This window comes from Acidovorax sp. LjRoot118, assembly GCF_964253575.1.
GTDB lineage: Bacteria > Pseudomonadota > Gammaproteobacteria > Burkholderiales > Burkholderiaceae_C > Acidovorax.
The window spans coordinates 5,494,482-5,548,744 of record NZ_CAXURB020000001.1 but is presented as its reverse complement, the minus strand read 5'-3'; the positions used below and the strand labels follow the sequence as shown (position 1 = coordinate 5,548,744).

At 67.9% G+C, this 54,263-nt stretch carries 54 protein-coding genes and 2 tRNA genes (2 of these 56 cut by a window edge); 20 read left to right on the top strand and 36 right to left on the bottom strand.

Features of this window, described 5'->3' with window-relative positions; all coding sequences use genetic code 11:
- A protein-coding gene (locus tag ACSQ9E_RS26000; protein WP_436219563.1) for a hypothetical protein crosses the window boundary here: on the top strand, positions 1-737 show its 3' portion. 172 nt of this gene lie to the left of the window's left edge; 737 of the gene's 909 nt are visible here — the last part of the coding sequence; its start codon lies off the left edge, out of view; it ends in the stop codon at positions 735-737.
- Here the strand turns inward: ACSQ9E_RS26000 and ACSQ9E_RS25995 are convergent.
- The 6 genes from ACSQ9E_RS25995 to ACSQ9E_RS25970 form a co-directional block, all read right to left on the bottom strand.
- Positions 670-2,484, bottom strand: a complete 1,815-nt coding sequence (locus ACSQ9E_RS25995; protein ID WP_436219562.1) for a lysoplasmalogenase family protein — start codon at positions 2,482-2,484, stop codon at positions 670-672. The two genes, ACSQ9E_RS26000 and ACSQ9E_RS25995, sit on opposite strands and share 68 nt — an antisense overlap.
- Before the next feature lie 37 nt (positions 2,485-2,521).
- On the bottom strand, positions 2,522-3,694 hold the full coding sequence (locus tag ACSQ9E_RS25990; RefSeq protein ID WP_436219561.1) for a DSD1 family PLP-dependent enzyme: 1,173 nt from the start codon (positions 3,692-3,694) through the stop codon (positions 2,522-2,524).
- Positions 3,678-4,316, bottom strand: a complete 639-nt coding sequence (locus ACSQ9E_RS25985) for a histidine phosphatase family protein (protein WP_179682246.1) — start codon at positions 4,314-4,316, stop codon at positions 3,678-3,680. Before ACSQ9E_RS25985 ends, ACSQ9E_RS25990 begins: the two co-directional genes overlap by 17 nt.
- Before the next feature lie 10 nt (positions 4,317-4,326).
- Complete coding sequence (locus tag ACSQ9E_RS25980) at positions 4,327-4,950, bottom strand: DUF4136 domain-containing protein (RefSeq protein ID WP_436219560.1); 624 nt, start codon at positions 4,948-4,950, stop codon at positions 4,327-4,329.
- A 56-nt stretch (positions 4,951-5,006) separates the two neighbouring features.
- Entirely contained in the window at positions 5,007-5,993 is a 987-nt protein-coding gene (gene ttcA, locus ACSQ9E_RS25975) for a tRNA 2-thiocytidine(32) synthetase TtcA (RefSeq protein WP_235514230.1), read from the bottom strand.
- Positions 5,994-6,157: 164 nt separating this feature from the next.
- Positions 6,158-6,580, bottom strand: a complete 423-nt coding sequence (locus ACSQ9E_RS25970) for a hypothetical protein (protein ID WP_057199961.1) — start codon at positions 6,578-6,580, stop codon at positions 6,158-6,160.
- Between the two features lie 828 nt (positions 6,581-7,408).
- Between ACSQ9E_RS25970 and ACSQ9E_RS25965 the strand changes: the two genes are divergently transcribed.
- The 4 genes from ACSQ9E_RS25965 to ACSQ9E_RS25950 all read left to right on the top strand — a co-directional run bounded on the left by ACSQ9E_RS25965 (position 7,409) and on the right by ACSQ9E_RS25950 (position 8,713).
- Positions 7,409-7,484: transfer RNA gene (locus ACSQ9E_RS25965), tRNA-Trp, on the top strand.
- 132 nt (positions 7,485-7,616) lie between these two features.
- A tRNA-Gln gene (locus ACSQ9E_RS25960) sits at positions 7,617-7,687 on the top strand.
- Positions 7,688-7,746: 59 nt separating this feature from the next.
- Positions 7,747-7,932: a hypothetical protein gene (locus tag ACSQ9E_RS25955; RefSeq protein WP_057199962.1), complete on the top strand. Its 186-nt coding sequence runs from the start codon at positions 7,747-7,749 to the stop codon at positions 7,930-7,932.
- A gap of 166 nt (positions 7,933-8,098) precedes the next feature.
- Positions 8,099-8,713: an HNH endonuclease gene (locus ACSQ9E_RS25950; protein ID WP_057199963.1), complete on the top strand. Its 615-nt coding sequence runs from the start codon at positions 8,099-8,101 to the stop codon at positions 8,711-8,713.
- A 92-nt stretch (positions 8,714-8,805) separates the two neighbouring features.
- Here ACSQ9E_RS25950 and ACSQ9E_RS25945 read toward each other — a convergent pair whose 3' ends face one another.
- Both ACSQ9E_RS25945 and ACSQ9E_RS25940 read right to left on the bottom strand, forming a co-directional pair.
- Positions 8,806-9,183: a dihydroneopterin aldolase gene (locus tag ACSQ9E_RS25945; protein ID WP_057266428.1), complete on the bottom strand. Its 378-nt coding sequence runs from the start codon at positions 9,181-9,183 to the stop codon at positions 8,806-8,808.
- 28 nt (positions 9,184-9,211) lie between these two features.
- The gene (locus tag ACSQ9E_RS25940) at positions 9,212-10,000 is read right to left on the bottom strand and encodes an SDR family oxidoreductase (protein ID WP_436219559.1); all 789 of its coding nucleotides are present in this window, start codon (positions 9,998-10,000) and stop codon (positions 9,212-9,214) included.
- Between the two features lie 8 nt (positions 10,001-10,008).
- Between ACSQ9E_RS25940 and ACSQ9E_RS25935 the strand changes: the two genes are divergently transcribed.
- Positions 10,009-11,124 (top strand): class I SAM-dependent methyltransferase, encoded by a 1,116-nt coding sequence (locus tag ACSQ9E_RS25935; RefSeq protein ID WP_436219558.1) that lies wholly within the window; start codon positions 10,009-10,011, stop codon positions 11,122-11,124.
- Positions 11,125-11,128: 4 nt separating this feature from the next.
- On the opposite strand, the gene eutC is transcribed toward ACSQ9E_RS25935, so the two are convergent.
- From eutC to ACSQ9E_RS25905, 6 genes are read right to left on the bottom strand one after another with little or no spacing between them, the layout of a single operon-like run.
- A complete protein-coding gene (gene eutC, locus ACSQ9E_RS25930; RefSeq protein WP_436219557.1) occupies positions 11,129-11,941 on the bottom strand; it encodes an ethanolamine ammonia-lyase subunit EutC in 813 nt (270 codons plus the stop codon).
- Entirely contained in the window at positions 11,938-13,338 is a 1,401-nt protein-coding gene (locus ACSQ9E_RS25925; RefSeq protein WP_436219556.1) for an ethanolamine ammonia-lyase subunit EutB, read from the bottom strand. Before ACSQ9E_RS25925 ends, eutC begins: the two co-directional genes overlap by 4 nt.
- 23 nt (positions 13,339-13,361) lie before the next feature.
- The gene (locus ACSQ9E_RS25920; RefSeq protein WP_436219555.1) at positions 13,362-14,138 is read right to left on the bottom strand and encodes a DeoR/GlpR family DNA-binding transcription regulator; all 777 of its coding nucleotides are present in this window, start codon (positions 14,136-14,138) and stop codon (positions 13,362-13,364) included.
- 28 nt (positions 14,139-14,166) lie between these two features.
- On the bottom strand, positions 14,167-15,816 hold the full coding sequence (locus ACSQ9E_RS25915) for an ABC transporter permease subunit (RefSeq protein ID WP_436219554.1): 1,650 nt from the start codon (positions 15,814-15,816) through the stop codon (positions 14,167-14,169).
- Positions 15,813-16,811 carry an ABC transporter ATP-binding protein gene (locus ACSQ9E_RS25910; RefSeq protein ID WP_436219553.1) on the bottom strand — a complete coding sequence of 333 codons (999 nt, stop codon included), beginning with the start codon at positions 16,809-16,811 and terminating at the stop codon, positions 15,813-15,815. Before ACSQ9E_RS25910 ends, ACSQ9E_RS25915 begins: the two co-directional genes overlap by 4 nt.
- 54 nt (positions 16,812-16,865) lie before the next feature.
- The gene (locus tag ACSQ9E_RS25905; protein WP_436219552.1) at positions 16,866-17,891 is read right to left on the bottom strand and encodes an ABC transporter substrate-binding protein; all 1,026 of its coding nucleotides are present in this window, start codon (positions 17,889-17,891) and stop codon (positions 16,866-16,868) included.
- A gap of 215 nt (positions 17,892-18,106) precedes the next feature.
- Here ACSQ9E_RS25905 and hisN point away from each other — a divergent pair, with 215 nt between their 5' ends.
- From hisN to ACSQ9E_RS25875, 6 genes are all read left to right on the top strand, one after another.
- The gene (gene hisN / locus ACSQ9E_RS25900; RefSeq protein WP_057199971.1) at positions 18,107-18,910 is read left to right on the top strand and encodes a histidinol-phosphatase; all 804 of its coding nucleotides are present in this window, start codon (positions 18,107-18,109) and stop codon (positions 18,908-18,910) included.
- A gap of 135 nt (positions 18,911-19,045) precedes the next feature.
- On the top strand, positions 19,046-19,972 hold the full coding sequence (locus ACSQ9E_RS25895) for a TauD/TfdA dioxygenase family protein (RefSeq protein ID WP_057199972.1): 927 nt from the start codon (positions 19,046-19,048) through the stop codon (positions 19,970-19,972).
- Positions 19,973-20,029: 57 nt separating this feature from the next.
- Positions 20,030-21,070 carry an ABC transporter substrate-binding protein gene (locus ACSQ9E_RS25890; RefSeq protein ID WP_057200235.1) on the top strand — a complete coding sequence of 347 codons (1,041 nt, stop codon included), beginning with the start codon at positions 20,030-20,032 and terminating at the stop codon, positions 21,068-21,070.
- 9 nt (positions 21,071-21,079) lie between these two features.
- Complete coding sequence (locus ACSQ9E_RS25885; protein ID WP_057199973.1) at positions 21,080-22,093, top strand: ABC transporter ATP-binding protein; 1,014 nt, start codon at positions 21,080-21,082, stop codon at positions 22,091-22,093.
- Entirely contained in the window at positions 22,090-22,965 is an 876-nt protein-coding gene (locus ACSQ9E_RS25880; RefSeq protein WP_057199974.1) for an ABC transporter permease, read from the top strand. The genes ACSQ9E_RS25885 and ACSQ9E_RS25880 overlap by 4 nt, the downstream gene beginning before the upstream one ends.
- Before the next feature lie 30 nt (positions 22,966-22,995).
- Entirely contained in the window at positions 22,996-23,190 is a 195-nt protein-coding gene (locus tag ACSQ9E_RS25875; protein ID WP_057199975.1) for a DUF2905 domain-containing protein, read from the top strand.
- Positions 23,191-23,196: 6 nt separating this feature from the next.
- On the opposite strand, the gene otsA is transcribed toward ACSQ9E_RS25875, so the two are convergent.
- From otsA to otsB, 3 genes are all read right to left on the bottom strand, one after another.
- Positions 23,197-24,576 (bottom strand): alpha,alpha-trehalose-phosphate synthase (UDP-forming), encoded by a 1,380-nt coding sequence (otsA, locus tag ACSQ9E_RS25870; protein WP_057199976.1) that lies wholly within the window; start codon positions 24,574-24,576, stop codon positions 23,197-23,199.
- 61 nt (positions 24,577-24,637) lie between these two features.
- Positions 24,638-26,458 (bottom strand): glycoside hydrolase family 15 protein, encoded by a 1,821-nt coding sequence (locus tag ACSQ9E_RS25865; RefSeq protein WP_057199977.1) that lies wholly within the window; start codon positions 26,456-26,458, stop codon positions 24,638-24,640.
- On the bottom strand, positions 26,455-27,192 hold the full coding sequence (otsB, locus tag ACSQ9E_RS25860; RefSeq protein WP_436219551.1) for a trehalose-phosphatase: 738 nt from the start codon (positions 27,190-27,192) through the stop codon (positions 26,455-26,457). The genes ACSQ9E_RS25865 and otsB overlap by 4 nt, the downstream gene beginning before the upstream one ends.
- Before the next feature lie 236 nt (positions 27,193-27,428).
- Between otsB and trxC the strand changes: the two genes are divergently transcribed.
- The gene (gene trxC, locus ACSQ9E_RS25855; protein WP_057199979.1) at positions 27,429-27,866 is read left to right on the top strand and encodes a thioredoxin TrxC; all 438 of its coding nucleotides are present in this window, start codon (positions 27,429-27,431) and stop codon (positions 27,864-27,866) included.
- A gap of 24 nt (positions 27,867-27,890) precedes the next feature.
- Here the strand turns inward: trxC and ACSQ9E_RS25850 are convergent, their stop codons facing one another.
- From ACSQ9E_RS25850 to ACSQ9E_RS25835, 4 genes are read right to left on the bottom strand one after another with little or no spacing between them, the layout of a single operon-like run.
- The gene (locus ACSQ9E_RS25850; protein ID WP_057199980.1) at positions 27,891-28,373 is read right to left on the bottom strand and encodes a DoxX family protein; all 483 of its coding nucleotides are present in this window, start codon (positions 28,371-28,373) and stop codon (positions 27,891-27,893) included.
- Entirely contained in the window at positions 28,370-29,152 is a 783-nt protein-coding gene (locus ACSQ9E_RS25845; protein WP_057199981.1) for an HvfC/BufC N-terminal domain-containing protein, read from the bottom strand. The genes ACSQ9E_RS25850 and ACSQ9E_RS25845 overlap by 4 nt, the downstream gene beginning before the upstream one ends.
- Complete coding sequence (bufB, locus tag ACSQ9E_RS25840) at positions 29,143-29,982, bottom strand: MNIO family bufferin maturase (RefSeq protein ID WP_057266411.1); 840 nt, start codon at positions 29,980-29,982, stop codon at positions 29,143-29,145. Before bufB ends, ACSQ9E_RS25845 begins: the two co-directional genes overlap by 10 nt.
- A gap of 27 nt (positions 29,983-30,009) precedes the next feature.
- Complete coding sequence (locus ACSQ9E_RS25835) at positions 30,010-30,297, bottom strand: BufA1 family periplasmic bufferin-type metallophore (protein WP_057199983.1); 288 nt, start codon at positions 30,295-30,297, stop codon at positions 30,010-30,012.
- A gap of 205 nt (positions 30,298-30,502) precedes the next feature.
- Between ACSQ9E_RS25835 and ACSQ9E_RS25830 the strand changes: the two genes are divergently transcribed.
- Entirely contained in the window at positions 30,503-31,048 is a 546-nt protein-coding gene (locus tag ACSQ9E_RS25830; RefSeq protein ID WP_428002615.1) for a sigma-70 family RNA polymerase sigma factor, read from the top strand.
- On the top strand, positions 31,045-31,686 hold the full coding sequence (locus ACSQ9E_RS25825; RefSeq protein ID WP_057199985.1) for a DUF1109 domain-containing protein: 642 nt from the start codon (positions 31,045-31,047) through the stop codon (positions 31,684-31,686). The genes ACSQ9E_RS25830 and ACSQ9E_RS25825 overlap by 4 nt, the downstream gene beginning before the upstream one ends.
- Before the next feature lie 9 nt (positions 31,687-31,695).
- On the opposite strand, the gene ACSQ9E_RS25820 is transcribed toward ACSQ9E_RS25825, so the two are convergent.
- Positions 31,696-32,937: a multifunctional CCA addition/repair protein gene (locus tag ACSQ9E_RS25820; protein ID WP_436219550.1), complete on the bottom strand. Its 1,242-nt coding sequence runs from the start codon at positions 32,935-32,937 to the stop codon at positions 31,696-31,698.
- An 84-nt stretch (positions 32,938-33,021) separates the two neighbouring features.
- On the opposite strand from ACSQ9E_RS25820, the gene ACSQ9E_RS25815 reads away from it, so the two are divergent.
- Entirely contained in the window at positions 33,022-33,477 is a 456-nt protein-coding gene (locus tag ACSQ9E_RS25815) for a hypothetical protein (RefSeq protein ID WP_436219549.1), read from the top strand.
- On the opposite strand, the gene ACSQ9E_RS25810 is transcribed toward ACSQ9E_RS25815, so the two are convergent.
- Positions 33,474-33,782 carry an NIPSNAP family protein gene (locus tag ACSQ9E_RS25810; protein WP_436219548.1) on the bottom strand — a complete coding sequence of 103 codons (309 nt, stop codon included), beginning with the start codon at positions 33,780-33,782 and terminating at the stop codon, positions 33,474-33,476. The genes ACSQ9E_RS25815 and ACSQ9E_RS25810 overlap by 4 nt on opposite strands.
- Before the next feature lie 10 nt (positions 33,783-33,792).
- Complete coding sequence (locus ACSQ9E_RS25805) at positions 33,793-34,479, bottom strand: glutathione S-transferase family protein (protein ID WP_057266407.1); 687 nt, start codon at positions 34,477-34,479, stop codon at positions 33,793-33,795.
- Between the two features lie 270 nt (positions 34,480-34,749).
- Here ACSQ9E_RS25805 and ACSQ9E_RS25800 point away from each other — a divergent pair, with 270 nt between their 5' ends.
- Both ACSQ9E_RS25800 and ACSQ9E_RS25795 read left to right on the top strand, forming a co-directional pair.
- Positions 34,750-36,474 (top strand): diguanylate cyclase, encoded by a 1,725-nt coding sequence (locus tag ACSQ9E_RS25800; RefSeq protein WP_235514235.1) that lies wholly within the window; start codon positions 34,750-34,752, stop codon positions 36,472-36,474.
- Positions 36,475-36,587: 113 nt separating this feature from the next.
- Positions 36,588-37,772 (top strand): hypothetical protein, encoded by a 1,185-nt coding sequence (locus ACSQ9E_RS25795; RefSeq protein ID WP_057266405.1) that lies wholly within the window; start codon positions 36,588-36,590, stop codon positions 37,770-37,772.
- A gap of 34 nt (positions 37,773-37,806) precedes the next feature.
- On the opposite strand, the gene ACSQ9E_RS25790 is transcribed toward ACSQ9E_RS25795, so the two are convergent.
- The gene (locus ACSQ9E_RS25790) at positions 37,807-38,379 is read right to left on the bottom strand and encodes a 5-formyltetrahydrofolate cyclo-ligase (RefSeq protein ID WP_057266404.1); all 573 of its coding nucleotides are present in this window, start codon (positions 38,377-38,379) and stop codon (positions 37,807-37,809) included.
- 14 nt (positions 38,380-38,393) lie between these two features.
- On the opposite strand from ACSQ9E_RS25790, the gene ACSQ9E_RS25785 reads away from it, so the two are divergent.
- Positions 38,394-40,376 carry a lytic transglycosylase domain-containing protein gene (locus ACSQ9E_RS25785; protein ID WP_057199993.1) on the top strand — a complete coding sequence of 661 codons (1,983 nt, stop codon included), beginning with the start codon at positions 38,394-38,396 and terminating at the stop codon, positions 40,374-40,376.
- A gap of 30 nt (positions 40,377-40,406) precedes the next feature.
- Here the strand turns inward: ACSQ9E_RS25785 and ACSQ9E_RS25780 are convergent, their stop codons facing one another.
- The 11 genes from ACSQ9E_RS25780 to ACSQ9E_RS25730 form a co-directional block, all read right to left on the bottom strand.
- Positions 40,407-41,084 (bottom strand): Fe2+-dependent dioxygenase, encoded by a 678-nt coding sequence (locus ACSQ9E_RS25780; RefSeq protein ID WP_436219547.1) that lies wholly within the window; start codon positions 41,082-41,084, stop codon positions 40,407-40,409.
- A gap of 86 nt (positions 41,085-41,170) precedes the next feature.
- Positions 41,171-43,510 carry a catecholate siderophore receptor Fiu gene (locus ACSQ9E_RS25775; RefSeq protein ID WP_057199995.1) on the bottom strand — a complete coding sequence of 780 codons (2,340 nt, stop codon included), beginning with the start codon at positions 43,508-43,510 and terminating at the stop codon, positions 41,171-41,173.
- Between the two features lie 318 nt (positions 43,511-43,828).
- Complete coding sequence (locus tag ACSQ9E_RS25770; protein WP_436219546.1) at positions 43,829-44,764, bottom strand: MBL fold metallo-hydrolase; 936 nt, start codon at positions 44,762-44,764, stop codon at positions 43,829-43,831.
- A 121-nt stretch (positions 44,765-44,885) separates the two neighbouring features.
- Entirely contained in the window at positions 44,886-45,275 is a 390-nt protein-coding gene (rbsD, locus tag ACSQ9E_RS25765) for a D-ribose pyranase (RefSeq protein ID WP_057266399.1), read from the bottom strand.
- Positions 45,272-46,225, bottom strand: coding sequence for a ribokinase (gene rbsK, locus ACSQ9E_RS25760; protein WP_436219545.1), 954 nt, complete (start codon positions 46,223-46,225; stop codon positions 45,272-45,274). Before rbsK ends, rbsD begins: the two co-directional genes overlap by 4 nt.
- Positions 46,222-47,235 carry a LacI family DNA-binding transcriptional regulator gene (locus tag ACSQ9E_RS25755; RefSeq protein ID WP_057199999.1) on the bottom strand — a complete coding sequence of 338 codons (1,014 nt, stop codon included), beginning with the start codon at positions 47,233-47,235 and terminating at the stop codon, positions 46,222-46,224. Before ACSQ9E_RS25755 ends, rbsK begins: the two co-directional genes overlap by 4 nt.
- A gap of 43 nt (positions 47,236-47,278) precedes the next feature.
- Entirely contained in the window at positions 47,279-48,274 is a 996-nt protein-coding gene (locus tag ACSQ9E_RS25750; RefSeq protein WP_057200000.1) for an ABC transporter permease, read from the bottom strand.
- On the bottom strand, positions 48,271-49,869 hold the full coding sequence (locus ACSQ9E_RS25745; RefSeq protein ID WP_428002605.1) for a sugar ABC transporter ATP-binding protein: 1,599 nt from the start codon (positions 49,867-49,869) through the stop codon (positions 48,271-48,273). Before ACSQ9E_RS25745 ends, ACSQ9E_RS25750 begins: the two co-directional genes overlap by 4 nt.
- A 39-nt stretch (positions 49,870-49,908) precedes the next feature.
- A complete protein-coding gene (locus ACSQ9E_RS25740; protein WP_436219544.1) occupies positions 49,909-50,862 on the bottom strand; it encodes a sugar ABC transporter substrate-binding protein in 954 nt (317 codons plus the stop codon).
- A 283-nt stretch (positions 50,863-51,145) separates the two neighbouring features.
- Positions 51,146-52,834 (bottom strand): AMP-binding protein, encoded by a 1,689-nt coding sequence (locus ACSQ9E_RS25735; RefSeq protein ID WP_436219543.1) that lies wholly within the window; start codon positions 52,832-52,834, stop codon positions 51,146-51,148.
- Positions 52,835-52,898: 64 nt separating this feature from the next.
- A complete protein-coding gene (locus ACSQ9E_RS25730) occupies positions 52,899-53,639 on the bottom strand; it encodes an FFLEELY motif protein (protein WP_057200004.1) in 741 nt (246 codons plus the stop codon).
- A gap of 100 nt (positions 53,640-53,739) precedes the next feature.
- Between ACSQ9E_RS25730 and ACSQ9E_RS25725 the strand changes: the two genes are divergently transcribed.
- Positions 53,740-54,263 carry the 5' portion of an esterase/lipase family protein gene (locus ACSQ9E_RS25725; protein ID WP_436219542.1) on the top strand. It continues 373 nt past the right edge of the window, so 524 of the gene's 897 nt are visible here — the first part of the coding sequence; the start codon lies at positions 53,740-53,742; its stop codon lies off the right edge, out of view.

Below are 54,263 nucleotides of genomic sequence, written 5' to 3'. Positions count from 1 at the left end.
CCCTGCTACTCTACGGATTGGGCGGGGTGGTCTATGGCCAGCTCACCGTGTTCATGTTCGAGGGCTTCGAGGATCTGCCCGGCGGGGTGGCCGTGTGTGGCGCGGCCAGCGTGTGGTGCCTGGCCGCGGCGTGGGCCACCTGCCTGGCGGGGCGCCACTGGCCCGCCATGGCGTCCGAGCGTTGCCAACGCTGGCGGTTGCGGGCCTACGCGGCTACGGCCGTGTTGGCGGGTATCACCTTGCTGCTGTGGCTGTTGAGCGCGCCGGGCATGTGGGGCGCCCTGGGGGCCTGGCCCGGGCTGGCGCCGCAATCAGAGTGGCTGCTGGCCCCGCTGCCCTGGGCATGGGAATGGGTGCTGCCCCTGGCGCGCGATGACCTGCAGCTGTGGTGGCTGTGCGGGGCGGCGGTGGTGGGCGGCCTGTCGGCATGGTGCCTCTGCGTGGGTCGGCGGCCGCGCGCAGGGCTGGCCTGCATGGCCCTGGCGCTGATTTTCATCGGCCTGTGGGCGCTGGGCGGCGCGGCCTACCACTATGTGGCGGGCAGGGGGTTTGCCGGGGTGGTCGAGGAGGTGGCGGCGCTGAACCTGCAGTCCCATCCGGGCCAGCGCAATGCCGATACCTTCCTGTGGTTGCTGAGCGCCTGGTTCCCGCTGGCCCTGGGCGCCGTGCTCATGGCCGGGGCGTTGTATATCCCGTCGGCGGCAGCGCAGCGCTCGCCGCAGGCCCCTCCTCAGTGACGGGAGCCCGGCGCTGGCTGCGGGCACCGTCCAGCATGCCCGCCACGATCAGCACCTGCGCGATGTAATAGGTGGCCAGCACCCACAACTGCGCCAGCGGCAGGGGCTGCACGAAGCGGTTGGTGGCCAGCGTGGCATCGCTGAGCATGAAGAACCCGGCGCCGATGGCGACCAGCCAGGCGCCGCGTCCACCCAGCACAGCGGCGCGGCCGATGGCCTGGGCGGCCATGAGCGCAATCACCAGCACATACGCCGCCACCGGCCCGCGCAAAGCGGCCGGCAGCCCGCCCAGCCACAGGAAGGCATACATGCCCACGCCGATGGCCAGCGTGACCACCAACGCGCCGCGCCGCGCAAACCAGGGCACGCCCTTGCGGAACAACACGATGTAGCAGAGGTGGGCGAGCAGAAAGCTCACCAGCCCGGGAATGAAGAAGCCGCCGAACATCAGGAACACATCGCCCGCGAGCGAGCCGGCCAGCGCAGCGATGAGCCAGCGGCCTTCGGTCCTGTCGAGGCGGTTGCCAGGGGCCGCCGTGCGCAGATGCCCGCCGACCACGGCGATGGCAATCACCATGGTCAGCGGCTTGAAGAGCCAATGCCACTCCTGCAGGCCGAGCACGCTGGTCGCCGTGGCAAGGGCTGCCGATTCGACCAGCAGCGCCATGCCCATGCCGATGCGCCCCTGCACCGCCGCACCCAGAGCCCACTGCGCGGCCAGCAGGGTGGCGAACCAGATGGCGTTGTGCGCCAGCGGCGCCGTGTCGGCCTGCCAGAGAAAGGCCGCCACGCCCGCCAGCATGAGTGCGAACTGCACGCCCGCGAACCACTGCAGCGTGCGCGACATGGGCGGGTGGTACAGCGGCATCCGTGCGATGTCGAAGGGGGGCTTGGGGAAGCGCTCGGCCACGTCGGCCGGTCGCCAGCCCGGCGGCTTGATCCAGACCCGGAGCTTGTCGGCCCAGCTGCGTGCATGCCAGCTGTCGTGCGCCAGGCCGGCATATACCTGGGCATTGGCCCACAGCGGGTCCCAGCTGTTGAGCAGGCCGCGCGTGCCGTAGACGCATTTCTCCCGGTCGTCCTCGTCCTTGAAGGTGCCGAACATCCGGTCCCAGAGGATCAGGATGCCGCCGTAGTTCTTGTCCAGGTAGACGTCATTCACCGCGTGGTGCACGCGGTGGTTGCTGGGGCTGCAGAACCAGCGGTCGAACCAGCCCAGGCGCCCGACCTGCTCGGTGTGCACCCAGAACTGGTAGAGCAGGTCCACCAGCGCCACGATGGCGAACACCAGCGGCGGCACGCCGGCCAGCGCCATGGGCACGTAGAACACCCAGCCCAGCAGTGCGCCGGAGCTGGTCTGGCGCAGCGCGGTCGACAGGTTGTAGTCCTGGCTCTGGTGGTGCACCGCATGCGCGGCCCAGAGCACGGCCGACTCGTGGCCCATGCGGTGCAGCCAGTAGTAGCAAAAATCGTAGAACACCAGCGCCAGCAGCCAGCCCGGCACGCTGAGCCAGAAGGCGTCATTGCGCCACAGCGCCAAGTGCTCGAACACGGCGGTGTAGATGCCCACGCGCAAGAGCCGGGTGAACACCGCGCTGGTCTGGCTCAGCATCCCGAGGCTGATGCTGCTGATGGCATCGGCCATGCGGTAGGTCACGCGCTGGCGCTTGTAGCCCACCGCCAGTTCGATGGCGATCAGCAAAAAGAAGACGGGTGTGGCAAGGACGATGATCTGGCTGGGGCTCATTGGGGCGAATGCAGTGTTTCGCCGATTCTTGCCCCAATCAGGTCAGCGCGCCTCTGGCATCAACCCTGATGATGCGCTCCACCGTGCCCAGCGCCAGCCCGCCGCGCACGCCGATCAGGTGGTCGTGCAGGTTCACCGTGGGGTCGCAGTGGCCGGGAATCAGCCACAGCATGCGGCCCAGGGCGGGCAGCCGGGCCTTGGGGCTCTCGGTGTACAGCAGGCCGTGTTCATCGCCGCCATTGCCGTAGCGCAGCGCGCGCTCGGGCGGCAGCATGGCCACCAGGGGCAGGCCCGAGTCGATGGCATGGCTCTTGTGGCCGGCATCGCACACTGCATGGGTGTCGCGCACGGAGATCACCTGCGTCTTGATGAACAGGGAGTGCTCGAACGTGGGTTGCGCCGGCTCGCGCTCGTTGCGCGCGTAGTCGGCATCCATGAACAGAAAGGAGCCGGCCTGCAGCTCGCCGTAGACGCCGCTGGCCGCTTCGTGCACCAGGGTGCCCGTGCCTGAACCCGTGATCAGGGGCACCGGAATGCCTGCGGCCTCGATGCAGTGGCGGGTGTAGGCCGCTGCGCGCACCACGCCAGCAATGGTCTCGCGCCGCTCGGCCGTGCCCGTCAGGTGCTGGGCGCGGCCGTGGTAGGCCTGCAGCCCGGCAAAGCGCAGGCGCTGGGCGTGGCGCACGATGGCCTGGGCCAGCGGCACCGCATCTTCGCCCGGGGGCACGCCGCAGCGGCCCTGGCCCACGTCGATCTCCACGAACACGTCGATGCCGGCATCGCTGCCGGCCAGCGCCATGGCCTCGGCCAGGCGTTCGATGCCTTCGCGGTGGTCCACCGCCAGCGCCAGGCGCCCGCCGCGCGCGGCCAACTGAGCCGCCAGCCGCGCCACGCGCAGCAGCTTGGGGCCGGCCACGACCTGGTTGCTGATGTAGATGTCGGTCACGCCGCCGGCGGCCAGGGCCTCGGCCTCGGCCACCTTCTGCACGCACACGCCCTGGGCGCCGGCCTGCTGCATCAGGAGTGCCAGCTCGGCGCTCTTGTGCAGCTTGGCATGGGGGCGCCAGCGCACCCGGTGCTTGCGGGCGAATTCGGCCATGCGCTGGATGTTGCGTTCCATGGCATCAAGGTCCACCACCAGCGCGGGCGTGTCGATCAGGTCCACCCGCGCGCCGATGCTGGCGCGCAGGGCTTCAGGTAAGGGTTTCATCGCGGGCCGCGTTGTCCAGGTGTTGGGTATCGGCCCAGCCGACCAGCGTGAGGCCGTCGGGTGTCCACAGCAGGCGGTTGATGGCGGCGTTGGACAGCTGCCAGGTGCGCGGCGCCTGGATCTCCTGGCGCGTGGCCATGCGGTACAGCACGTCGAGTACGCCGCCGTGGGCCACCATCAGCACCTGCTCGCCGGGGTGCTTTTCGGCCAGCGCGAACACCGTGCGTTCGATGCGCTCACGCAGCATGACCAGCGATTCGCCGCCCTCGGGCACGTACTCGGGGTCACGCTTGCGCCAGCGCCGCGCGTCCTCGGGCATCTCGGCCTCGATCTCGGCGAAGGTGCGTCCCTGGAAGTGGCCGAAGCTGCGCTCGCGCAAGCCGGTTTCGGGCGTGATGGGTGCGCCCGTGGCATCGGCCACGGCCTGGGCCGTGGCATAGGCGCGTTGCAGGTCGCTGGCGTAGATGGCGTCGATGGGCTCGCTGGCCAGCGCCTGCGCCAACTGCTGCGCCTGCCACTGGCCGGTCTCGTTCAGGGGAATGTCCAGGTGGCCCTGGATGCGGGTGTCTACGTTCCAGGCGGTTTCGCCATGGCGTACGGCAATGATTCGGGTGGCTTGCATTCAGGTGGGATCAGGGTGGGGGCGCGAAGGGAATGCGCACCTGGCGTGGGCCGCCGGAGGGCTTGGGGAAGCCGGTAAGTGCCGCATCGAACAGGATGCCGAACACGGCGGGGTCGGCCACCCACACGTCCTCGTGCACGGCCGAGGTTTCGTAGACGCTGGCCTGCGTGGCCGCATCGCGCATCACGAGGCTCACCGCGCGGCGGTGCAGTGGTGTGGGCTCGCCCATGCGCCACAGACCGCCCCCGCCCCAACCACCATGCCAGCTGCGGCCATACCAGCCGCCGTAGGCGCGGTAAGGGCCGTAGAAACCATGGGGGCCATAGGGCCAGTAGGGGTCATAGCGCGGCACCGTGCCGGCCTGTACGCCGATCTGCACCAGCAGCTTCGGCGCGGCATCGTCGCGCTGCAGGCCGGCACGGGCCAGCGACTGCTCGGCCAGCGCGGCAATGGCGTCGAACGCCGGGGTCTGCTGCGAGGGCAGGCGGTCGATGCGGTAGGTGGCCGGGCTGGGCACGGCGGCCAGGGTGGAGAAGCTCTGCACCTGGCCTTCCACCACGCGGGTGGTGCTGCAGCCGGCCAGGGTGGCCACTGCTGCGAACAGCAGCAGGGCGGGAATCCAGCGACGGGTCATGGTTGTCTCCGGGGATGGGGTCAATCCACCTTGGAGTGTGCTCCTGCCGCCGAGGTTCACGACAGCTGCACCACCTGCACACCTGGTAACGACGGGCTGGGGGCTGAAAACTCTTCCTTGTCGAAGGCCTTGTCGCCGTCTTCGCTGGCCACGCCGGTGGCGCGCGCGTTCTTGAAGTCGTATTGGCTGCCGTCCAGCAGGTGCGAGGGCACCACGTTCTGCAGCGCGTTGAACATGTTCTCCACGCGGCCGGGGAATTTCTTCTCCCACTCGCGCAGCATCTCGCCCACCTGCTTGCGCTGCAGGTTCTCCTGGCTGCCGCACAGGTTGCAGGGGATGATGGGGAAGTTGCGCTGCGCGGCCCAGCGCGTGGTGTCCTTCTCGGTCACGTAGGCCAGCGGGCGAATCACCACGTGGCGGCCGTCGTCGCTGACCAGCTTCGGGGGCATGCTCTTCATCTTGCCGCCGAAGAACATGTTGAGCAGCAGCGTCTGCAAAATGTCGTCGCGGTGGTGGCCCAGCGCGATCTTGGTGCAACCGAGCTCGTCGGCCACGCGGTACAGGATGCCCCGGCGCAGGCGGCTGCACAGGCTGCAGGTGGTCTTGCCCTCGGGGATCAGGCGCTTGACGATGCTGTAGGTGTCTTCGTTCTCGATGTGGAAGGGCACGCCTGTGCTGGCCAGGTACTCGGGCAGCACATGCTCGGGAAAGCCGGGCTGCTTCTGGTCCAGGTTCACGGCCACCAGGTCGAAATGGATGGGCGCGCGCGCCTTGAGCTTCTGCAGAATGTCCAGCAGGGCATAGCTGTCCTTGCCGCCGGACATGCAGACCATGACCTTGTCGCCCTCTTCGATCATGTTGAAGTCGACGATGGCCTTGCCGACCTCGCGGCAGAGGCGCTTTTCGAGCTTGTGCGCCTCGCGTTCGATCTTCAGGCGCGCAGGGCCCGATGCAGCCGCGGCCGCATCGGCGCCGGTGTCTGCCACTTCGGGGGGCTCGGCGGTCCAGCCGGCCCGTTGGGTTTCGTTCATCACTGCGCTCATGGAAGGGGCTCTGGGGTCTGGTGAAAGCGGGGCCCACCGGGCGCCCGGACAGGGTGCGCTCGCGCTGGGGCCAAAAAGACGGAGATATCCCCCAATTGTCGGTGAAACCGCCCGCCCATGGACTGGAGCGGGCTCTCCAGTGGGGGCGATGCCCGCCCAAAGTGCTATTTTTCCGCTTCTGGGGGCTCGCCGCCAGGGGCCGCAACGGCTTGCTGCAGGGGGGCGGCCCGCTCTGCAGCCCACAGCCGCATGTCGCGCTTGCCCTTGGCATTGGCCCGGCGCCAGGCCTCGCGTGCCAGCGCCAGGAAGCGCTCCTCGGCGGGGTCGGGGTGCTGCGTGGCGTGCTCGGCGTCGAGCCAGCCGACGTCCACGCGCGCATGGCGCTCAATCTGGCGCGCCAGCGTGTCGCCGATGGGGCGCGAGCTTTTGATCTGGCTCCACATGCTGGGCGATATCTCCAGCGAGGCGGCAAAGGCCTGGTCCAGCCCCTTGGCCGGCTTGCCGGCAGCGATCTCTTTTTCGAGGAACAGGCGGTGCAGCGCCAGCACGTTGGTGCGGCGGATGACGGTGAGGGGAGGCGGAGTCACAGAAGAAAAACAACAAACGCAGAAAAAAGATTGTGCAGGGTGTTGACGGGTAAGTAAAGACTATTTACAGTCCATTCCCATCAGGACTTCCTGTCCTCCCTGAATTCACCACCGAACCGACCTACCGCCGAAAGACCACCGTGAACGCCTGCCGCACCGCCATCCTCCACCGCTCCCGCCAGGGTGCCGTGGCCGTGCGCGGGGCGTTGATTGCGCGCACGTTGTCGTCCATGCCATCCCATGCAAAGCGACTGCCATCGCAGCAGCGCACAGCGTATTTGCAGGGCAATGGCAGCCAGCCGCAGTGGCTGGGCAATGGTTTCGAGGATACCGCTCCACCACCGGGCGGAGGTTGCAGCGCAGGGCGGTAGCCCACAGGCGCTCTCCCTCCCGATCTCTTGATCAAGAGGCCCGGCAACCAGGTGGTTCCGGGCCTTTTTCATTGCCGGCTGTTTTTCTCAGTTCCCCTTCTTTTCCCGCAGCGCCAGCCGCTGCCCCCGCAGGCATCGACCCGCCGGGGACCTCGGTTCTTTAACAGTTTGCTGCAGGCGGCTTGGCTCCACGGGAGCAATGGCCGGCCTGCTTATCGAAATCAGAGGGAAGGGGCGCACCGCGCCCCACCCAACCCCTCTCCATTTCGGGTGTGCCTTTGCTTTTCACCGCCGGAACCGGCCGCATGCGCGGCCCGGCGGGATGTGCTGGGATTGATCACCCAGTGCAGCGACGTGCATGCGCGGTTTCATCGGAACCGCGGTCGCGTGAAGACACAACCGAAATGGAGATGCGCTCCGGCAGGAGTGCCCGATATTTCGCTTTTTTTTGCTTTCTACGCGTGTAGCTCAACTGGCAGAGCACCGGCCTCCAAATCCGACGCTTGAGGGTTCGACTCCTTACGCGCGTGCCAATCTTTTTCCTGGCCATGGCCAGGCATGCCGTAGCAGCCCTGTCGGATTGGGGCGCCTGGTCTTCGTGCCGGGGATTGCAGGTTCGACTCCTGTCTGCGGCTCCTTCCCTTTTCCCCCTTTTCCCTTTTGTTGACCGGTCGCCAAGTGGTAAGGCAGCGGATTTTGATTCCGCCATTCGGAGGTTCGATCCCTCCCCGGTCTGCCCAATTTTTCAACCCACCCACCTCGTCCATTTATCCAATCACCCTTCAGGAGACCACTGTGGCCATTCAGCAATCCTTCTTTCTTGGCGCCCAGCGGCGCCGTTCCGGCTTCGCCGGCTGGCTGGCCCGCCTGGTATCCGTGCGCGCCCGCCTGCCCCGTACGGCCGTCCGCGCTGCTCCTGCCGCCCGCAGGCTTGAGCACTTGGACCTCGACCAGCGCGTGCGCGAGGTCGGCGAGTGGTAGCGGCGTGTGCGTTCGTGCGCCCGCTGCCAGCCTCACCGCATCCACCAGGGCCTCCATCGATTGCCGATGGATGCCCGCTTTTGCCATTGACTGACTGTTGTTGAAACGGGGCGTGCGCTTGGCTGGGCGGCTGCGCCCTCCATTGCCAAGCAAGAAAGGACGCCCCATGCCCCGCACCGAACCCGAAACCCTCTACCGAAAGCGCCTGGCACCCACGCCCACGCCCCGCGTGCTGCAGTTGGATCTGCACGGCACGCCCCAATCCTGGATGCCGCTGGAGCAAGCCGCCGTGCACTACGCCAGCGGTGCCGTCGCCTGGGATGCCGGCCTCGATGCCCTGGCCACATTGCGTGGCGGGCACAACGCAGCGACCGGCCGGCAGTCTGTGCTTCAGATCGCGCCCATCATCGCCCTGCGCGGTGTGTCCCGGATCAACCTCTTTGACGTGGTGCCTGGGCTCACCAAGCGCCGTCTGCTGCGCCGTGACCGCCACACCTGTGCCTACTGCGGCGGCGTCTTCGGCGAAGAGCTGCTGCAGTGCGAGCACATCGTGCCGCAGTCGCGCGGTGGTGCCACCTCGTGGACCAACCTCGTGGCGGCCTGCGCCGGTTGCAACGGCTACAAGGCCGACCGCCTGCCCGAGGAGGCCGGCATGCGCCTCTTGTACCTGCCCTACGTGCCCAGCCGCTACGAGTCCTTCCTGCTGGACGGGCGCAACGTGCGCGCGGATGTGCACGAGTGGCTGGCCAAGAGGCTGCCCAAGGGCTCCAGGCTTCATTGAGAACGCCTGGGGTTTGCAAACCGAATGTGAAAGGGCCGTGGTCAGTGACCACGGCCCTTTTTTCTTCCCCGGTTTTCAGCGGTGGCAGGCGCTCACCACTGCCCGGTTTCGATGCGGATCGCCACTTCGCAGTCGTCGAAGATCTCCAGCTTGGCGATCTTGACGCGCACGCCCAGCACGCCGGGCAATTGCATCAGCCGGTTGGCGAGCTTGCCGATCAGGCTTTCGAGCAGGTTCACGTGCTCGGCGCGGCACTCGTCGATGATGATCTGGCGCACTTTGCGGTAGTCCAGCACGTGCAGGATGTCGTCGTCGCGCGGCGACAGCGGCTGGGCGCCCAGGCTCAGTTCGGCGTCCACCTGGATGGGCTGGGGGTCGGTCTTCTCGTGCGAGAGGATGCCCAGGTTGGCGTCGAAGCGCAAACCGCTGAGCGTGAGGATCTGGGTGCCTGTGGCGTGGGTGGTCGTCATGGTGTTTCCTGTGTGAGCGGGTGGGTGCTCACATCAACGAGAAATCGCGCTCGAATTTCATCAGGTGCTGGCCGCCGTCCACCATCAGCGTGGTGCCGGTGATGGAGCGGTTCTCCAGCGCAAAGCGCACAGTGGCGGCCACGTCTTCGGGGGTGGAAGAGCGGCCCAGCGGGCTCAGGGCGTGCAGCTGTGCGAATTTCTCGTCGCTGAGCATGTGGCTCGTGAGCGTGAGGCCCGGGGCCACGCCCACCACCCGCACCCTCGGCGCCAGCGCCAGCGCCAGCATGGTGCCGGCGGCTTCCAGCGCCGCCTTGGACAGCGTGTAGCTCATGAAATCGGGGTTCTGGTTCCACAGCTTCTGATCGAGCAGGTTGACCACCGCGCCCTGGGCATCGGCCTCGCCGGCCGCTGCGCGGGCCTGCAGGTGCTCGTGCAGGGCCTGGGCCAGCAGCACCGGGGCGCCGGCATTGCTGCGCAGGTGCTTCTCCAGGCTGGCAAAGCCCAGCGTGGCGGCGTTGTCGTGCTCGAACAGCGAGGCGTTGTTGACCACGGCATCCAACGTGCCGAAGCGGTCCACCACCCGCGGTACCAGGCCACGCACGGCGGCTTCGTCATCGAAGTCGCCATCGAAATGCGCGCTCTGGCCCGCTGACAGTCGCGCGCACTCGGCTACCGTGTCGATGGCGTCCTGCTCGGAGCTGCGGTAGTGCACGGCCACCTGCCAGCCCGCGGCCGCCAGCGCCAGCGCGATGCTGCGGCCCAGGCGCCTGGCGGCGCCGGTGACGAGCACGGTACGGGGGCGGGGAGAAGAGGGCATGGTGGACAATGCGGGCCGTGACAAAAACACCCGACAGTTTAACGACCGCCCTCACGGCGCACATTGCCGATGCCATTGCCACCGCTGGCGGCTGGATCGGCTTTGACCAGTTCATGGCGCTGGCCCTGTACACGCCCGGCCTGGGCTACTACGCCAACGACTCCGCCAAGTTCGGCCTGCTGCCCGAATCGGGCAGCGACTTCGTGACCGCGCCGGAGCTGATGCCCCTGTTCGGCCAGACCCTGGCCGTGCAGGTGGGCGAGGCCTTCGAGCACACCGGCACCAGCGAGGTCTGGGAGTTCGGCGCCGGCTCCGGCGCGCTGGCGCTGCAGCTGCTCGACGCCCTGGGCGAGCGCGTGCAGCGCTACACCATCGTCGACCTTTCGGGCAGCCTGCGCGCGCGCCAGCAGACCTTGCTGGCAGCGCACGCGCACAAGGTGCAGTGGGTCGATGCGCTGCCCGAACGGTTCGAAGGCGTGGTGGTGGGCAACGAGGTGCTCGACGCCATGCCCGTCAAGCTGCTGGCCCGCCATGGCGGCCAGCACGGGGGCGTGTGGCACGAGCGCGGTGTGGCGCTGCACGACGGCGCCTTCACCTGGGCCGACCAGGCCACCGACCTGCGCCCACCTGTGGAGGTGGAAGGCCCGCAGGACTACCTGACCGAGATCCATCCCCAGGGAGAGGGCTTCATCCGCATGCTGGCCGACCGCCTGCAGCGCGGCGCGGCCTTTCTGCTGGACTATGGTTTTGGCGAGAGTGAGTACTACCACCCCCAGCGCCACATGGGTACGGTGATGTGCCACCACGGCCACCTGTCCGACAGCGACCCGCTGGTGGAGGTGGGCCGCAAGGACATCACCGCCCACGTCAACTTCACTGCCATGGCGCTGGCCGCGCAGGAGGCCGGCCTGCAGGTGCTGGGCTACACCACGCAGGCACACTTTCTCATCAACTGCGGGCTGGCGCAGCGCATGGTGGAGCTGCCCCCGCTGGAGCGCGCCACCGCCGCCAAGCTGATCATGGAGCACGAGATGGGCGAGCTGTTCAAGGTCATCGCCCTGGGTGCTGGCGCGGCCTGGGAGCCCCTGGGCTTCTCCCAGGGCGACCGTTCGCACCGGCTGTAGGCTGTCAGCGTCTGGGCAGCGCCCCACCTGGCACCGGCCTGGCCTGAAGACTCATCGCATCGCTGCGGTCCTTGAGCCCTATGCCCGTGAGCCCCAGGCGCCGCGCTTCGGCGCACAGCCACCACAGGCGCGCTGCCGCAGAGTCCGGCGCCAGCCCCTCGGGCCGCACGTTGGAGATGCAGTTGCGTTCGGCATCGCTGCGGCCCGCCTGCGGGTGCCAGGTGAGGTAGATGCCCAGGCTGTCGGGTGAACTCAGGCCCGGGCGTTCGCCGATCAGCACCGCCACCATGCGCGCACCCAGCAGCGCTCCCACCTCGTCGCCCAGCGCCACGCGCGCCTGTGTGGCGATCACCACCGGGCCCATGCGCCAGTCCGGCGGTGCCGTGCCCACGATGGCCTGCACCAGCGGCACGGCATTGCGCTCGGTGGCCAGGGCCGACAGGCCGTCGGCCACCACCAGCAGCAGGTCGCAACCGACCCCATCGCCGTCTGCCTGAGCGCGCAGCCGCTGCGCATCGGCATCGCCCAGGCGCCGGCCCAGGTCGGGGCGCAGCAGGTAGGTGGCGCGGTCGGGCGCGGCGCTGGCCACGCGCAGCGTGGTGCAGCCCTGCCCGGTGAGCTGCACCGCCAGCGCGTCGGCGTCGAGCGGCAGGTGCACGGCATCGCGCGCCTGGGCATGGGCCAGGCCGAAGTCGAGCAGTTCGCGCGTGGGGATGGCCGTGCCCGCGCGGCCCAAGGCCAGCCGCGCGGCAGTATGGGCGCGCAGGTCGCCCCAGGGGTCGGGCGGCGGGCCGGTGAAGGGCGTTGAATCGCTCATGCCCGCATACCGATCTGCCGCAGCTGCGCGATGGCGGTCTGCTGTTGTGCGGCGGGCAGCAGCCGCCCCGCGCCGTCGGCCAGTTGCATGCGCTGCAGCCAGGCCTCGAACTCGGGCGCGCGTTGGAGGCCCAGCACCTCGCGCAGGTACAGCGCGTCGTGGAACGAGGTGCTCTGGTAGTTGAGCATGATGTCGTCGGCCCCGGGCACGCCCATGATGAAGGTCAGGCCCGCCACGCCCAGCAGCGTCATCAGCGTGTCCATGTCGTCCGAGTCGGCTTCGGCATGGTTGGTGTAGCAGACGTCGCAGCCCAGCGGCACGCCCAGCAGCTTGCCGCAGAAATGGTCTTCCAGCCCGGCGCGGATGATCTGCTTGCCGTCGTACAGGTACTCCGGCCCGATGAAGCCGACCACCGTGTTGGTGAGCAGGGGCGAGAACGCGCGTGCCACGCCGTAGGCCCGCGCCTCGCAGGTCTGCTGGTCCACGCCGTGGTGGGCGTTGGCCGACAGGGCACTGCCCTGGCCGGTCTCGAAATACATCACGTTGTCGCCCAGCGTGCCGCGCTTGAGGGACAGGGCCGCCTCGCGCGCCTCTCGCAGCAGCGCCAGGTGGACGCCAAAGCCGGCGTTGGCCTTCTCGGTGCCGGCGATGGACTGGAACACCAGGTCCACCGGCGCGCCCTGCTCGATCATCTGCACGGTGTTGGTCACGTGGGTCAGCACACACGATTGCGTGGGTATCTGCAACTTGGTGATGACCTCGTCCAGCATGTGCACCAGGCCGGTGAGGGCGGCTATGCTGTCCGTGGCCGGGTTGATGCCGATCACCGCGTCCCCGGCGCCATAGAGTAGGCCATCGACCATGGAGGCCGCGATGCCGCGCAGGTCGTCGGTCGGGTGGTTGGGCTGCAGGCGCACGGCCAGGTGGCCCGGCAGGCCGATGGTGTTGCGAAAGCGCGTGGTCACCTGGCACTTGCGCGCCACGGCTACCAGGTCCTGGTTGCGCATGAGCTTGCTCACGGCGGCGGCCATCTCGGGGGTGAGACCGGGGGCCACAGCCGAAAGGGTGGCCGTGTCGGCCGCCAGCAGCCAGTCGCGCAGCCCGCCCACGGTGAGGTGGGCGATGGGCGCAAACGCCGCCGCGTCGTGCGTGTCGATGATCAGGCGGGTGACCTCGTCGCTCTCGTAAGGCACCAGCGCCTCGTTCAGGAAGCGCGCCAGCGGCACGTCGGCCAGGCACATGCGCGCGGCCATGCGCTCCACTGCCGACCCCGCCGCGATGCCGGCCAGAGCGTCCCCGGACCGCGCTGGCGTGGCTTTGGCCATCACTTCGCGCAGGTCGCCAAACAGCCAGCGGGTGCCGCTCACGGTGTGGTGGTAGGGGGCCGGCGCGTGCATGGTCGAGTGAGGGCGGTTGGGGGTCAGGCAATGATGACGTGGCTGCCCGCCGCCTGCAAGGCCGACAGGGCGGGCAGGGCGCGCGCACCCGCATCCGTGATGATGGTGTCGATGTCGGCCAGGCCGGCGTACACCACGCGGCTGGCCTGGCCGATCTTGCTGTGGTCGGCCAGCACGATGAGGCGCTGCGCCTGTCCCGCCATGGCGCGCGCCACTGCGGCCTCGCGGTGCTCGAAGCTCGTGGCCCCGTGCTGGCCGTGGATGCCCACGGGCGAGAGCAGCGCCACATCGGCGCGGTAGCGGTGGATCTCTGCCACCGTGGTGTCGCCATGGGTGGCCTGCACCCCGGGATCGGTACGCCCACCCAGCAGGATCACCTCGTTGCGCGCCGTCCGTCCTGCATCGGCCCCGGCCAGCCGCAGTGCCACATTGAGGCCATTGGTCACCACCGTCATCCCGGACAGGGCCGACAGCTCCTCGGCCAGGATGGTGGTGGTGCTGCCGGCATCCAGAAACAGTGTCTGCCCAGGCTGCAACTGCTGCAGCGCGGCGCGGGCGATGGCGCGCTTCTCGCGCTCACGCACGGCCTGGCGCACCGACAGGGGCGGCTCGGGCTCGGGGCCGGGGGCCACCACACCGCCATGCACGCGGCGCAGCACGCCCTGGGCCTCCAGTTCGACGATGTCGCGGCGCACGGTCTCGCGCGATACATCGAGTTCCTGCGCGATGCGCTCGGTGCTCACGCGCGACAGCGTCGACAGCAGCGTGCGGATGCGTATGAATCGTTCTTCCTGCAGCATGTCCTTCAGGTCCTGTCGGGTGTGTTCGTCATGCGGTGGGCCGGCGCTTGAGCGCCAGCAGGTGCAGTGCCAGTGTCAGCGATCCCACCACTGCCATGATGCAGGTCGAGAACGCCGCTGCCTGCGAGGTGAAACCGGCCTCGTCCAGCCGCATCACCGTGACCGCACCCATGGGCAGCGACGGGGTGATCAGGAAGATCACGGCCGACAGGGTCACCATGGAGCGCATGAACAGGAACACCAGTACCGCCAGCAGCGTGGGCATGAGGGCCGGCAGCACCACGTCGCGCAGCACGCGCCAGGTGCCGCCGCCCAGCACGGTGGTGGCGTCTTCCAGCGTGGCCGGCACGTTGCGCATGCCGGTCATCATGGTCACGAAGCCCTGCGTGTGGTAGTGATAGTAATTGCACAGCGCGAGCAGGATGGCCGTGCCGTACAACAAGCCCCAGGGCATGCTGCCCGCATTGAAGGTGAACACGTAGGCCAGGCCCAGCACCAGCCCCGGCACGCCCACCGGCAGGGCCGAGAGCAGCGTGGCGGCGCGTGCCGCAGGCCCCGGCAGGCGGCGTATGCCAAAGCACAGCAGGAACAGTAGGGCGGTGCCTATGATGGCGGCCAGGGCCGATACCCAGAGCGAGGTCCACAGCGGCGCATAGCCGCCTGCGATGGTGATGTCGTAGTGCTTGAGCGACAGGTCCAGCCGGTAGGGCCACAGGCGGATGAAGCTGGCGAGCACGACGGTGGCCACCACGGCCACGATGGAACCGGCAATAACCAGATTGGCGAAGAAGAACGCGGTGTCGCGGCCTGCCCGGCGTGTGGGTGTGGGCGGCAGGGCCGACTCTGCCCCGGCGCCCGCGCGCCGGGCCGCAAAGCGCTCGATGAAGATCGACAGCGCCGCAGGCGCCAGCAGCAGCAGGCCCACCACCGCCCCCATGCCGAACTTCATCTGCCCGCTGACCTGGTTGTAGATCTCGGTGGCCAGCACGGGGAAGTTGCCGCCGATCACCACGGCGTTGCCGAAATCGGTGATGGTGATGGTGAAGACCACGAAGGCCGCGCTCAGCAGGCCGTAGCGCGCCTGCGGCAGTGTGATGTCGCGGAACTGGCGCCACGGCGTGGCACCCAGCACCTCGGCGGCGTCGTACTGGCGCGCGTCGCCCTGGCGCAGGGACGTGCGCACGATCAGCACCGCCTGGGGCAGGGCATACAGCACGTCGGCAATCAGCAGGCCCCAGAAGCCGTAGACATCGGGCCGCACACCGAGCATCTTGCCCACGATGCCGTTGCGCCCGAGCAGGAAGATCAGCCCCAGGCCCAGCACCAGCGAAGGGGCCAGCATGGGCAATGCCAGTGCCATGCCCACGAAATTGCGCCCCGGCATGCAGGTGCGCTCCATCCCGTAGGCCACCACGAAGGCCAGCAGCAATGTGACGGCCGTGGTCACCGCACCCAGCAGCAGGCTGTTGGACAGGGCGCGCCACACGCCCGGCGTGTCCAGCAGCGCGGCGTAGTTGCCCCAGCCGATGCCGCCGCTGTCCTGCATGAAGCTGCGCCAAGCGATGGACAGCAAGGGAATGCCGAAGAACAGCACCAGCGCCGCCAGCGGCAGCCACAGGCAGGCGCGCAGCAGCCAGCGTTCGCCCGCACTCATGGGGGGCAGGGTGGCGCTGCTCATGCCTTCACCCAGGCGCAATCGTCGGCGTTCAGGCCCAGGGCCACGGCATCGCCGGGTTGAAGCGGCTGGGCGCTGCTGGTTTCCACCAGCAGGTCGAGTTCGTGCCAGCGCACCTGTATGCGCTGGATGCTGCCCAGGAAGGTGGTGCCGAGCACGCGCCCGGGTGCGTCGGCACGCGCCTCGATGCGCAGGCGCTCGGGCCGCACGCACAGCAGGGCCATGCCATCGGGTGCCGAGCCGGGTAGTGCCGGCTGCAGCGTCTGCGCCTGCGCCGGGGTGAGCAGGTTGCTGTGCCCCATGAAGTTGGCGACGAAGCGGGTGCGCGGGCGCAGGTACAGCTCCCGTGGCGTGCCGGCCTGCTCGATGCGGCCCTGGTGCATGCAGACCACGCGGTCGGCCATGGCCATGGCCTCCTCCTGGTCGTGGGTAACCATGATAGTCGGGATGCCCAGGCGCCGCTGCACTTCGCGCAACTCATGGCGCAGGTCGGCGCGCACGCGCGCGTCCAGCGCCGACAGGGGCTCGTCGAGCAGCAGAAGCGAGGGGTTCACCGCCAGCGCGCGCGCAATCGCCACGCGCTGCTGCTGGCCCCCCGATAGCTGCGCGGGGTAGCGCCCGACGAAGTCGGCCAGGCCCACCATGTCCAGTAGTTCTGTCACCCGCGCCTTGGTGGCTGCTGCAGGCGTGTTGCGGATTGCCAGGCCGTAGCCCACGTTCTGCGCCACCGTCATGTGCGGGAACAGGGAGTACGACTGGAACACGATGCCAAAGCCGCGCTCGCGCGCCGGCAGCGTAGCCAGGTTGCGCTCGCCCAGCGTGATGGCGCCACCGTCCGCCGGCAGCAGACCGGCGACGACGCGCAGCAGCGTGGTCTTGCCGCAGCCGCTGGGGCCCAGCAGGCACACGAATTCGGCACTGCCCACGGTGAGCGTGATGCGTTCGAGCGCCACCTGGCCCTCGAAACTCTTGTGCAGGTCGGTGATCTGCAGGGACATGGTGGTGCGCGCGCCTTCTGGTTCTGGGGTGGTCGTCGAAACGGTGCTCGTGGCTCAACGGCCGATGGTCTTTTGCCAGGTCGAGAGAATCGTGTCGCGGTCCTTGGCCGACTTGGCGAAATCCATCGGGTACAGGGTCTTGGACAGGTCCACCGGCAGGCCGGCTGCCTTGGCCGCCTTGGACTGGGGCGCACCGGGGATGGTCACGATTTCCTTGTACTTGGTGTACAGCGCCGCGGCGCTGGGCGACAGCGTCCAGTCGAGGAAGCGCTTGGCATCGGCCTTGTTCTTCGACGCCGCCATCAGGCCCGAGGCCTCGAGCTCATAGCCCGCCCCGTCGGTCGGGATGACCATCTTCAGCGGAAAGCCTTCTTCCACCGACTGCATGGCGGCGAACGCCAGCGAGGTGCCGATGGCGAACTCGCCCGCCCGCGCGGCCTTGCAGGGGCGCGAGCCCGACTTGATGTACTGGGCCACGTTGCCGTCCAGCGCCTTGAGGAACTTCCAGCCTTCATCCGCGCCCTTGGACTGCAGCAGCGCCGCGATCTGCAGGTAGCCCGTGCCCGACGACACCGGGTTGGGCATGACCACCTCGCCCTTGTAGACGGGGTTGGTCAAGTCCTTCCACGACTGGGGCATGGGCAGGTTCTTGGCCTTGAGCACTTCGGTGTTCACGCAAAAGGCGGCCATGTAGCCGGTGGTGGTGAACCACTTGCCGTCGGCCGCCTTGTCCTTGGCGGCCAGCTTGTCACTGCCCTTGACGGTGTAGGGCTCCAGCAGCGCAGTGATGCGTGGGTCCAATGTGTTGGTCAGTGCCCAGCCCCAGATCACGTCGTGCTGCGGGTTGCTGGCCTCGGCCAGGATGCGCGCACCCAGGTCGCCGGTGGACAGGCGCAGCACCTTCACTTCCACATCGGGCATGTCCTTCTTTGCGGCAGCGACGTATTCCTTGATTTCGTCCTCCTCGAGGGCGGTGTAGGCCGTGACGGTGCCTGCATGCACTGCGGGCAGGCCGCCAGCGAGCACGCCGCACAGCGCAAGAAACCGCAAGGCCGAAAGAGCGGGGGAGTGGGTCAGCATGAATTTTCTCCAGAACGGTGCGTTGCAAGAAGTTGGGGCGGCGGGCCGCAGGACTCTCACCATATTTGTGCGTTTTATTGCACTTGTGCTAATTATTGTTTTTGCACGAAAATACACAAGCACTAAATATGCCAACCGATGGATCCTTCGCGCTGCGTGCTGAGGTCCGTCGATGGGCTCCGTCCAACCTCCCTTGCCCTGACCGGCCGACTCCCATGAACAGCACCATTTCTTCCCCTGCCGTCCTCGGCGGAGCCTCGTTCGTGCCCATCGCGCTGGCGATGGCGGATGCGGCGCGCGCCCCGTCGATGCGCTACTTCCGCACGCCCCTGGACGTGCTCACCAAGTCGGATGAAAGCCCTGTGACCGTGGCCGACCGCGAGACCGAGGCCGCCATGCGTGCCGTGCTGCACGCGCAGTGCCCGGACCACGGCATCCTGGGCGAGGAACATGGCCGCGAGCGGCTGGAGGCGCCCCATCTGTGGGTGATCGACCCTATCGACGGCACCAAGAGTTTCATCACCGGCTCCCCGCTGTGGGGCACGCTGGTGGCCTTGCTGCACCAGGGCCGGCCGCTGCTGGGCCTGATGGACATGCCTGCGCTGGGCGAGCGCTGGGTGGGCGTGGCTGGTGAGGAAACGCAATGCAACGGCCACACGGTGCGCGCAAGCACCTGCCAGGCACTGGCGCTGGCGCGCATCTACACCACCTCGCCCGATGCCTTCACGGCCGATGAATGGCGCCGCTTCGATGCGCTGAGCCGCGAATGTGCGCTGCGGCGGTTCGGGGGCGACTGCTATTCGTACGCCCAGCTCGCGGCAGGGCATGTGGACCTGGTGGTGGAGGCCGGCCTGCAGCCCTACGACTACCTCGCGCTGGTGTGCCTGGTCGAGGGGGCCGGCGGCTGCATCACCGACTGGCAGGGACGTGCGCTCTCGGTCGACTCGGACGGCAGGGTAGTGGCGGCTGCCACCCCGGCGCTGCACGCGCTGGCGCTCCAGCGCCTCCAGGGTGCTTGAAGGTGGTTCAAGGCGGCCGATGCTTAGCTGTTTTGGTTGTTAATAACTGAGAAAACATTCGTTCCCAGAACAAGCGGCGCGACCTAGAGTGAAGGTCTCAGGGGCACATATGCCCAGATTCCCCACGAGGTTCCCATGTCGGCCGTCCTTTCACCCGCTTCCAATCCTCCGCCCGCCATAGCCGGCGATGCGCTACCGCAAGGTCTGGTGATCCGCACCGTGGCCGGCTCCGCAGGCCCGTTGGGTGCCGAGGTGCTGGGCCTGGACCTGGCGCGCCCGCTGGGCCGGGAGGACTTCGCTCGCATCCACCGCGCGCACCTGGACCACCATGTGCTGGTGTTTCGAGACCAGCGCATCACGCCGCGCCAGCACATCGATTTCAGCCGCCTGTTCGGGCCGCTGCAGATCCACGTGCTCAAGAATTTCCAGCTTGCGGACCATCCCGAAATCCTGATCGTCTCCAACATCAAGGACGCCGCTGGCCAGCCCATCGGTCTGGGCGATGCGGGCCACTACTGGCATTCGGACCTGTCGTACAAGGACAAGCCCAGCCTGGGCTCGCTGCTGCACGCGCAGGAGCTGCCGGGCGAGGGCGGCGACACCCTGTTCGCCGACCAGCATGCCGCCTACGATGCCCTGCCCGAGGCGCTCAAGGCGCGCATCGCGCCGCTGCAGGCGGAGCACAGCTACCTGGCCAAGTACGAGGAACTGCGCGCCCGCAGCCCCTGGCGCCCGAAGCTCACCCAGGCGCAGATCGACGAGGTGGCGCCTTCCATCCACCCCGTGGTGCGCACCCACCCCGAAACGGGCCGCAAGGCACTGTTCGTGAGCGAGCACTTCACCACGCGCATCGTCGGCCTGCCCGAAGACGAGAGTCAGGCCCTGCTGGCCGAACTGTTCGCCGCCAGCGTGCGCCCCGAATTCACCTACCGCCACCCGTGGCAGCCGCACGACCTGGTGTTCTGGGACAACCGCTCGGTCACGCATCTGGCTGCGGGGACGCCGGATACCGAGCGCCGCAAGCTGTATCGGACAACGATCGAGGGTGATCGCCCGTTCTGATCGACCCCTCTCAGTTTTGCCCCTTCCTTTTTCTTGACCGCACAGGACTCCATGACCATGTTCCAGACCACCCGCCGCCGCATCGTGCGCAAAACCATCGCCGCCCTGGCCACCGCCGGGCTGCTGGCTGGAGGGTTGGGCTTGACCACCAGCGTCCACGCGGCCGAAGGCCAGCTGCGCATTGCGCAGCAGTTCGGCATCGTCTACCTGCTGCTCAACGTGGCGCAGGAGAACAAGCTCATCGAGAAGCACGGCAAGGCCGCAGGCGTGGACATCAAGGTCGAGTTTTTGCAGCTCTCGGGTGGCTCGGCCGTCAACGATGCGCTGCTGTCGGGCAACATCGACATCGCCGGTGCCGGCGTGGGGCCGCTGTTCACGCTGTGGGATCGCACCAAGGGGCGCCAGAACGTCAAGGGGGTGGCCTCGCTGGGCAACTTCCCGTACTACCTGGTGAGCAACAACCCGGTCGTGAAGACCATTGCGGACTTCACCGACAAGGACCGCATCGCGCTGCCGGCCGTCGGTGTGTCGGTGCAGTCGCGCGTGCTGCAGATGGCCTCGGCCAAGCTCTGGGGCGAGAAGGAGTTCAACCGCCTGGACAAGAACCAGGTGGCCCTGCCGCACCCCGATGCGGCGGCGGCCATCATCAAGGGCGGCACCGAGATCACGGGCCACTTCGGCAACCCGCCCTTCCAGGAGCAGGAACTGGCCGGCAACCCCAAGGCGAAGATCGTGCTCAATTCGTACGATGTGCTGGGCGGCCCGGCATCGGCCACCGTGCTCTACGCCACCGAGAAATACCGCGCCGAGAGCCCCAAGACCTACAAGGCCTTCGTCGATGCACTCGATGAAGCCGCGAAGTTCGTCGCCGCCAACCCCGAGAAAGCGGCCGACATCTACCTCAAGGTGGCCGGCGGCAACACCGACCGCGCGCTGTTGCTGAAGATCATCCAGAACCCCGAGGTGCAGTTCAAGGTGCGCCCGGAGAACACACTGGGCATGGGCCAGTTCCTGCACCGCGTGGGCGCCATCAAGAACCAGCCGACCGCGCTCAAGGACTACTTCTTTGAAGACGCCCTCACGGCGTCTGGCAACTGAGCCCAGACCATGAACGAGCACGCCATCCGGCTGGGGCCCTTTTCGCCGCCGCTGCAGAGCGAGCGGGCCGCGCTGCAGGAGGCGGCTGAAGGCCTTGGTACCCATGCCGAGCCGGTTGGGGTGGGCGCTGCCGGGCTGCCTGCCGCACTGCTGCAGGTGCAGGGCGTGAGCATCGACTACCGCACCCGCGAACGCGTGGTGCGTGCTACGCACCGCGTGGGTTTCGACGTGCATGCGGGCGACCGCTTCGTGCTGCTCGGTGCCTCGGGTTGCGGCAAGTCCACGCTGCTGAAATCCATTGCCGGATTCATTGCGCCGAGCGAGGGGCAGATCCTGCTGAACGGCCGCGCCGTCACGCGGCCCGGGCCCGACCGGGTGGTGGTGTTCCAGGAGTTCGACCAATTGCCGCCCTGGAAGACGGTGCGCGACAACGTGATGTTCCCGCTCCTGGCCTCACGCAGCGTGGGCCGCAGGGAAGCCGCCGAGCGCGCAGCGCTCTACATCGACAAGGTGGGGCTGACAAAGTTTGCCGACGTGCACCCGCACCAGCTGTCGGGCGGCATGAAGCAGCGCGTGGCCATTGCGCGCGCGCTGGCCATGCAGCCCCAGGTGCTGCTGATGGACGAGCCCTTTGCCGCGCTCGACGCCCTCACGCGCCGGCGCATGCAGGAGGAACTGCTCTCGCTGTGGGACGAGTTTCGCTTCACGCTGATCTTCGTCACCCATTCCATCGAAGAGGCGCTGGTGGTGGGCAACCGCATCGCCATCCTCTCGCCGCATCCGGGGCGGCTGCGCGCCGAGCTCAACAGCCACCAGTTCGGGCTGCACAGCCTGGGCGGTGCCGACTTCCAGGCCACGGCGCAGCGCATCCACCGCCTGCTGTTCGACGAGCCCGTAACTGGGGCCGTGCCGGGCTCGGTGCAGGCCGATGCCGAGGCCCTGGCACCTGGCCGCCGCGATGGCGTGCCGCTCATTGCCCCACAGCGGCCTGCGGGTTCGCTGCCTTTCCAGATTTCCGTATGAGCGCTTCCCTGCTGACCCCTCCCGTGCGCCCCGATTTCGAGCGCAGCCTGGAGCCGCTGGGCGGCATCGCGCCCGTGCAGCCCTTGCCGCTGGCGGCGCGAATCTGGCAACAGGCGTGGGTGCGCAAGTTGGTGATCCTGGCGGTGCTGGCCGTGCTGTGGGAGGTGGTGGCGCGCTGGCAGGACAACGACCTGCTGCTGCCCACCTTCCTGCAGACCGCCAAGGCGCTGGTGGAGGGCCTGGCCTCGGGCGAGTTGGTGGCCAAGACGGCGATATCGCTGTCGGTGCTGCTCAAGGGCTACCTCGCGGGCATTTTCGGGGCTTTTGTGCTCACCACACTGGCCGTGTCCACCCAGTTCGGGCGCGACCTGCTGTCCACGCTGACCTCCATGTTCAACCCGCTGCCGGCCATCGCATTGCTGCCGTTGGCGCTGCTGTGGTTTGGCCTGGGGCAGGGCAGCCTGGTGTTCGTGCTCATCCACTCGGTGCTGTGGCCGCTGGCGCTCAACACCTACGCGGGCTTTCAGTCCGTGCCCGAGACGCTGCGCATGGCCGGGCGCAACTACGGCCTCACGGGCATCCGCTACGTGCTGCAGATTCTGGTGCCCGCCGCGTTGCCGTCCATCCTGTCGGGCCTGAAGATTGGCTGGGCCTTTGCCTGGCGCACGCTGATCGCGGCCGAGCTGGTGTTCGGCGCGTCGTCGGGCAAGGGAGGGCTGGGCTGGTACATCTTCCAGAACCGCAACGAGCTCTATACCGACAAGGTGTTTGCGGGCCTGGTGCTGGTGATCCTGATCGGCCTGGCGGTGGAGAGCCTGGGCTTTCATACGCTCGAACGCCTGACCGTGCGCCGCTGGGGTGTACAGCGCTGAAGTTAGCGCCGGCCACCCTACACTCGGGGCATGCTCCGCTGGTTCCTCGTCGTCTTTCTCGCGCTGATGTGCATCAGCTGGCTGTCGCCCATGCTGCGGCGCATCGGCTTCGGCAGGCTGCCGGGCGACCTGCGCTTCACATGGCGGGGACGGGAGTGGGACATACCTCTTGCGTCGACCCTGCTGCTGAGCTTCATCGTCAGCCTGATCGCCAAATTCATCTGATTGCCCTCAGTCCCCTGCCTCCTGCAGGGCTTGAAGGAAGGCCTTGCGCCACCAATGCACGTCATGCTCGCGGATGCGCGCCATGAGCTTCTGGTGCCGTGCCTGCCGTTCGGGCAGCGGCATCTGCAGGGCATGCTGGATGCTGTCGGCCGTGCCCTGGGTGTCGTAGGGGTTCACCAGCAGCGCTTCCTTGAGCTGCTCGGCCGCGCCGGCAAAGCGCGAGAGCACCAGCACGCCGGGGTCCTCGGGGTCCTGCGCCACCACGTATTCCTTGGCCACCAGGTTCATGCCATCGCGCAGCGGGGTCACCAGGCCCACGGCGGCGGCGCGGCACAGGCCAGGCACGCGCTTGCGTGCCACGGTGCGGTGGATGTAGCGCACCGGCATCCAGTCGAGTTCGCCGTAGTCGCCGTTGACCGAGCCGCACAGCCCTTCGAGCTCCTGGCGCAAATCCGAATAGGCATGCACGTCATCGCGCGAGGGCGAGGCGATCATGATCATCGTGGCGCTGTTGCGGTTTTCGGGGTAGCGGTCCAGCAGCTCGCGGTAGGCGCGCACGCGGTGCGGTATGCCCTTGGAATAATCGAGCCGGTCGATGCCCAGCAGCAGGCGGCGGCGCGAATACTCGTCGCGGATGTTCTCGTAGGTTTCCACGGCGTCGGGGGCCTCGGCGAGGCGCGTGAACTCATCCACGTCGATGCCGATGGGAAAGGCCTGCACCTGCACCGTGGCGCCAAACGCACGAAGTCGCTGGGCGCCCACTTCCTCGGCACTGCCCTCGTTGCGTACATAGCGCGTGAAATGCGCCACATCGGCCTCACTCTGCAGCCCCACCAGGTCATAGGCGAACAGCGAACGCATCAACCACTCGTGCTGCGGTATCGCCGCCATGATCAGCGGCGGCGGCATAGGGATGTGCAGGAAGAAGCCGATGCGCTGGCGGCAACCCATGGCGCGCAGCTCTGCGGCCAGCGGGATCAGGTGGTAGTCATGCACCCAGATGACGTCGTCGTCGCGCAAGAGCGGCAGCAGCTTGCGCGCGAACATCTGGTTCACGCGGCGGTAGCCGGCGATGTAGCTGGCGTTGAAGTCGGCCAGGTCCAGCCGGTAGTGGAACACCGGCCACAGCACGCTGTTGCTGTAGCCCTGGTAGTAGGCATCGTGGTCTTCGCGGCACAGGTCCACGGTGGCCAGGGTCACGGCACCGGCGCTGCGGGTGTGCATCTCGCCCTCGCCAGGCGTGCCCCCCTCGACCACGGTGCCGCTCCAGCCGAACCAGAGCCCTCCGGTCTGGTTCAGGGCTTCGCCCAGGGCGACCGCGAGGCCTCCGGCGGCGGGTTTGCGGGGATCGGCAAGGCGGTTGGAAATGACAACAAGACGGCTCATCACCCGATGATCCGTGCAGATCGCCGGCGGGCCGTGTCGGACAGGGCCGCGAACTGGTGCGTCAAATCACGCTGTCCCATGGGGCCGACAGGCGCACGGCGGCGTTGATCACGCCCACCATCGAGTAGGTCTGCGGGAAGTTGCCCCACATCTCCTGGGTCTCGGGGTGGGTGTCTTCCGAGAGCAGGCCCAGCGGGTTGCGCGCTGCCAGCATGGTCTCGAAGATGGCGCGCGCTTCGTCCTTGCGGCCGATGCGCGCGAGCGCATCGATGCGCCAGAAGGTGCAGATGTTGAAGGCCGTCTCGGGCTTGCCGAAATCGTCGGCCGCCTCGTAGCGGCGCATGTAGGGGCCGTCGCACAGGCTCTTTTCCATGGCTTCCACCGTGCTCACGAAGCGCGGGTCCCTGGGGTCGATCAGGCCGACCTCGGCCATCAGCAGCACGCTGGCGTCGAGCTCGTTGCCGCCAAAGCTCTCGGCAAAGGCCTGGCGCGATTCGCTCCACGACTTGGCGAGGATCTCCTCGCGCATGCGTTGGGCATGGCCGTGCCAGTAGGCGGCCCGGTCGGGCAGGCTGAGGGCGGTGGCGATCTTGGCCAGGCGGTCGCAGGCGGCCCAGCTCATGAGGGCCGAGGAGGTGTGCACCCGCGCCCGCGTGCGCAGCTCCCACATGCCCGCATCGGGCTGGCCGTAGACGCGCACCGCGTTCTCGCCCACCTGTTCAAGCCGGGTGAACTCGCCCAGGCCTGCGCGGTGCAGCAGCCGGTGGTCGTGGAAGGCCTGGGCCGCACCCAGCACGATGTTGCCGTACACGTCGTGCTGGAAATGCTCGGCCGCCTGGTTGCCCACGCGCACCGGGCCCATGCCGCGGTAGCCCGCCAGCTGCGGCATCATCGATTCGGGCAGCTCGCGCTCCAGGCCAATGCCATACAGCGGCTGGATGTGGCCGCTGCCCGCATCCACCACCACGTTGCTCAGCCAGCGCAGGTAGTCCTCCATGGTGCCCACTTCGGAGATGCTGTTGAGCGCGCGCACCACGAAGAAGGCATCGCGCAGCCAGCAGTAGCGGTAGTCCCAGTTGCGCCCGCTGTGGGCCGATTCGGGGATGCTGGTGGTCATGGCCGCCACAATGGCGCCCGTGTCTTCGTACAGCGAAAGCTTGAGGGTGATGGCAGCGCGGATCACCGCGTCCTGCCACTCCAGCGGCACGGCCAGGGCCCGGCTCCAGCCGCGCCAGTAGGCGGTGGTCTCCTGCTCGAACAGGCGCGCCGTGTCGGCAATGCCGTCGAGCAGGCTCTCGTCGGCTCCCAGGATGAAGTTGTGCTCGCGCGTGAGCACGAAGGGCTGGCCCGAGAGCACATGCGACACCGGTGCGTCGGTGGACAGGCGCAGCGCCATGCTGCCGCCCACGTAGCGGATGTGGTTGCTGCCGCGCGTGATGTGGGGCTCGGTCTGGCCCCAGTCGTACTTCACCTTCACGGCCACGCGGATGCGCGGCGAGCCCTGGATGGGGCGCACCCGGCGCACCAGCGTCATGGGCCTGAAGTAGCGCGAGCGGCTGTAAAAACGCGGGGCGAAGTCGGTGATCTCGACCCCATGCCCGGCCTTGTCGAACAGCTGCGTGCGCAGGATGGCGGTGTTGGGTTCGTACCACTGGTGGGCCGAGGCCATGTCCTCGATCTCGATGGCGAAGTGGCTGCCTTCGTCCCCCGGCTGCAGCAGGGCGTTGAAGACCGGGTCGCCGTCAAAGCGCGGCAGGCAGCACCACACCATGCGCGCATGGTTGTCGATGAGGGCGCTGATGGCGCAATTGCCGATCATGCCCAGGTTGAGCGAGCCCTGTTGCGGGTCCACGGCGGAGGTGTTGGGGTGTTCGGTGGTCATCGTGCGCGTTCCCAGGAGGTTCGTGCCGCCGACAGCCAGCCACGCAATGCGGCTGGTGTCATGCAGCGGTGTTGTGCCAGCGTCGGGCCCTCGCCCACCTTGATGCCCCAGCCGCCCAAGGCGGTCACGGCGGCAAAGCCGGATTCGTCGGTCACGTCGTCGCCGGCGAATACCGGGATGCGCCCTGCGAACGGCGGCAGCGTCATGAAATCGGTGATGGCCTGGCCCTTGTGCACGCCGCGCGGTTTGACCTCGAGCACGAACTTGCCGTCCATCATCTCCACGCCGTGCACCTGCTGCATGGCGGCCAGCAAGGTGCCGCGGCACAGGTCCTCCAGATGCGGTGCCAGGCGATAGTGCAGTGCCACGCTGGCGCGCTTGGGCTCCACCAGCAGGCCGGCGTGCTGCACGGCCAGTTGGGTGGCCGCCTGCAGCACGGGCGCCAGGTCCGGCGGCACCACGGCAGGGCGCGAGCCGTCGGCCAGACGGTACTGAGAGCCATGCTCGGAGGCCAGGGGCAGCACCAGAGGGTCGAGAAAGTGGTCAATGTCGGTCTCGCGCCGCCCCGTCACGATGGCCAATGCGCCATCCAGGTGGGTGCTCAGGGCAGCGAGGGTGGGAATCAGCCCCGCAGAGATGCGCACGGCCTCGGGCCGGGGTGCCATCTCGGTGAGAGTGCCATCGAAATCCAGAAAGAGCGCATGGGCCGTTGTCAAAAAGGGAAGCAGCTGCATGTGGCGGCACCTTAGCAGACAGCTGGGTGGCCTGCCAGCGCGTGGGGGTGGCGTGTGCAGGGACCTGATGGCCTGAGAGAGTGCCCGAAAACCCGCGCCAGCATTGGGGTGTTCAGCTACCAGGGGCTTGCAAAGAGCGCTTTCGGGCCCCATTGTCACAAGATGAAAAGGGTGTTTGTCTTACAAGCAAGTGCCCCGTTGCCAGCGCACGCTGAGCGTACCCATGGAGATTTTGCGTGACCGAAGAAGCCCCCCACATCGTCTGCCCCCACTGCCACACCACCAACCGCGTCCAGCGCGCCGACTTGGGGCAAGCCCCCGATTGCGGCAGCTGCCACCAGCCCCTTTTTGCCGGGGCGCCCGTGGCGCTGGATGCGGCTTCGTTCGACAGGCATGTGGGCCGCAGCCACCTGCCAGTGGTGGTGGATTTCTGGGCCCCCTGGTGCGGCCCTTGCCTGCAGATGGCGCCGGCCTTCGCCCAGGCAGCACGTGACCTGGAGCCCCAGGTGCAACTGGCCAAGCTCGACACCGAGGCCCACCAGGCGATTGCGGGTCGCTTCGGCATCCGCAGCATTCCCACCATGATCGTGTTCAAGGAGGGCCGCGAGGCGGCACGCATTTCCGGCGCGATGAACGCCAGCGACATTGCGCGTTGGGTGCGCAGCGTCAGCTGACCCTGCCCTGCCGGGGGTGCGACATCAGCGGATGCCGAGCACCCGGTCCAGCGAGATGTTGCCCGCGCCGCGCCCTGCGATGTACAGCAGCAGCCCCACCCACGACAGGTGGGTAGGCCAGGCATCGGGATAGACAAAGACCTGGATCACCAGTGTCATGCCCAGCAGCGCCAGGGCCGACAGCCGTGTGCACAGCCCCAGCACCAGCAGCACCGGGAACACATGTTCGGCCACCGTGGCCATCTGCGCCGCCAGCTCGGGCGGCAGCAGGGGCAGCTTGTACTCCTCGCGGAACAGCAGGTAGGCGCTGTCCGAAATGGTGAACCAGCCCTCCACCTTGGTGCGTGCCGACATCCAGAAGATCGCTGCGATGCCCACCCGGTTCACCAGGGCCAGCAGGCTGTGGGGCGTGAGCCAGGCCAGCGCATCGGCCAGCCGGCCCAGCCAGTGGCGCGGCCCGGTGGCGGATACGGTGGGCGTGACCTGGGGGAAGGGGGTGGTGTTCATGGGGTGTCCTCGTCAAGGTGGGGTGGGGCGCACAGCGCGCCGGCCTGCAGCAGCTGCGCCATCAGCGCGCCCAGGTCGGCGCCGGGTTCTGCCTGCTGGGCATGGGCTGCAGCCAGCTCCAGGGGCAGTGCCGCAGCGCAGGCGTCCAGGAAGGCGATGCCCGCGCGTGCCAGCGGCATCCACTGCACGGCCCCCTCGGGGCGGGTGAGCAGGGCGCCGTCGCCCTGCCACCGCAACTCGGCATCCAGGGGCGTGCCCTCGCGCTGGCGCTGCCACAGGGTGCTGGCCGGGTGCTCCTCGCTCCAGGCCCAGCGCGCGGCGGGATGTGGGGCCAGGCACAGGCCGGACAGGGCTTCGGGGGACTGCCGGGCCAGCCAGGCGGCGTCCAGCAGGGGGGCATCGGCCGCCAGGTGGCTTTCGGTCCAGCAGCGGTCCAGCCGTGCCACGGCGGGCAGGTAGGGCAGGCCGGCGGCCGCTTCGAAGCCTTGCAGAAAGTGTGCAAAGCCTTCGCCATAGGCCATGAGCCGGCCATCCGTCGGCGGCCGGGCCTGAACGAACAGGCCTGCGGCCGCGCGGAACCATTCTTCGCCCACCAGCGCGCAGACGGTGGGGTAGTTGGCCTGCAGCGCATCGATGCAGGCCTTGTGCACGGTATTGCGGTACACGGCGAAGCCGGGCTGGGACCGCAGGGCGGACAGCCAGGGTGCGGTGTCCGCTGGGTGGGCGCCCTGGGGCATCAGTGCGGCGGCCAGGCCATCCTGGAAGGTGCTCAGCTGCATGGCAGGGCCTCGGTGAGCGCCGCGTGGGCGCGGCCGCGCTCGGCGAGCAGCACCTCGAGCGCTGGCAATTGGTCGTCGCGCTCGATCAGGGTGGGCAGCGGGCCGGTGGCGGCAATCACGCGCTGGTACAGGGCCCACACGGCATCGGCCACCGGGGCATCGTGGCTGTCGATCAACAGGGCCTCGCCCAACTCGGGGTCGGCATGGTGGCCCGCCAGGTGGATCTCGGCCACGGCGTGCAGGGGAAAGGCGCCGAGGTAATCCTCGGCACGGGTGCCCAGGTTGTGGGCGCTGATGTAGACGTTGTTCACGTCCAGCAGCAACTGGCAGCCGGTGCGCTGCACCAGCTCGGCCAGAAAGTCGGTCTCGGCCCAGTCATGGCCATCGATGTGCAGGTAGTGCGTGGGGTTCTCGACGGCGATGGGGCGCTGCAGCACGTCCTGCGTGCGGGCGATGTTGGCGGCAATGCGCGCCAGCGCCGCATGGGTGCGCGGAAAGGGCAGCAGGTCGGGCAGGTAGTGCCCGCGCCATGCGGACCAGGCCAGGTGCTCGGAGACGATGGCCGGCTCGATGCGCCTTGCCAGCGCCGCCAGCCGTGCCAGGTGCGATTCGTCGGGCGGCGCATCGGCTGCCAGCGACAGCGATACCCCGTGCAGCGCCACCGGGTGCCGCGCACGGATGGCTTCGAGCCAGGCCAGGCGCGGTCCGCCGTCGGCCAGGTAGTTCTCGGGGTGCACCTCCCACCACAGCCCCGGGTCCGTGCACTGCACGGCCTGCGCGTAGTGCTGGGGCTTGAGCCCCAGGCCGGCGGTGAGGTGTGCGGCTGCCATGGCGGCGGGTCTGGTGGTGAACGAAGATCAGCTCTTCATGGGCGTCAGCGTGCCCATGCCCTTGGGCGTCTTGATCGAGGCGCAGGTGCCGGCGGGCACGAACTTCCAGGCATTGGCCTGGTAGTCCACCTTGGAGGTGCCAGCACAGGTGGTGCCGGCGCCGGCGGCGCAATCGTTCTTGCCGGCCATGGACACGCCATAGCACTTCTCCATGGCGGGCTTGGCCGCTTCTGCGGGCTTGGTCTGTGCAATGGCTGCGCCGGATGCGAGTGCGGCAAGGGCCAGGGCGCCAAGGCTGAGGGTGCGTGAGGTCATGTCGGAATCTCCGTAAAGCTGAAGGGTTTGTGGAACAGACCGGATGGATCGCCGGGTGCGGATGCGCCGTGGCTACCGATCTGCGTTGTAATTCGCGCTGTCTGGCGGCCGGGTTACACCAACTGCATCAGAAATCAAATAAAGTTTTTTTGCACCCGCTGTAACCCGTAGGTCTGGCATTGCGAATACCTGTGAGGGAGAAAACATGGAGATCGAAGAGAGGCTGCGTGGGTTGCTGCTGCTGGGCCTGGATGCCGACGCGGTCGCCTACCAGCGATTTTTGAAAGAGCTGAGCGCGCACCTGCGGGCTTTTCTGCGCAGGCGGCTGTCGCAGCGGCCCGACGAGGTGGAAGACCTGGTGCAGGAGACCTTGCTGGCCGTGCACAACCAGCGCCATACCTACCGGCCCGACATGCCGGTAACGGCCTGGGCGCATGCGATCGCGCGCTACAAGCTCATCGACTGGCTGCGCTCGCACCGGGTGAAGGGAGCGTTGAATGACACGCTGGACGAGGAGGCGGGCGAACTCTTCTCCACCAGCGACAGCGAGGCGGCCGAAGCCCGGCGCGACCTGGGGAAACTGCTGGAGACGCTGCCCGACCGCCAGCGCCTGCCCATCCAGCACGTGAAGCTGGAGGGCCTGTCGGTGGTGGAGACCGCACAACTCACGGGGCTGTCGGAGTCGGCAGTCAAAATCGGCGTGCACCGGGGACTCAAGGCCCTGGCCGCCAAGATCAGGGGAATGGCATGAGAACCGAAGAATTGATCCAGTTGCTGGCCACGGATGCCGGCCCTGTGCCTGCACGGGACATAGAGCAGCGCTTTGCGCTGGCGTCGCTGGCCGGCATCGCAGGGGCCGGCGTGCTGATGGCTGCGGTGTTCGGCGTGCGCCACGATCTGGTGCAGACCATGGGCCTGCCCATGTTTTGGGGCAAGCTGGTGTTTGCCGCCGCGCTGGCGGCCGCCGGCATGGCGCTGCTGCGGCGCATGGCGCGGCCGGGCATGGCGGTGGGCCATGCGGCCGCGTTGCTGGCCGTACCGCCGTTGGTGCTGTGGGCCATGGCGGCGGGCACCCTATCGCAGGCCGAGCCGGCCGAGCGCATGGCGCTCATCCTGGGCAGCACCTGGCGCAGTTGCCCGTTCAACATCGCACTGCTGTCGGTGCCGGCCTTCATCGCCAGCTTCTGGGCCCTGAAAGGGGCGGCCCCCACGCGCCTGGCCTGGGCCGGTGCGGGGGCCGGCCTGCTGTCCGGGGCGCTCGGGGCGCTGGTCTATGCATTGCACTGCCCCGAGATGGCCAGCCCCTTCCTCGCCGTGTGGTACCTGGCCGGCATGGCCCTGCCCACGGCGCTGGGCGCCGTGCTCGGCCCCCGCCTGCTGCGCTGGTAGCGCAAGCCCTCAGGCGGGGTTGGCGGCCAGCCACTGCGCCACGGCTTGTACCCGGGCCTGGTGGATCAGGTCGCCGACCTGCGGGCCGGCCAGGCCCTTCGCTGCGGCTTTCGCTGCAATCTCGCGCGTGACCACTGATTGGGCTGCGGCCAGCACCGCCAGCAGGCGCGGGCGCTGGGGATAGGGGTTTTCTTCCATACCCAGTCGGCCGCGCGCGTCGCATTCGCAGGCCTGCAAAATGTCGGGCAGCCGGCCCGGCTTGCGCAGCGCGTCGCAGCGCTCCAGCAGGCGCACCAGCGGGGCGGCGGTCAGCTCGCCGCTGCGGTGGATGTTGCCGTGCTCGCGCGCCACCACGTCGGCGATCTCGCGGCAGTCCACGGGCACGCGCAGGCGCTCGGCCACGTCGTGCAACAGCTCGGCGCTGCGCCGCTCATGGTCGATGTGGCGCGGCAGCATGTCGGCCGGCGTCGTGCCCTTGCCCAGGTCGTGCGCCAGGCAGGCAAAGCGCACGGTCAGAGGGGCGTCGAGCCGCGCCGCCATGTCCAGCACCATCATCAGGTGGACGCCCGTGTCCACCTCGGGATGGTGCTCGGCGCGCTGGGGCACGCCCCACAGGCGCGCCACCTCGGGCAGCAGCACCTGCAAGGCGCCGCAGTCGCGCAGCACCTCGAACATGCGCGAGGGCTTGGCCTCCATCAGCCCGCGCGCGAGCTCCTGCCACACTCGCTCGGGCACCAAGTGGTCCACCTCGCCATCGGCCACCATCTGGCGCATCAGCTCCAGGGTCGCGGGCGCCACCGTGAAGTCGGCAAAGCGCGCCGCAAAACGCGCCAGCCGCAGGATGCGCACCGGGTCTTCGCGGAAGGCATCGGTCACATGGCGCAGCAGGCCCGCCTGCAGGTCCTTGCGTCCGCCATACGGATCGATCAGCGTGTGCGGGTCTTCTGGGTTCTGGGCGATGGCATTGATGGTCAGGTCGCGGCGCGAGAGGTCTTCCTCCAGCGTCACCTCGGGCGAGCTTTCCACCACGAAGCCACGGTAGCCGCGCCCGCTCTTGCGCTCGGTGCGCGCCAGCGCATACTCCTCGCGTGTCGTGGGGTGCAGGAAGACCGGGAAATCCCGACCCACGGCCAGGTAGCCTTCGGCCAGCATCTGTTCGGGCGTGGCGCCCACCACCACCCAGTCGTGGTCGTTCACGGGGCGCCCGAGCAAGGCATCGCGCACGGCGCCGCCCACCATGTAGATTTGCATGCGCCGGAGTTTAGCGGGGCTCGGCATTGTGAAGACGGCGCGCCACGCCGTATAGTGCGCCCCTCACCCGCCGGCGCCCGCACCATGTCCATCTCCTCCTCCCTCACCATCGCCCAGCTCAATCCCGACGGCAGCGTGCCGGTGCCCACCCCTTCCGATGCGGCTGCCAATGCGGCCGCGGAGGCCTTGCAGCGCGAGGCGCAGTTCGAGGCCCTGCAGACCCAGGTGGAGGAGTTGCAGGAAATCCTGGCCAAGCCGCTCACCGAAATTCTGGCCGACCGCGAGAAATTCAAGGACGCCGCTGCCGCCTGGGATTCCTTCGGCGCCATGTGGATGCTGTCCCAGCGCGCCATGAAGCGCGTGGCGCTGGACCTGGCTGCACAGCAGGGCGTGAGCGAGGAGGAGGTGGTGGCCCGCGCCATGCGCCATGCCACCGATGTGCTCAATGGCGATGGCGAGAACCTGGGAGGCACCATCGCCGAGGCCCAGTTGGCGCATATTGCGCGGCACCGGGCCCTGTTGCGCAAGCAGTTCCGCTAGGAAAACACCGGCCGAAAGAAGCTGCGCTCGTAGCTCACGATGCAACCCGTTTCCTCGGCATAGCGGAAGGCTGCCTGGCATTCGGCATCCTCCATGGACCGCTGGCGATAGACCTCGTAGGAGGCCAGGCTGTCGAAGGTGAACAGCGCCAGCGCGATGTTGTTCGCGCCCTCGCTGGGCATGAAGTAGCCGTGGTGCTGTCCGCCGAACTTCACGACCAGCGGGATCCACAGCTTGCCGTAGTGCTCGAATTCCTTGAGCTTGCGGGTGTCGAGCACGTAGCGCAGGTAGATGGTGACGGCCATGCGCTTCTCCTCAAACGTGGCGCAGGCGGTAGGGTTCCTCGAAATCGAGGAAATCCTTCTCGGCCAGGGCGTCGTCGATCCAGGCCTTGACGCCGGGCAGGGCGCGCACGCGCTGCACATAGGCGGCGATCTGCGGGGGCAGTGGAAGGGCGTAGCTGTGCAGGCGCATGCACACCGGGGCAAAGTAAGCGTCGGCAATGGTGAACTCGCCGAAAAGCAGCGGGCCGCCATGCTCCTGCAGCAGCGCGCTCCACATGTCCATCAGGCGCTGCACGTCGGCACGCACGCCGGCCTTGTCGCGCCAGATCAGGGCCCCGGTCTCGGCCAGATCGGCCTCGATGTTCATGGGGCAGTTGCCGCGCAGGGCAGTGAAGCCGCTGTGCATCTCGGCGCACACGCTGCGCGCGCGGGCACGCGCCTTCGCATCCGTGGGCCAGAGCTTTTTGTCGGGATGGGTTTCGGCCACGTACTCGGCAATGGCCAGGGTGTCCCAGATGAGCAGGTCGCCGTCCACCAGCACCGGCACCTTGCCCGTGGGGCTCACGGCGCCGATGGCCCGCTTGAACTCCGAATCGGCGTCGAAACTGTCGAAGCGCACGCGGATTTCTTCGAAGTCGATGCCGGCCTGGCGCAGCAGCACCCAGGGGCGCATTGACCACGAGGAGTAATTCTTGTTACCGATGTAGAGCTTGGGCATGGTGGCCTCAGGTGGTGGCAATAGGGGCAAGACTTCCATGCTAAACCTGCGCAGGCGCCCGCATCAATGACTGATACAGGGGCTTTTGATGCGATTCGTGCATCAAAGCCAGTCTTGCCCCTCTTTTTTGTGCATATAGCAACGGGGGGTGCGGCACAATTGGCCGCTTTGCGGGCAGTTTTCTCTTTCGATCCATCCGGATCGGCGCGGGTGATGCGGTCGTCGTCTTTTTTGTACTTTTTCTTCAGGGCCCTGTGCCTGTTGACTCTGGTGGCTACGCTGCCCCTGGCCGCCCAGGCTGCGGCAGAGCGCGATGTGCCGGCCCTCGTTTCGTCGAAGGCCGGGGGCATGCTGATCGTGCCATTCATGGGCATGTTCGAGGACAAAGGCCGTGTGCTGGACATCGAGCAGGTGCGCACCCCGGAGAACGAGGCCCGTTTCGCCTACCCCGACAACCCGCTGAAGGGCGCCGAGTCGGACCGCGTGCTGTGGTTTCGGGTGCGCCTGCAACTGGCCGACCCGGCGGATGCCCTGCGCGAGTTTTTGCTGCTGGTGCCGACCGTCTCCACCCACGAGTTGCGCTTTTACGGCCCCTACAACGCCCAGGGCGGCGCGCTGGCTGCCCCTGTGGTCACAGGCATGCGCCACCCCTGGGCCACGCGACCCGCGGACTCGGAGCAGATGGCCTGGCGCTTCAGCCTGCCTGACGACCAGATCTACACGGTGTACTTCCGTGTCGAATCGACTTTTGCGCGCTTCTACGCGGCCCGTGTCTGGGACCTGGCCGACTACCTGCAGGACACCCAGGACAAGCGCATGTTCGACGGCGTGTGCTACGGGCTGCTCATGGGCCTGGCGATCTTCAGTACAGTGATGCTGATGGTGTTTCGCGAGAGTATCTACGCCTGGTACCTGGTGTCGTGCATCGGTGCGCTGCTGGCGCTCGCGGGCTTCAACGGGCACACGCTGCGCTACCCCTTTGCCCACTGGCCGGCCGCAGCGGGCTTCTTCTACAGCCTGGCGCCACCGCTGTGGGCCATCTCCAAGCTGATGTTCGGCCGCAGCCTGCTGCGCCTCGCGGACTATGCGCCCCGGGTGGACAAGGTGGTGCTGGCGATGGTGGCGGCGCTCGCGCTGGCTGCGGTCTATGGCCTTCTGGGCTCGCATCCGCTGTGGCTGTTCCGCATGGTGCAGGGCTCGGTAGTGGCTTCCACCGTGGTGCTCACCGTCGGTGCCGTGATGGCGATGCGGCGGCGCTACTGGCCTGCGGTGCTGTACAGCGCGGGGGTGACCATCTTGCTGCTGGGCATCTGCGCCATCGTCGTGGCCAGTTGGGGCTGGGTGGCCTGGACGCCCCAGCAGATGGACATGACGCAGACCGTGCTGGTGGCCGAATCCATCGTCTTTGCTGCGGCCATGGCCTCCCGGGTTCGCCTGCTGCGCCGATCCGAGGAGGCGCTGACCGTGCGCACCCAGGAATTGGTCGAGGCGCTGGGCACCGATGCGCTCACTGGCGCCGCCAACCGTGCGGGTCTCACCAGCCATGGCGAAGCCGCCGTGCGCGGCGGCCAGCCGTTCGCGCTGCTACTGCTCGACCTGGACGGCTTCAAGGGCGTCAACGACACCTATGGCCACGCCGCAGGCGATGCCGTGCTGGTGGCCATGGTGCGCCGCCTGCGAACCCAACTGCGCACGGGTGACCTGGTGGCACGGCTCGGTGGCGACGAATTCGCCGTGCTGATCGCAGGCAGCCCGTCGCGCGACATGCTCGCCGCCATGGCCCGGCGCATGGCGGCCAGCGCCGCCGAGCCACTGGTCTTCGAGGGCCGCTCGCTCGTGGTCGGCATGAGCCTGGGCATTGCCTGCCACCCGGCGGATGGCCGCACCCTGGCTGAGCTGTTGCGCGCCGCCGACAGCGCCATGTACACCTGCAAGCGCCGTGCAGCCGGGGGAGACTGCTACGCTTTTGCGTCGGAGCTTGCGGGTAGTCCATGACCTGCGGCACCTGCCCCGGGGCACGGTGTGCTGCAGGGCCGTTAAACTAATGCACCGCCTGCCCATGGCATTTTCGGGCAGGCGCTGTTCTTGTCTTTTTGAATGGAATGCGAATGAACCCCGCTCCCGAATTCGATCTGTTCGGTGAAGTCCCGATTGCCCCGGCTTGCGCGCCAGCGAAAACCAGCCCGGCGAGCCTGAAGGTCAAGAAGACAGCCAAGGGAACGCTCAGCCCGGCGCAGCAGCGGTTCAACAAGTTGCTGGCAAGGGTGGACAACCTGGGACGGCAGATCCTAGATCTGGAACAAGTCGCTGGCCGGCTGCGGGGGCCCCATCTGGAGGAAATGTCGAAGCTCGAACATGGCATGGCGCTGACGCAGTCCGCCATGCTGCTGTTCCTGCATGAGCGCCTTCAGCGCAAGGGTTTGACGGTGCCGCAGCAAAAATCCGCGCGTGCCATCGTGCAGAGCCTGTTGCCGCAAGTGCGAGGGGAGATGGACGCCGGACAGTGGGACACACTGTTTGCGGAATACTTTCCGCCCGAGATGCAAGCACAACAGGCGCAGCAGCTGCAGGAGGCCAGGGACGACGTTCTGGATGCAGTGGAGGATTTTCTGGGGCGCCCCCTGGACCGGGAAACCTTTGACCACGCGGATTCTCCGCAGGAGTTGCTGGAGGCCGTGATGCGCCGTATGCAGTCCGAGCAGGAGCCGCCGCGCCCTCGGCCGGGGCAGCAGGCCCGGCAGCGCAAGGTGGACCAGCAGATGCAGGATGCCAAGGCCGCGATGCGCAGCATCTATCGTCAACTGGCCAGTGCCTTGCACCCCGACCGGGAGCCGGACGCGGCGGAACGCGAGCGCAAGACGGTGTTGATGGGCCAGGCCAATGCTGCGTATGAACGTGGGGACCTGACCACTTTGCTGCGCCTGCAGTTGCAGGCCAATCGGATGGATGAGGACAGTATTTCCCGCCTGGCCGACGAAAAGCTGGCCGAACTGACCTTGCTCCTGAAGGAGCAGGTGGCGTCGCTGGAGCAGGAGCTGGCCATCGCGGAGCAGCGCCTGGGCGATGAGCTGGGCGTTGCGGTTTCCGCCAGGATGAATGAACCCTTGCTGCAGCTGCGGCTGAAGCTGTTGCAGAACGATCTGGCCGACACCCTGCTGGTCATGCAGCACGATCTGGAGCGGGTGCGCGATGAGGCCGAACTCAAGCGCTGGCTGCGCGAGCAGGCAGCGCTGGCCCGCAAGCAGGAACGCGACGATGCGTCCCTGCTGATGCAGTTCGGCGGCTTTTACTGAGCCATTTTTCGACGGCTCAGTGTTTCCGCGGTGGTCAAATCGGCCAGACCACCCCGTTGTCATTCAGGATCGCATCCAGTGGCAGGTCGTACGACTCCGGCTCGAAATCGTCCAGGTAGCCATTGGTGAAGCCCAGCCCCACGGTGAAGGGCTTGGGCTGCAGCGTGGCCAGGGTGCGGTCATAGAAGCCCCCGCCATAGCCCAGCCGATAGCCGCCGGGCGCATAGCCTACGCAGGGCACGAACAGCAGGGTGGGCACGATGACCTCGGTGTCCTTGGGCTTGGGGATGCCGTAGGCGTCCTCCTCCATGGGGCAGCCGGGGTACCAGGCGTGGAAGGTCAGGGTCTTGTGCTGCTTGTTGACCACCGGCAGGCCGATGCGGCGCAACTGGGGCTCGTCCAGCAGCTCTCCGTCTTCCTTCCAGCGGTGCAGGGCAGGAAGCGGGTCGAACTCACCCTTGATGGGCCAGTAGGCGCCTATCACCGTGTCGGGCCGGTTCACGAGCCAGATGCGCATCACCTGTTGTAACAGGTCGGCCCGTTGTAGGCGATCTGGCAGGTTCAGGCGTTCTTCTATCAATGCGCGCCGCAGGGCTGCTTTGTCCATCAGATAATTCCCCCATGCAATTGCTTCAGATTTTGACACCGCTGCTGGTCAGCGCCGTGCTGGCCACCGCCGCGCCCCTGGTCCAGGCGCAAACCAAGGCCGACGATACCCTGTTGGAGATGCAGCAGGCGTTCAAGCGGGGCGACCGCAAGAAATTAGAGCAATTGTTGCCCGCCGCGCGCGGCCACGTGCTGGAACCCTGGGCCGCCTACTGGGAGCTCAGGCTGCGCCTGGCCGAGGCCTCGCCCTCGGAAATCCAGTCCTTCATGCAGCGCTATGCCGGCAGCTACCAGGAAGACCGCATGCGCAACGACTGGCTGCTGCTGCTGGGACAGCGGCGCGACTGGGCCCAGTTTGCCGAGCAGCACCCCAGCTACCGCATGTCCGACGACCGCGAGGTGCGCTGCTACGCCCTCTTGATCGACGACATCAAGGGCAGCGCGCCGGCGGCTGCGGCCGAAGACGTCAAGCGCAACTGGTATGCCCTGCGCGATAACGACGACGGCTGCACCCACGCTGCCAGCCAGCTGTACGCCAACAAGAAGCTCAGCGCGCTCGACGTCTGGCGCAAGGCCCGCTTCGCGGTGGATGCCAACCGGCCGCGCGTGGTGCGCAATGCCGTGGAGATCGTCGCACCCGATGCCGTGGCCCAGGTCAAGGAGCTGATGGACGCGCCCACCAAGTACCTCACGGGCCGCGCCACGGCCCGGGGCCAGGTGCGCCAGGAGCTGGTGACGCTAGCCCTCGTCAAGCTCGCCTCGGGCGATCCGGACAACGCTGCCGCCCAGCTCGACAGCAAATGGAGCGTGCACCTCTCGCCCGAGGAGCGCAACTGGGTCTGGGGCGTGATCGGCAAGCAGTTGGCCCAGAAGCTGTCGTCCGACGCCAATGGCCACTTCGCCAAGATCACCCGGGACGCCGATCTCAACGACGACCTGCTCGGCTGGAAGGTGCGCGCGGCCCTGCGTGCCGGCCAGTGGAAGGTGGTGCGCAAGGCCATCGACGCCATGAGCGAGGAAGGCCGCCAGGACAGCACCTGGGTGTACTGGAAGGCCCGCTCCCTGCTGGCCGGCAAGCCCAGCGAGGCCGAGCGCGCCGAAGCCCGCCAGCTGCTCGAAGGCATTGCCAGCACGCGCGGCTTCTACGAGCAACTGGCCACCGAAGAACTGGGCCAGCGCATCACCATGCCGCCAGCACCTGCGCCGCTCACGGCCGAGGAAAAGGCGGCTGCGCGCGCCAACCCCGGGCTCAACCGGGGGCTGTATGCCATCTTCATGGGGCTGCGCACCGAGGGCGTGCGCGAGTGGAACTACGCCACCAACCTGCACATCCCCGGCGGCATGCCGGACCGCGAGCTGCTGGCCGCCGCCGATTTCGCCTGCGCCCGCGAGGTCTGGGACCGCTGCATCAACACCAGCGAGCGCACGCGCAGCCTGATCGAGACCAGCCAGCGCTTTCCCACGCCGTTTCGCAACGCCGTGGTGGAGCGCGCCAATGGCATCGGCCTGGACCCGGCCTATGTGTACGGCCTGATCCGCCAGGAGAGCCGCTTCATCATGGACGCGCGCTCGCACGTGGGCGCTTCGGGCCTGATGCAGGTGATGCCCGCCACTGCGCGCTGGACGGCCAAGAAGATCGGCATGAACAATTTCACCGCCGAGCAGATCAACGACCGCGATACCAACATCGCCATCGGCACGGCCTACCTCAAGCTGGCCCTCGACGATTTCGCGGGCTCCATGCCCATGGCCGCCGCCGCCTACAACGCCGGCCCGGGCCGCCCGCGCAGCTGGCGCAACGGCCCGGTGCTCGATGCCGCCATCTGGGCCGAAAACGTGCCCTTCGGCGAAACGCGTGACTACGTGAAGAAGGTGCTCGCCAACACCACCAACTACGCCGCCATGCTCACCGGCCAGCCGCAGTCGCTCAAGAGCCGGCTGGGCACCATCGGCCCGCGCGATGCGGCGGCCCCCGAGGTGAACAAGGACCTGCCCTGACCGAAACAGCCCCGAAGGGGCTGTTTCACTTCATACCTCCGACCACATGCGCAGGAGGTTGTGGTATTGCCCGGTGAGGGACACGGTCTCTTCGGGTTCGCCCAGGCGCGCACGCAGCTTCTGGATGGTCTGGTCCATCTCGAACAGCATGGCGCGGCGTGCATCGTCGCGCACCAGGCTCTGCACCCAGAAGAACGAACACACGCGCTCGCCGCGCGTGACCGGCTCCACGCGGTGCAGGCTGGTGGACGGGTAGAGGACCATGTCGCCCGCAGGCAGCTTGACCTCGTGCGTGCCATAGGTGTCCACCACCACCAGCTCGCCGCCCTCGTAGTCCGCGGGTTCGCACAGGAACAGCGTGCACGACAGATCGGTGCGCAGCGCCGCCCCGTGGGGCAGGGGGCGCACGGCGCCATCGACGTGCAGGCCATAGGTCTCTCCGCCCGCGTAGCGGTTGAACAGCGGCGGCACGGTGCGCAGCGGCAGCGCCGCGCTGAAGTACATCGGATGCGCGGCCAGCGCCTGCAGCACGGTGCGCCCCTGCTCCAGCGCAACGGGGGAGTTTTCGGACAACTGCCGGTTGTTCTTGACCTGCGCCCCTTGCGCGCCCACGGTGGCCCGGCCGTCCACCCAGTCGGCGGCATCGATGGCCGCGCGCATGGCGCGCACCTGCTCGGGCGTGAGGACGTTGGGGATGTGCAGCATCATCGCGATAGGTCTCCAAAAATGGGAAGGCCCCGGGGTTGCCGGGGCCTTGATGGTAGACAGAACTCAGCCTGTCACCTTGCGCTGGGTCAGAACGTGAAGTTGGCCGTCAGGCGCGCCGAGCGGGGGATGCCCGGCGTGTAGCGGTAGCCACTCTTGTTGATGGCCGCCACGTAGTCCTTGTCGGCCAGGTTGTACACATTGAGCTGGATGTCCAGGTTCTTGTTGATGCGGTAGGAGGCCATGGCATCGAACACCCAGTAGGCCTCGGTGTAGGCGGGTGTGCCCACGGCGCCGTCGGTGCCGCGCAGCAGCTTGCCGGCATAGCGCGCGCCGCCGCCCACCGTCAGGCCGAAGGGCAGGCGGTAGGTGGACCACAGCGTGAAGGCGTTCTTGGGCGTGTAGGCCAGTGCCGTGCTGCCATCGGCCGTCTTGGGCACACCGCTGAGCACCTTGGTGTCCATGGTGGTGTAGCCCGCGCTCAGCGACCAGTCGTTGGTGATCGCGCCGATGGCGGTCAGCTCGATGCCCTGCACGCGCTTCTTGCCAGTCTGCACGAAGTTGGCAGCGTTGGTGGGGTCCGTTTCGATGTCGTTGGTGACATCGGTGCGGTACAGCGCGCCGGCCAGGGCCAGGCGGTTGCCCAGCACCTCCCACTTGGTGCCGACCTCGATGGTCTTGGCCTTCTGCGGGTCGAACTTGGGGTTGGCTGCATTGTTGACGGCCACGCTCAGCTGGTTGTTGGCGCCGCCCGGGGGCTGTGCCGACGTGGCGTACAGGGCGTACACGCTGCCGTTGCTGGCGGGCTTGTAGACCACGCCGACCTTGGCTCCGATGAGGGTGTCGGACAGGCTGACCGCCGACGGCGTGAGCACGCCGGCCGGCAGCGCACCTTGCGTCACGGCATCGAAGTCGGTCTTGAACCGGTCCACGCGCAGGCCGCCCGTGATCTGCCACTCTGGCGACAGCTTGGCCGTGTCGAACAGGTAGGCCGCCACGGTGTTGGTCACGCCCTTGGACCACGCGCCGTTGGCGATGCGGTTGAAGCCGGTTACGTTCGGATTGGGGTTGTACAGGTTGGCCGCGGGCATGGAGCCTGCGGGCGCGTACGTGGTGCCTACACTGGCAAAGCCCTGGCCGTAGTAGCCCAGGTTGCTCTGCTCTTCACGCGACAGCTCCAGGCCTGCTGCGAGATCGTGCTGCACCGAACCGGTGTTGACCGTGGTGGTCAGGCTGGTCTGGTTGATGGCGATCTTGTTGGTCTGGTTGACGTTGGTCGGCAGGTTGCGCGTCACCGTCCAGGTGGACGGGTCGTTCGGGTTCGGTGTGGCCAGCAGGGCGGAGGCTGCCGTGAGCGCACCGGTGGCGGGGAAGCCGCCGCCCATGAAGGCCGTCAGGCGGTAGTCGTTGTGCGTGCGGCCAAAGCGCGTGGTGTTGCGCAGCTTCATGCCCGAGGCGAAGTCATGCTCGATGCGCGCCGTGACCATGTCCATCTCCACCTTCGCATAGTCCGAGGTGGTGCCGTAGAAGTTGCTCGAATCCACGCGCCCTGCGGTGTTCAGGAAGGTGCGGCGGTTGGCCAGGGCCAGGGCGTCCGGTGAGGTGTAGCCGGGCAGGCCGATGGTGGGCACGCCGCCGTCGGGCACGTTGTCCTGGTTCACGTGCAGGTAGTTCAGGAACACGCGCGTGGGCGAGTTCAGGCCCAAGGCAAGCGAGGGCGCGATGCCCCAGCGCTTGTTCTTGACCAGGTCGCGCCCGGCGACGCCGGAGTCCTCGCTCATCACGTTCAGGCGGAAGGCGGCCCCCGGGTAGGCCTCCAGGGCCTTGTTCCAGTCCACCGTGCCGCGCTTGTACGAGGCGCTGCCCGCGCCCAGCGATGCCGCAAAGCTGTTTTCCAGCGTGGGCTGCTTGCTCACCAGGTTGATGGCGCCGGTAGGGGAGGTGCGGCCCGTGTCGGTACCGGCCGGGCCCTTGACCACTTCGACCTGCTGGATGTTGAACACGTCGCGCGAGACCGATCCCAGGTCGCGCACGCCATCGACAAAGATGCTGCTGGAGCTGTCGAAGCCGCGCATGTAGATCGCGTCGCCGGTGCTGGTGTTGCCGTTCTCTCCGAGATAGAAGGTACCGGCGCCGGGGGTGTTGCGCAGGGCTTCGGTCAGGGTCGAGGCGGCCTGCTCGCGCAGCACCTGCTCCTTGACCACCGAGATGGTCTGGGGCGTGTCCAGCAGCGGCTGGGTGAACTTGGGCGAGGAGACGGCATTGGCCTTGTAGTTGTCGGCGGCCGATTCGACCTTGACCTCCTGCAGCGTGCCGCCGGTGGCGGCGGTCTGTGCCTGGGCGGGCATGCCCAGGGCCACGAGGGCCGCCGTAGCCGCCATGCCGACGGGGTGTTTGCGGCTCTTGATGTAAGTGGTGTTGTGCGCCATGAAAGTATCCGTAGGAGTGAGAAACCGGAACTTGGCTGGCTGCAGGGACAACAGGCACGCAGAGAATGCGGCGTGGCAATGTCGGTCGATGGTGGCTGGCTGAGAACCCGCGCGCCGAACGTGCCGATGGCTTGCAGGATCATCAAATGATAACAATTATCATTTGATTGTGGTTACATATGGCAGCATCCGGCTGTCCTGGCCGCAGAGGACGGTCGAAAAATGTGGTGCTGCAGCAACGGAGTGCAGCGAGAGCGTCCCGGAAGGGCTTGAAGAGCCGCCACCTCCCGGCGGGCGAAGCGACCCAGGGCGTCTATTTCAAGCGTTGTGCAGCAACTCGCCCCGGCGCACGGCTGCGCCTGAGCGCACCAGGTCGTCCATCAGGCCCTGCAGCCAGTCGTCCTGGCCCTGGTCGCCAAAATGGCGCGCATGCAGCATGCCGAAGTAGGGTGTGGCGAGCGTCCAGGCCGTGAGGTCGGCGAGACTGATCTGCTGCCACTCGAGCAGTTTGTACTTGAGCAGCACCTTGGCGGCGTAAAGCGCATGCTTGTGCGGGTTGCGCACGAAACCGTCCAGGCGGCGGCGTGCGCCCTCGATGGCGCGCGGTGCGTCGGCAAACACCGGGCCATGGCCCGGGATCACCGTGCGCGGCGCCAGGCGCTCGATCAGGTCGAGCGTGGCGCCCACCTGGGCGAATGCATCCTCGCCTTCGAGTTCGGGGAAGACCACGCCGAAGCCGTTCTCCCACAGCGCATCGGCCGAGATCAGGATCGCGTCGCGCGGTTCGAACAGCACGACGGAATGCGTGTCGTGCCCCGGCGCGGCATGCACCTGCCAGGTGCGGTCGCCCAGCAGCACGCAGGACCCGGGGTCCAGCAGGCAGTCGGCACGGAATGGAGGGCACTGCTGGCCGGTGGGGGTGTAGCTCAGCGCGTAGGCGTCCCACTGGCGCACGTGCCGGGCCTGCCCGGGTGGTATGGAGGTGAGCACCCGCGGCCAGGCTTTTTGCAGTGCGGCGTTGCCGCCGCAGTGGTCGCTGTGCAGGTGGGTGTTGAGCACCCGGTCCAGCGGCCTGCCGCCCAGGGCCGCCTGCACCAGGGCCACGGTCTGCTCGGCATGGCTGCAGTAGCCGGTGTCCACCACGGCGGTGTCGTAGTGGCCGATGAACAGGATGTTGTTGGCCGATAGCCAGCCGCGTTCCAGCACGGCGATTTCAGGGGGCAGAAAGGGCGCGGCAGAGGCGGGCGTGGGCATCAGGAGGGGACTGGCAGATGGCGTGGCGCAGCGGGTGACCCGCTGCTGCGATCTGCCAGCCTAACCCAGCGCAGGCGTCTGCCGGGTTATCCAAAACCCGTGCGTTACCGCGCAGATTGCATCAGAACGTCACACCGGCACACAGAATCACGTTCGCATAGGGCGTGCATTCCCCGGTGCGCACCATCACGCGGGCCTCGCGGCACAGGCGCTTGAATTCTTCGTGCGGCACCGCCTCGGGTGCCACGGGCAGGGTGCACCAGCCGGGCAGTGCCCCTGCGGCACGCTCCACGGCCTCGGTGGCGATCAGGGCGCGTTCGACCTGCATTTCGGACAGCACGGCCTGCAACACGTCGGCCACCGCCGGGATGCCCGGCGTCAGCGCCAGATCAATGCGCCGGGGGCCGGGCGGGATCGGCAGGCCCACGTCGCCGATCACCAGCATGTCGCCATGGCCCAGGCAGGCAATGGCGTGGGAGAGTTCGGCGTGCAGCAAGGTGGTGCGTTTCACAGCGGGATCCAGTCGGGTGGTTGCGGGCTTGCCGCCACGGCGGCCCGGGTGGGGATGGAGGGCTGGGCCCCCGCCTGCGTCACGCACAGCGCGGCCGCGCGAATGCCATCCCGCACGGCGGCGTTCAGCGGCTCGCCGCGCGCCAGGGCCACGGCCAGTGCGCCAAGGAAGGTGTCGCCTGCGGCGGTGGTGTCCACGGCCTTCACGGCCATACCCGGGTGGTGCGTGCTGCCCAGGGTGTCGGCTGCCACGGCGCCGGCTGCGCCCAGCGTGACCACCACCTGCGCCGGCCCCAGGCCGCGCAGCGTCTGTGCGGCCACGGCGGCGTCGGCCACGGTTTCCACGGCAGTGCCTGCCAAAGCCGCAGCCTCCACCTCATTGACCACCAGCGTGTGCACCAGCGGCCACAGGCCCTCGGGCAGGCGCTGGATGGGCGAGGGGTTGAGCAACACGCGGCAGCCGACTGCAAACGCCTGCTGCGCGGCGGCCAGTACCTGGGACAGGGGGGTTTCGAACTGCACAACCAGGCTGTGGGCCTGGGCCAGCACAGCCCCGAGGGCCTGTGTGTCGAGTTCGAAGCGGCCATTGGCGCCGGGTACCACGACGATGCGGTTCTGCCCGGTGGCTTCCACGGTGATGGCCGCCACACCTGTGGTCTCTGTGGGGTCGGTCTGCACGCCGCTGTGGGCGATGCCGTCCTGTGCCAGGCTGGTGCGCAGCGTATGCCCATAGGCATCGCCGCCCACGCGGCCGAACAGGTGCACGCGGGCGCCCTGGCGTGCGCAGGCCACGGCCTGGTTGCCGCCCTTGCCGCCAGGCACCAGGTGCAGTGCCTGGGCCAGCACCGTTTCGCCCGGGCCTGGCGCATGTGCCACCTGCAGCACCAGGTCCATGTTGAGGCTGCCCACCACCGCGATGTTGGGTGTGCCGTGCTTTGCCGCGGCCGTCATGGCTGGACCTGTGCCGTGGAAGCACGCACGCGCAGCTCGGGTTGCAGCATGACCTTGCGCGCATCCTGGCGCTTGCCGTCGATGCGTTCGAGCAGCATGTCCACCGCCAGCGCACCGATGCGCTGCTTGGGTTGGGCCACGGTGGTCAGCGGCGGGCTGGTGAAGGCGGTGAGCTCGATGTCGTCGAAGCCCACGATAGACAGCGCTTCGGGCACGCGCAGGTCACGCTCGTGCGCTGCGCACAGCGCGCCCATGGCCATCAGGTCGTTGCAGACGAACACGGCGGTGGGCGGCTGCTGTGCGCGCAGCACGGCATGCATGGCCTCATAGCCGCCCTGGCTGGTGAAGTTGCCGTGCCACAGCAGGCCTTCGCTCGTGCCGCAGCCGGCATCGGCCAGCGCGGCGCGCCAGCCGGCGATGCGTTGCTCGCTGGGCGCGATGCCCTCGGGCCCGCCGATGCAGGCGATGCGCCGGTGGCCCAGCGACAGCAGGTGGCGCGTGGCCAGCAGGCCGCCCTGCATGTGGGCAGTTTCTACCAGGTCGCAGGGCTGCTGCTCGGCCAGCTCGATCTCGCGGTCCACCAGCACGGTGGGGATGGACAGGCCCGCCAGCTGCGTGGGCAGCGTGGCGTCGTGCCCGGTGGAGACGACGATCAGCCCGTCGATGCGGCGTTCGGCCAGCACCTGCAGGTAGCTGCCCTGGCGGTGCGCCTCGTCGTTGGTGTTGCACAGGATGAGGTTGTAGCCCGCTCCGAAGCAGCGGTCTTCCACCGCGTGCACGATCTCGGCGAAGTAGGGGTTGGAGCTGTTGGGGATCAGCATGCCCAGCGTGCGCGTGTTGTTGCTCTTGAGGCTGCGGGCGATGGCGCTGGGCACGTAGCCCAGGGCGCGGATGGCTTTTTCGACGCGCTCGCGCCCCTCGGGGCTCACATGGCGCGTGCCGTTGACCACGTGGGACACCGTGGTGACCGATACGTCGGCATGCCGCGCAACGTCCTTGATAGTAGCCATGGAGAAAATGGTGAGACAGGGAATTCGTGGGGAGATGGAAGGTTCAGGCCGCCGCGCGCCGCTGGCGCAAGGTGTCCACGATGACCGCCGCGACGATCACCACCCCCGTGATGATGCGCTTGCTCGGCTCGCTGGCACCCACCTGCGCCAGGCCGGCCTCCAGCACCGCAATGATCAGCACGCCGAAGGCGGTGTTCACCACCGAGCCGCGCCCGCCCATCAGGCTGGTGCCGCCGATCACCACGGCGGCAATCACCTGCAGCTCCATGCCCGTGCCGGCATTGGGGTCGGCCGCCTCCAGGCGTGCCGACTGCATCAACCCGGCCAGGCCGGCCAGCAGACCGGTCACGGCAAACACGATGACGCGGATGGGCCGTGGGTCCACACCGGCCAGGCGCATGGCCTCCTCGTTGGTGCCAATGCCGACCACGCAGCGGCCGAACACCGTGCGCGTGAGCACCAACTGCGCCACTACCACCAGCGCCAGCGCGATCAGAAAGGCCACCGAGATGCCGCCGAGCATCGGCGCGGACAGCCATGAGATCGCGTCGCCCACGTACTGTGTGCGCGAATCGGTCACCACGTAGGCCCCGCCGCGCACGGCCTCGAGCATGCCCAGCGAGACGATGAAAGACGGCAGGCGCCACGCCACCGACACGGCCCCGGTCACGGTGCCACAAATCAGGCCCGTGGCCAGCGCCAGCAGCGCGGCGGCAGGCACGCTCCATTTCCACTGCACGATGGCTGCGGCCGAGGTGGCGGCGGCCAGCGCCATCACCGAGCCCACCGAGAGGTCGATGCCGGCGATGATCAGCACGAAGGTCATGCCCACGGCCATCACGGCCAGCGCCGGGATCTCGTTGGCGATGGTGACGAAAGTCTCCACGCTCCAGAAGTAGTCGGAAAGGGTGGAGAACAGCGCCACCATGCCCGCCAGCACGGCCATCAGCCCGAGGTAGGTGCCCAGCTGGCTGCGCCAGGCGGGCGTGGGGCGGGGTGCTGCAACAGCGACAGCGGCAGGGGATGCGGGGGCGTTCATACGGTGGCGGGACTGGAAGAGGATGAATGGCCAGGGGCTTCGCGGCCACCGGGCTCGGAGAATGCAGCGGCCAGCAGCGATTGCTCGGACCACTGCCCGCGCTCGAACACGGCCACCAGGCGGCCGGCGCTCATCACGCCGATGCGGTCGGCCATGGCCATCAGCTCGCGCAGGTCGGACGAAACCATGAGCAGTGCACGCCCGCTGGCGGCCATGCGGTCGAGCTCGCCATAGAGTTCGGCGCGTGCCCCCACGTCCACGCCACGCGTGGGTTCGTCGAGCAGCAGCACCCGGCCTTCGCGGTGCAGCCAGCGTGCGAACACCACCTTCTGCTGGTTGCCGCCAGAGAGCGTGCCCACGGGTTGTTCGGGGCTGCGGCAGCGAATGCCCAGTGTCTGGACGAATCCCTGCACCAGGCGGTTTTCCTTGGCGCGCTGCAGCCAGCCTGCGCGGGAGATGGTGGAAAGATCGGACAGCGTGGCGTTGATGCGGATGGACTGGCCCAGCAGCAGGCCCTGGGACTTGCGGTCTTCGGTGACCAGGCCCACGCCGGCCGCGATGGCCTGCATCGGTGAGGCAAAGCCGCGTTGCAGTACGCGCGGCGCGGCGCCTTCCGCAGTGTCAGGATCAGGGTGCAGGGTGACGCTGCCCCGGTCGGCGCGGTCCGCGCCGAACAGCAGCCGCACGAGTTCGGTGCGGCCCGAGCCCACCAGGCCCGCAATGCCGAACACCTCGCCAGCGCGCAGCTCCAGGCTCACGTCCTGCACCGCCGTGCCCCGGCCGATGCCCTGGGCGCTCATCACCACCGGGCCTGCGGCGCGGCGCGGGCGGTGCTCCAGGTCGCTGACGGAGCGGCCCACCATGCGCTGCACCAGGTCGTCCTCGCTCATGCCGGCCATGGGGCGCGCGTCCACCAGGCGGCCATCGCGCAGCACAGCCACCCGGTCGGCAATGCGGCGCAGCTCTTCCAGGCGGTGCGACACGTAGACGATGGCCACACCGCGCGCCGTGAGGCGCGCGATCTGGTCGAACAGGTAGCTGGTCTCGCGCGGGGTGAGCATGGCCGTGGGCTCGTCGAGCACCAGGATGCGCGTGTCGTCCTGCAGGTTGCGCGCGATTTCCACCATCTGCTGCTGGCCTATGCCCAGTTGCGAAACGGGCGTGGCGGGGTCGATGCTGTCCAGGCCGATCTTGGCCAACTGCGCGCGCGCAGCAGTATGCAGTGCATCGCGCCGCAACCAGCCCGCGCGGTGCGGCAGGCGGCCCATGAGCAGGTTCTCGGCCACGGTGAGCGTGGGCACCAAGCCCAGCTCCTGCATCACCATGCGCACGCCCAGGCGCTCGGCCTCGCGGCGCGAGGCAGGGGCGTAGGTCTCGCCGGCCAAGCGCATGCCGCCGCGCGTGGCCGATTCCAGCCCGCAGACGATCTTGGACAGGGTGCTCTTGCCCGCACCGTTCTCCCCCGTGAGCGCCAGCACCTCGCCGGCGTTGAGCGCGAGCGTGATGCCGTCGAGCACGGTGGCGGTGTAGTCCTTGCCCACTGCGTCGATGCACAGCAGCGGCGCGGCAGGGGCTTGGGAGGCAGGTCTGTTCATATCGTCCAGCGGCTGGGAGTGGCGGCTGAGAGCGGCCGTTTACTTGCTGCCCTTGGTGACCAGCACCACGTCGGTCTTCACCTCGGCTGGCAACTGGGCCTGGGGCGTCTTGGCGGCAATCGCCTTTTGCGCCAGCTCGATGCCAAACACGGCCTGCTTGGCGGCGTACTGGTCGGCGGTGGCCAGCACGCGGCCATCGGCCAGCATGGGCTTGATGGCGCCGATGTTGTCATAGCCCACCACCTGCACCTTGCCCGCCTTGCCCGCGGCCTTGACGGCGGCGACCACGCCCAGCGCCATGCTGTCGTTGCCGGCCAGCAGGGCCGTGAGGTCGGGGTGCTCGCGCAGCATGCCGGCGGCCACGGTGTTGCCCTTCTCGATTTCCCACTGGCCCGACTGCACGCCCACCACGGCGATGCCGGCGGCCTGCATGGCGTCCTTGTAGCCCAGGGTGCGCTGCTGCGCGTTGAAAGTGGTCGACACGCCCTCGATGATGCCCACCTTGTCGCCCGACTTGAGGGACTTGGCCAGGTGCTCGCCCACCAGCTTGGCGCCGGCGCGGTTGTCCGGGCCGACGAAGGGTACGGTGAGGTTCTTTTCCTTCAGGGCATCGCCGTCCAGCCGGTTGTCGATGTTGACCACGATGATGCCCTTGTCCACGGCGGCCTTGACGGCCGGCACCAGGGCCTTGGAGTCGGCCGGGGCGAGCACGATGGCGCTGACCTTCTGCGCCACGGCCTGCTCGATCATCTTGATCTGGGCCGCCGTATCGGTCTCGTTCTTGATGCCGTTGGCCACCAGCGTGTACTCGCTGGCGTGGGCCTTCTGGTGCGCCTTGGCGCCGTCTTCCATGGTGCGGAAGAACTCGTTGGCCAGCGACTTCATGACCAGGGCGATCTTGGGCTTGTCCTGCGCCCAGACGGGGCTGGCAAGCATGCCGCCGAGCACGGCAATGGCGGCGGCGGTCTGAACGGAACGGCGGGTGAACTGCATGGTGTCTCCTGTTGGAATGGTGGGCAAGGCACGGCCACCGAAAAGCCGCGCGAAATTGCGCGAGAGCCCCGGTGGCGTACCAAGCCAGTGCTGTGTCGCCTGGCAATCATATCGCTCGCAATCGTTTGCGCAAACGATTGCTAATCGGGGATTACCCTAAAAAGTGCGATGCGCGAAGCGCAGTCGAGGTGCCTCGGGACGCATCCACTGGGCATACCGGGGAGCCGAAAAAAAGGGCGCCGAAGCGCCCTGGAAAATGGGGTGGCCAGCGCCGGCCGAGGTGCTATGCCGTGGGCGCGCGCAGCTCGCGCCGCAGGATCTTGCCCACATTGCTCTTGGGCAGTTCGTCGCGGAACTCGATGTACTTGGGGCGCTTGTAGCCGGTCAGGTTCTCCTGGCAGAAGCGGGCCACGTCTTCCTCGCTCAGGGCAGGGTCGCTCTTGATGACGAAGATCTTGATCGCCTCGCCCTGCTTCTCGTCGGGGATGCCGATGGCCGCGCACTCCACCACGCCGGGGCACAGCGAGACGACCTGCTCGAGTTCGTTGGGGAAGACGTTGAAGCCGCTGACCAGGATCATGTCCTTCTTGCGGTCGATGATGCGCGTGTAGCCGCGTTCGTCCATGATGCCGATGTCGCCCGTGCGCATGAAGCCGTCGGCCGTGAAGGCCTTGGCGTTCTCCTCGGGCTGGTTGTAGTAGCCGGTCATCACGTTCGGGCCGCGGATGCAGATTTCGCCCGACTCACCCTGCGCCAGGCTGTTGCCTGCGTCGTCCTTGATGGCAATGTCGATGCCCGGCAGCGGCAAGCCGATGCTGCCGCTGAACTCGGTGTTGGTCACCGGGTTGTTGGTGCCGATGGCGCAGGTTTCGCTCATGCCCCAGCCTTCGATCATGGTGCTGCCCGTGAGCTTCTGCCATTGCTTGGCCGTGCCCTCCGACGCGGCCATGCCCCCGGCCTGCGACACGCACAGGTGCGAGAAGTCGAGTGTGCGGAACTGCGGGTTCTGCAGCAGCGCGTTGAACAAGGTGTTCACGGCGGGCAGCATGTGGAAGGGGCGCTTCTTGAGTTCGGCCACGAACTTGGGGATGTCGCGCGGGTTGGGGATCAGCGTGAGGCTGGAGCCCTGGCGGATGGCCAGCAGGCACAGCGTGAGCGCGAAGATGTGGTACAGCGGCAGCGCAGCAATGCTGTTGGCGCGGCTGAGGTCGCCGACCTTGGACAGGGCGGGGGTGAACCAGGCCTCGGCCTGCAGCGTGGCGGCGACGATGCAGCGGTGGGTGAGCACCGCGCCCTTGGACAGGCCGGTGGTGCCGCCCGTGTACTGCAGGAAGGCGATCGAGTCGAGCGTGGCCTGGCTGGGCGCCAGCGTGCGGCGCTCGCCCAGGGCGAGTGCCTTCTTGAACGAGACCACCTTGCGGCCGTTGGTCAGCGGCAGCTCGTAGGCCGGCACCATCTTCGCCAGGTGGCGCACGGCAAACGTGATCCAGCGGCCGAACCACGGGCCGAGCAGGTCGCCCATCGAGGCCATGACCACATGCTTCACGGCCGTGTTGTCGATCACCTCGGCCAGCGTGTGGGCAAAATTTTCCAGGATCACGATGGCCGTGGCACCCGAGTCCTTGAGCTGGTGCTGCAGCTCGCGCGCGGTGTACAGCGGATTCACGTTCACGCAGGTGTAGCCGGCGCGCAGCACGGCGGCCATGGTCACGCCGAACTGGGGCACGTTGGGCAGCATGATGGCCACACGGGCCCCGGGCTCAAGCCCCAGGCCCTGCAGGTAGGCGCCCATGGCGCCGGACAGGCGATCGAGCTCGCCGTAGGTCATCCACTGGTCCATGCAGACCGAGAAGGGGCTCGATGCGTTCTTGCGGAAGGACTCCTCCAGCATATGGGCCACAGAGCGGTATTGCTCGGGCTTCACGTCGTGCGGGACGCCCGGGGGGTAGCTCTTGAGCCAGATCTTTTCCATGCGCTTTTCCTTGCTCGCCAGTAAGTGTTGGGCACAGATTGTCAAAGCGCGAGGGGGCAATCAGCTATCGGGCTTGTCCTAGGGTGCGGGCCAGTTCGGTCCCCGAGGTGACAGCATCGCCGTCGAACAGCAGGTGCATCAGTGCCTGCTCGCGCTGCTCGATGGTGGCCAGGAACTGCTCGACCGCGCCGCGCTGGCGTGCCAGCTGGCCGAAGGTGTCGAATCCGGCTTCGAGAAACTGCTGCAAGGCACCCATGCCGGCTGCCGTGGCAGGCCCGCGCATCATGCGCAGCATGGTGCGCAGGCCGGGCGTGCGGGTCAGGCGCGCCAGGTCGCGCCCCATGGCCAGCACCCGCGCCAGTTGCTGCTCGCGTCCGGTGCGCTGGCCCACGGCGCGCCATGCGGCGGCGTAGCGGGGGGCTTCGGGTGCGGCGGCATCGGCCTGCAGCCAGGCGCGGCCCATGTCCTGATCAAGGTTCTCGGTCTGGGCATGCAGCACGGCCAGCGCCACGGCGGTGTCCACCACGGGGCGGGGAAACATGGTCTGCAGTGTCCCTGCGATGCGGGCGAACTGCTGGTCGCGGGCCGTGTAGTCTTTGTCGCTGTAGAGCTCCTCCAGAAAGAAGCGCGCTGCCGGACCAAACGCGGGCGACGCCATCAGGTCGGCATAGGTGCCCGCAAAGCGGCGCGCCTGCAGCGTTTTGACGGTGGCCACCACCGCCCCCAGGGGCGCATCCCCCGTGCGGTGCAGGCGCAGCGCGTTGACATCGGCAATGCTGTCGCGGATGGTCTGGGCCGCGTCCATAGGTCCGTCTCCTGAGGCCGCACAATGCAGCGATGCCATTAGAACCTGTTCAAAATGGTCTTGCACAGCGTCGTTGACGGGAAACAACTCCATTCAAATCATGATTGCGCACGGGCAAAAAATCCTTCTCCTGATTCTTGCGCTGGCTGAAGCCGCCTGGCTGGCCTGGCAGTGGCCACAATCCCCCGCGCGGGCGCTGGCCGGTGCGCTGTTGCCCCTGGCCTTGTTCTGGCTGGTGATGGCCATCGAGTTCGTGCTCATGCACCGGCTCAACCGGCGCGATCCCGCGCCACGGGCGCGCCTGTCCCAGGTGGTCGGCGCCTGGTGGGCCGAGATATGGGTATCGCTGGCCGTGTTCTGCTGGCGCCAGCCGTTTCGCCATCAGGCGGTGGGGGACTGGCTGCCGGGCCAGGCGACGGGCCGCCGCGGCGTGGTGCTGGTGCACGGCTTCATGTGCAACCGGGGGCTGTGGCTGCCCTGGTATGCGCCGCTTCGGGCGCAGGGCCATGCCCATGTGGCGGTGAACCTGGAGCCGGTGATGGGCTCCATCGACGACTATGCCGCGATCATCGATGACGCCGTGCTGCGCGTGACGGCTGCCACCGGCATGGCACCGGTGTTGCT

Coding starts and splice junctions, on each gene's coding strand:
- ACSQ9E_RS25995 (WP_436219562.1), bottom strand. CDS start 2,484: ATGAGCCCCAGCCAGATCATCGTCCTTGCCACACCCGTCTTCTTTTTG.
- ACSQ9E_RS25990 (WP_436219561.1), bottom strand. CDS start 3,694: ATGAAACCCTTACCTGAAGCCCTGCGCGCCAGCATCGGCGCGCGGGTG.
- ACSQ9E_RS25985 (WP_179682246.1), bottom strand. CDS start 4,316: ATGCAAGCCACCCGAATCATTGCCGTACGCCATGGCGAAACCGCCTGG.
- ACSQ9E_RS25980 (WP_436219560.1), bottom strand. CDS start 4,950: ATGACCCGTCGCTGGATTCCCGCCCTGCTGCTGTTCGCAGCAGTGGCC.
- ttcA (WP_235514230.1), bottom strand. CDS start 5,993: ATGAGCGCAGTGATGAACGAAACCCAACGGGCCGGCTGGACCGCCGAG.
- ACSQ9E_RS25950 (WP_057199963.1), top strand. CDS start 8,099: ATGCCCCGCACCGAACCCGAAACCCTCTACCGAAAGCGCCTGGCACCC.
- ACSQ9E_RS25945 (WP_057266428.1), bottom strand. CDS start 9,183: ATGACGACCACCCACGCCACAGGCACCCAGATCCTCACGCTCAGCGGT.
- ACSQ9E_RS25940 (WP_436219559.1), bottom strand. CDS start 10,000: ATGCCCTCTTCTCCCCGCCCCCGTACCGTGCTCGTCACCGGCGCCGCC.
- ACSQ9E_RS25935 (WP_436219558.1), top strand. CDS start 10,009: ATGCGGGCCGTGACAAAAACACCCGACAGTTTAACGACCGCCCTCACG.
- eutC (WP_436219557.1), bottom strand. CDS start 11,941: ATGAGCGATTCAACGCCCTTCACCGGCCCGCCGCCCGACCCCTGGGGC.
- ACSQ9E_RS25925 (WP_436219556.1), bottom strand. CDS start 13,338: ATGCACGCGCCGGCCCCCTACCACCACACCGTGAGCGGCACCCGCTGG.
- ACSQ9E_RS25920 (WP_436219555.1), bottom strand. CDS start 14,138: ATGCTGCAGGAAGAACGATTCATACGCATCCGCACGCTGCTGTCGACG.
- ACSQ9E_RS25915 (WP_436219554.1), bottom strand. CDS start 15,816: ATGAGCAGCGCCACCCTGCCCCCCATGAGTGCGGGCGAACGCTGGCTG.
- ACSQ9E_RS25910 (WP_436219553.1), bottom strand. CDS start 16,811: ATGTCCCTGCAGATCACCGACCTGCACAAGAGTTTCGAGGGCCAGGTG.
- ACSQ9E_RS25905 (WP_436219552.1), bottom strand. CDS start 17,891: ATGCTGACCCACTCCCCCGCTCTTTCGGCCTTGCGGTTTCTTGCGCTG.
- hisN (WP_057199971.1), top strand. CDS start 18,107: ATGAACAGCACCATTTCTTCCCCTGCCGTCCTCGGCGGAGCCTCGTTC.
- ACSQ9E_RS25895 (WP_057199972.1), top strand. CDS start 19,046: ATGTCGGCCGTCCTTTCACCCGCTTCCAATCCTCCGCCCGCCATAGCC.
- ACSQ9E_RS25890 (WP_057200235.1), top strand. CDS start 20,030: ATGTTCCAGACCACCCGCCGCCGCATCGTGCGCAAAACCATCGCCGCC.
- ACSQ9E_RS25885 (WP_057199973.1), top strand. CDS start 21,080: ATGAACGAGCACGCCATCCGGCTGGGGCCCTTTTCGCCGCCGCTGCAG.
- ACSQ9E_RS25880 (WP_057199974.1), top strand. CDS start 22,090: ATGAGCGCTTCCCTGCTGACCCCTCCCGTGCGCCCCGATTTCGAGCGC.
- ACSQ9E_RS25875 (WP_057199975.1), top strand. CDS start 22,996: ATGCTCCGCTGGTTCCTCGTCGTCTTTCTCGCGCTGATGTGCATCAGC.
- otsA (WP_057199976.1), bottom strand. CDS start 24,576: ATGAGCCGTCTTGTTGTCATTTCCAACCGCCTTGCCGATCCCCGCAAA.
- ACSQ9E_RS25865 (WP_057199977.1), bottom strand. CDS start 26,458: ATGACCACCGAACACCCCAACACCTCCGCCGTGGACCCGCAACAGGGC.
- otsB (WP_436219551.1), bottom strand. CDS start 27,192: ATGCAGCTGCTTCCCTTTTTGACAACGGCCCATGCGCTCTTTCTGGAT.
- ACSQ9E_RS25850 (WP_057199980.1), bottom strand. CDS start 28,373: ATGAACACCACCCCCTTCCCCCAGGTCACGCCCACCGTATCCGCCACC.
- ACSQ9E_RS25845 (WP_057199981.1), bottom strand. CDS start 29,152: ATGCAGCTGAGCACCTTCCAGGATGGCCTGGCCGCCGCACTGATGCCC.
- bufB (WP_057266411.1), bottom strand. CDS start 29,982: ATGGCAGCCGCACACCTCACCGCCGGCCTGGGGCTCAAGCCCCAGCAC.
- ACSQ9E_RS25835 (WP_057199983.1), bottom strand. CDS start 30,297: ATGACCTCACGCACCCTCAGCCTTGGCGCCCTGGCCCTTGCCGCACTC.
- ACSQ9E_RS25830 (WP_428002615.1), top strand. CDS start 30,503: ATGGAGATCGAAGAGAGGCTGCGTGGGTTGCTGCTGCTGGGCCTGGAT.
- ACSQ9E_RS25825 (WP_057199985.1), top strand. CDS start 31,045: ATGAGAACCGAAGAATTGATCCAGTTGCTGGCCACGGATGCCGGCCCT.
- ACSQ9E_RS25820 (WP_436219550.1), bottom strand. CDS start 32,937: ATGCAAATCTACATGGTGGGCGGCGCCGTGCGCGATGCCTTGCTCGGG.
- ACSQ9E_RS25815 (WP_436219549.1), top strand. CDS start 33,022: ATGTCCATCTCCTCCTCCCTCACCATCGCCCAGCTCAATCCCGACGGC.
- ACSQ9E_RS25810 (WP_436219548.1), bottom strand. CDS start 33,782: ATGGCCGTCACCATCTACCTGCGCTACGTGCTCGACACCCGCAAGCTC.
- ACSQ9E_RS25805 (WP_057266407.1), bottom strand. CDS start 34,479: ATGCCCAAGCTCTACATCGGTAACAAGAATTACTCCTCGTGGTCAATG.
- ACSQ9E_RS25795 (WP_057266405.1), top strand. CDS start 36,588: ATGAACCCCGCTCCCGAATTCGATCTGTTCGGTGAAGTCCCGATTGCC.
- ACSQ9E_RS25790 (WP_057266404.1), bottom strand. CDS start 38,379: ATGGACAAAGCAGCCCTGCGGCGCGCATTGATAGAAGAACGCCTGAAC.
- ACSQ9E_RS25785 (WP_057199993.1), top strand. CDS start 38,394: ATGCAATTGCTTCAGATTTTGACACCGCTGCTGGTCAGCGCCGTGCTG.
- ACSQ9E_RS25780 (WP_436219547.1), bottom strand. CDS start 41,084: ATGATGCTGCACATCCCCAACGTCCTCACGCCCGAGCAGGTGCGCGCC.
- ACSQ9E_RS25775 (WP_057199995.1), bottom strand. CDS start 43,510: ATGGCGCACAACACCACTTACATCAAGAGCCGCAAACACCCCGTCGGC.
- ACSQ9E_RS25770 (WP_436219546.1), bottom strand. CDS start 44,764: ATGCCCACGCCCGCCTCTGCCGCGCCCTTTCTGCCCCCTGAAATCGCC.
- rbsK (WP_436219545.1), bottom strand. CDS start 46,225: ATGACGGCCGCGGCAAAGCACGGCACACCCAACATCGCGGTGGTGGGC.
- ACSQ9E_RS25755 (WP_057199999.1), bottom strand. CDS start 47,235: ATGGCTACTATCAAGGACGTTGCGCGGCATGCCGACGTATCGGTCACC.
- ACSQ9E_RS25750 (WP_057200000.1), bottom strand. CDS start 48,274: ATGAACGCCCCCGCATCCCCTGCCGCTGTCGCTGTTGCAGCACCCCGC.
- ACSQ9E_RS25745 (WP_428002605.1), bottom strand. CDS start 49,869: ATGAACAGACCTGCCTCCCAAGCCCCTGCCGCGCCGCTGCTGTGCATC.
- ACSQ9E_RS25740 (WP_436219544.1), bottom strand. CDS start 50,862: ATGCAGTTCACCCGCCGTTCCGTTCAGACCGCCGCCGCCATTGCCGTG.
- ACSQ9E_RS25735 (WP_436219543.1), bottom strand. CDS start 52,834: ATGGAAAAGATCTGGCTCAAGAGCTACCCCCCGGGCGTCCCGCACGAC.
- ACSQ9E_RS25730 (WP_057200004.1), bottom strand. CDS start 53,639: ATGGACGCGGCCCAGACCATCCGCGACAGCATTGCCGATGTCAACGCG.